Raw genomic sequence first — 54,551 nt, 5'->3', positions numbered from 1 at the left:
GCGACGGCTTCAGGAATCGTGGCAGCCAGGACAGTTTGTAGGAAAGCGGATAGTTCGACACGCGACGCCCAATTTGCTTGCCCTGTGTAGACCGTCCGTCCGGCGAGTTGAAGCCATCCGGCGACAATCATGCGCCGAGACCGGCAGACGGCGGACGGCAAATTCGTGTATGGTCGCCGGCGCGAAACGCACCTGGAGGGGGAACATGAAACGAGTTGCGAGCCTGCTGGCCTCAGCCTTTATTCTGCTTGTACCGTTGTGTTCGGCTAACGCCGCCATGCCCGAAGCGGCAACCGCATTGTTCGAAGCCAAGACCGTGGCCGCGCGCGACGGCGCCCTGTCGACACTGGAAGCGGCTGCGCCGAAAGATCCGGCTTCGGCCTATGCCGCCGGCGCCGGCGAGTTCTTCACCGCACTGGAATTGCTGGCGAGCGGCCTGCACCGCCATGGCTTCGAGAGCCCGCAATCCTTCATGCTGCCGCTGATGCAGCTGCCGGTGCCGACAAACCCCAACCCCGAGCCGCTGACCTACGAAGAGTTCCGCTCCATCCTGGTCGCCTTCCGCGACCGGCTGGCAAAGTCCGCGGCGACGCTGGGTTCGGTGCCGGCCGACGCCGATATCGGCATGGTCATCGACCTCACCCATGTCGGCATCGACCTCAACGAGGACGGCACGATCGCACCGGATGAAAGCATGGCGGCGATCATGGCGGCGCTGTCGCACGGCGGCATGGCGCCAGACGGCGCCGCACCGGCGCTCACCTTCCGCTTCGACCGCGCTGACGGCTACTGGCTGCAGGGCTATGCCGAGTTCCTGATGGCGCAGGCCGATTTCTGGCTGGCCCATGATTTCAGGGGCACGTTCGACGGCTCGTTCCACATGCTGTTCCCGCGCGCCAAGCTGCCATTGCAGGACATCCTCGTGCCGCCGCCCAGCGAGATGGGCGGCAACATGTTCTCCTCGGAATGGCGCATCGCCGATTTCATCTCGATGGTGCACATGATCAACTGGCCGGTGATCGAGCCGGAGCGCCGCAAGGCGGCGCGCCAGGAGCTGCTCGAAATGATCCGGCTGTCGCGCGAGGACTGGAAAGCGATCCGCGCCGAGACCGACAATGACCGCGAATGGCTGCCGGGCCCGCAGCAGAAGGGCGAAAACCAGCTCACCGGCCTCGAAGTCGGCGAGGAGCAGGTCCAGGCCTGGCTCGCCACCTTGACCATGGCCGAGGACTTGCTCGAAGGCCGGGCGCTGCTGCCGCATTTCCGCATCACCGGCAAGGGCATCAACATGAAGCGCTTCTTCGACGAGCCGAAGCCCTTCGACCTGGTGCTGTCGATCACCGGCCCCGGCATCGCACCCTATCTGGAGACCGGCAAGATCCTGACCAGCGACGATTTCGACCTGATCCAGCGCGAATTCGGCGGCGGCGGGTTTCTGACGTTCGCGCTGTGGTTCAATTGAGGACTAAGCGCCTCGAACCGCACTGACGATCAGAAGAAACGGCGTTGGAGACGCAGGAGCCCGGCCACGACCGCCGCTATCAGCGCGTTCGATATCACGCCGACCGCGCCGCTCATCCAGGCGATATCGCCGGACTGACCAAGAATTACGAAGGGATAGAAGATGGCGATGATGACAATTGCCGCCACCAGTCCAAGCCAGCCCGCGCTCGGCTGCTTGACCCTGAGGCTGAGGAAATAGGCGATCGCGATCAGCACGATCCTGAGCGGGTCCAGTATCTGGGCAATGACGATAACGGTCAGAAGCATGGCCGGGCACTAAGCTTCAAAACCAAACCTTTCAAGTGCCAGGGGCTGATCGAATTCAGCCGGTCTGATATCGACGCGTCCTAGTCTAGCGCGTGAACCCGTGCAGCCGGGCCAGCAGCCATTGCAGCGGATTGTTGACGAATGCCTTGGTGACGAAGCTGTCATGGGCGGCTTCCGAGGCGAGCAGAGCGATGGTGCCGGCTTCCAGCCGCCGCGGCGGATCGGCGCTTGCAGTGATGCCCTTGCCTGCCAGCGCCTGCCTGATCTCGGCATTGCCCGAGGCCGAGGATTTGCCGTAGGCGCTGACGAAGAAACTCTTCCTGTGATGCGCGATCCAGTCGGCGAAGACGTCGGCTTCGTCGAACACGGCGTCGAGCAGGATGACGCCGAGCAGGCGGCCGCCAATGTCACCATTCCCAAGCACGGAAGCGGCCGGATTGTAGCCGCCGCTATAGGCGACCAGCACCACCGGCATGGCATCGAATTTCGACGCCTTGGCACCGGTCAGCCTGGCCAGGCCTTGCGCCGCCTCGGCCATGAACCCGGAAAAATAGCCCGGCGTCCAGAAATTGCCGGCGCTGGAATCCTGCGCATCGCGGGCAAATTGCGGCGCCACCAGCACGGCGTTGAGGCCTGAAGCCTCGACCTGCGCGACCACGCACTGGCGCCCGACCACGTCGCGCCGCAAGGTCGCGCCGTTGCCGTGGAAGAACACGACGATGACAGCAGGCTTGGCGGCATCGAAACCTTTGGGAATCGCGAGCAGCGTCGAGCGGTCCGAATAGGTCTTGTCTTCCCAGTAGATTCCCCCACGCGGCGAGGTGTGGCCGTGGCGGCCGTTCGCATCGACGTCGAGAAACGGCGCGGAGCCGTCGGGCAGCTTGCCCCGGTACGGAAACGGCGACGCCTTGAACGGCACGATGGTTGAGATCGCCTTGTGCGAGTGCGCGCCCTGGCTTGCGGCCGGGAATACCGCCGTGGCCAGCAGTCCGGCGACGATGGCGCGCCGGTCCGGCATCAAGCGGGCACCACCCGGAGAGCCGGCGCCCTTGATGGCAACAGCACCGCGAAGAAGGCCGGAATGGCGACGAGATAGGCGATCCCAGCCCATTGCAGCACGGCGCTGAGGCCGAAGCTGGTGGCGACGATCGGCACCGCGGCCGAGCCGATCACCGAGAAGCAGCCATTGATGCCCCAGGCCCAGACGAACAGATGCTCCTTGCCGAGCCGCGCCAGCCAGGTCATGGCGGTGGCCATCGGCATGCCCATCAGGAAGGCCGGCGGCGACACCAAGAGGAAGCAGAGCAGCAACCGCACCGCATAGGGATAGGCGCCGATCCAGTCGAGCACCGGCGACAGATAGAAGCCGTAAATCAGCAGCAGCGCGCAGATGGCCAGCAGCACCACCGGCAGCAGCGTTCGGGCGCGGTCGAAGATGCGTTCGGCGAACAGGCTGCCGAGACCGGAAAACACCAGCATCGAGGAGATCAGCACCGAGGCCGAAACGGTCGGATTGGCCAGCGCCACGGTGAAGCGGCTGATCAGCCCGACCTCGACCATGATGTAGCCGAGGCCGAGGCAGGCGAAATAGAGGATGGTGCCGAGCTTCCCGCGCGAGCGCGAGAACACGATGCGCCAGCCGAAGAGCACCGGCAACAACACCAGCGACGCCGCCGTGATGCAGGCAATGCCGAGCGTCGCCCAGATCAGCAGATAGCCCCAATCGTCCTGGAACAGGTCGAGCCGGTCGAGCGTGCGCGGCAGGTCGGCGACCTTCACATAGGCCGCAAAATAAGGTTGATCGTTGCTCAGCGCACGCGCGTCGAAGACATAGTCGCTCGCGAGCTTTTCCCAGCCGCCGGTCAGAAGTGCGTGCCAGGTCATGCGCTGCAGTTCCGTCGCCGGCAACACCTGCGGACCGGCATCGGCATCCGCGCAGGCATCGAGCGTCGGATCGGCGGGTGCGGTCGGATCGCAGTCAGGATTTGCAGGCGTGGTCGGGTCGGCGGGTTGGGTGAGCGTCGCGTCCTGTCCGCTGCCGAAGATCGACGCGCGGTAATCATCGAGTACCTTCTGCGCCCCCGAGCCGTCATAAACCATTCCTGGATAATAGACTTCCTCCCAGGACATCGATTTGGTGTAGTCGCGCAGCGTCTTGATTTCGGTTTCCGTGAAGCCGCCACGCTTGAACAGCACCGTCGTGGTGGAGAGATAGCTCGACACGGCGAAGACATCGTTGGCGGCACCTTGGCGGTCGAAAATCTCCGCCGCTTCGGCGACGGTAGAATAAAGCTTGAGCACCGATTTTGGCGGCTCTTCCTTGTTCCACAAGGTGATCGACAGCACGCCGCCATCGGCAAGCGCGTGCATGTAGCTCAGCATCGCCTCACGCGTGTAGGCGTATTTCTCCGAAATGGCGAAGCCGCCGGGATTGGACAGGCCGACGCTGTCGGCCAGGCTGAGGTCGATGACGTCGTAGCGCTCGGCCGTATTGGCGAGGAACAGGCGCCCGTCATAGTCGATCACCTTGAGCCGCGGTTCCGCCAGTATATTGCCGGTGACATCCCTGAGGATCGGATCGCGGAAGGCCCGCAACGTCATCGGGTTGCTCTCGGCGACGGTCACCGAGGTCGAACCGGCATTGAGCGCGGCCTGTGTGGAAATGCCGCCGCCGAACTGCACAACGAATGTCTTGGGTTTCTCCTTGATGACATAGGGATAGTGCATCGGCAGATAGCGGAAATAGACCTGCTCGGCCGGCGCCAGGTTGCGCATGATGCCTTCCGGCCCGTCGCCGTCGCGATACATGCCGACATAAGTGTTGGCCGGAACCTCGGGCATGCCGAAGGCGGCGTTGTCGCTCAGGCCCGGCGCGAAATGCATGTAGGAGCTGGCATAGACCTGCAAATCGCCGAACGGCGAGACGCTGCGGTAGATGCGCTTGCCGTCCGGAAAATTGCGGGCATAGGCGACACCCTTGTATTGCGAGACGGTGATGTCGGGTATGCCTGTGAGCCCGGGCAGCAAGAGGTAGCCTGATATCGACAGCGCCGCGACTACCAGGCCCGCGACAACGCTCTTCCAGGCGCCGAACGCGGCGAACCACAGCAGCGAACCGGCGGCCCACAAAAGCAGCGGCACGACGATGATGGTTTCAGGCGCGAACAGATACAGCGACACCAGCACGACGAGGCCGGCAAGCCCCGAGCCGGTCAGGTCGGCGAAATAGACGCGGCCGAAGGCGGTGCGGCTTTTCAGGAAGACGATGCCGAGGAAGAAGGCGCCGGCCAGGAACGGCAGGAGGTAGAGCAGGAAATTGGCCAGCAGCCGCCATTTCTGCTGGGGATCGGACACCAGGAAGATGGCATTGAACGGCACCGTCTGGGCGATGAGGTTGGAGCCGACGGCGAGCGGGCCGATCAGCAACAGGGCCACCGTTGCGGCGCCTTGCCAGTGGCGATCGAACCAACCCTTGCCGGCGAAGATGACGACACTGGACAAGGAGAAACCAAGCATGGCGAGGCTGACCACCAGCGAGCCGAAATGCGACCAGCTGCCCACGGCAAATACCCGCATGACGGCGATTTGCAGGGCGATGATGGCGCCGGCGATCAGCCCGACCGCGAGGTAATGCGCAAGCCGTGGCGCCTCCAGCGAGGCGATGCCTGGTCGAGAGATCGATGCGACGGCTGCCATTCAGGCCCCTCGATGCGAATTCAGCAAGGCCGGTGCCGCCGCGCGGCGACTCAGCCGTTATGCGTGCCGACGATCTGGTCGCCTTCCAGCTTGGTGAAGGGCACGAAAGGCACCACCTTGCCGTTGTAGATGTCCGAGCGGACGATGTTGAACGTGCCGTCGGCAAGCTGCTGCTTGATCACCTTGAGCACATGCTGGGCGCCCGGCGGACCGACGGGAATGACCATGACGCCATTGGGCTTGAGCTGCTGCAGCAGCGATGGCGGAATATGGTCGATGCCGCAGGTGACGATGATCTTGTCGAAAGGACCGACGCTCTCCCAGCCATAATAGCCGTCGGCATTGCGGCTGGTGACCGCGCCGAATTCGCTGTAGCCGCGCTCGATCAGCCCGTCATAGATACGGCGGGTGCGCTGCGCCAGCGGACTGATGATCTCGATCGTGTGCACCTTGTCGGTGAGGTTGGCCAGATAGGCCGACTGGTAGCCCGAGCCGGTGCCGATCTCGAGCACGGCTTCGCCGAACTGCACGTCGATGGCCGTCGTCATGCGCCCGACCAGGTGCGGGCCTGAAATCGTCACGCCATAGCCGATATCGAGGAAGGCATGATCATAGGCGCGGCCCAGGTTCTGCGGCAGCACGAACTCCTCGCGCGGGGTCAGCAGGAAGGCGCGCTTGTTGCGATCGTCCAGCACGTCCTTGTTGTAGACCATGATCTGGAAGCGATCGAATCGCTCAGCCAGCAACTTCGGATCCTCGCCGCGATTGGCCACCATCCAGTCGATGAAGGACTTCTTATCCTTGAACGGCACCTCCGCATTGCGGTCATAGGGAACCGGCACGGCAGCCTTGACGGCGGCCGGAAGAATGGAAAACGCCGCGGCTCCCGCCGACAGCGCCAAGAAGTCCCGACGCTTCATGGAAAAGCCTCCAAAGGTGACCTTTGCCACCTTGAAACCAAGCACTTGACCGGATTGCACCGCCTCCCAAAACGAGTCAATCGGCCGCCGGAAGTCGATCCGCCAGGCCGAAAAATTGTGGCAGGACGGCAACAGTAGTCGCGGGCACCCGGTGGCGTTCGCGGCGGCGCGGCCGATGCCTGTCGGCGCGCCTCATTGCCGCGGGAAGCGCTCGATCGTGTTTTTGCAAGGATTAGCAAGGGCTGTTTTGCTTGACTCGACAGGCAAAAACAGGCAGCAAAACAGCCTTGGAAGGGCTGCAATACCGCGTGCATGGTCGTGGACGAGCCTTTTTCGGCACAAAGTCCACGTCTCTCGATTGGTTTTGAGAGGGATTGGTTAACCAACTTTGTCCATATTTTGAAGCAATCGGCAACTAACGACAGGCGCGGCAAACGCGTCGGGGACCACCTGGGATCACTCACAGAATGGTCGTCGCGGCTATCACAGCCGCGGACGTGGGAGCCGATTGGAGCAAGATTGGTTGCATGGCGTTCTTGAGTCGTAAAATTGTCGGGGACAGGCGTTGGGGCGGCGAGACCGCTGTCGAAGCGTCACGTGCCTCATCCTTCACCCCTGAACGGGTTGTCCCCTGGGTCGCTGTGCCAGGCGTCGGCGTTGCCGTCGGCCTATGGCTGATCGGCACCATGGCCGGCCTCAGCTCCGTCGGCGCCTCGCTCTCGGCGACGTCGGCAGGCCTGCCGCAGACGCTGTCCATGCCGGGCGTTCTCGCTCTCGCCGATCCGCTGAAACAGCATTTCCTCAGCTCTTCGGCGCCGTTCGTGATGGCCAATGCCCATGGCGGCGCGCAGGCGCTGCACGACCATGCCGTACAGTGCGGCGCCAGCTGCTTCAAGCTGGCCGCGGTAACCTCCAAGGCGGAGAAATCCGCGCGTCTGGTGGCACAGGTCAAACCAACGCCGGCGAAGTCGAAATCGCAGCAACGCTTCGAGCTGATGGAAGCGTCGCTGTCGCCGACAAAGCTTGCCGCCGCCTTCGCCGGTGCGGGAAAGCCGGCGGCCCCAGCCAGCACCCATCCCCTTATTTCCACCGCCGCCCAGCAAGTCACCGAGGCGTCTCTCGTGCCGTCCGTCCAGGTCATGGCCAGCCTGTCCAACGACATGCCGGCTCCGGCGGCGGAACGCTTCGCCCGCGCCGATACGGGTTCCGTCGTGCAGACCGCGCCGGCGCCGACGGGCTTTGCCCAGTCGGAAACGCCCGACAACGCGCAGCTGGCGCTTGCCCTCGTCGAGTCGATGCCGGTCGAGGACGAAGCCTTCGCCTCGCCGCTGCCGATGACAGAATCCTCACCCGATGTCGCGGTTGCGCCGGTGGAGACCCAGCAGGAACAGCCCGGCGACGCCGCCTCGCTGCCGGATGCGCTTACCGACGGCGTCCCGCTGCCGACCCGCCGCCCGCAATATGAGGCTCCGCAGCCCAAGGTCGTGGAGCAGGACAAGCCGGCTCCGCAGCCCAAGGCACTGCCACAGAAGCCTGCACCTCAGGCAAAGCCGGTCGAGGTGGCCAGGCAGCCTGCCCGCCAGGGCCGCTCCGGCGAAAACGGCGACGTGCTGGCCTATGCCAAGCCGGATACCCCTGCGGGCGGCCTCGGCCAGGCGTTCAGGAACCTGTTCAACGGCCCCAGTGCCGGAAGCGGCGCTGGCCATGGCGTGGCCGTCTATGACATCAGCGCCAAGACCGTCTACATGCCGGACGGCCAGCGGCTCGAAGCGCATTCCGGCCTCGGCGCCATGGTTGACCAGCCGCGCTATGTCCACGTGAAGGACCGTGGTCCGACGCCGCCCGACACCTACAATCTGTCGCTGCGCGAATCCCGCTTCCACGGCGTCGAGGCGATCCGCCTGACACCGACGAGCGGCGGCAACAAATACAACCGCAACGGCCTCCTCGCGCATACCTACATGCTGCGCGGCGGCCGCGCCGAATCCAATGGCTGCGTCGTCTTCCGGGACTATGCCCGCTTCCTCGCCGCCTTCAAGAAGGGCAGGGTTACACGCCTCGTCGTAGTGGATCGCCTGAAGGGATCGGCGACCCGGGTCGCGTCGAACGGAAGCGGCGCTTGAGATAAGGCGGAACCCACCGACACCTCCTGACAGCCTTCTGTCAGGAGCATGACGCGCCCGCCGGCCAGCCTTCATCGCGCTCTTTCCATTTTCGCCAAGACCTCCCATATTCGGGACATGGCCAAATCCCCCGATAAAAGAACGCCGCCGACGGCGGATGACGACCGCGCCGCGCCGAAGCGGCGCAGCCCGCTGACCGATTTCCTCGACGCGTCCGAGCCGCTGCACAAGGGCGGCTTCGCCGAGATGCCGCAGGCTGAGCTGACGGGCACGCCGCTAACCGGTTCGATCGCGGATTGGGCCGAGCAGATCGAACAGGAGGCTGAACGGGAAGGCCGCGCCGCGGGCAAAGGCGGCGGCGCCAAGTCGCCGAAGAAGATTCCAGAGCGCTCCGCGGCGCCGGGCCGCACCGCGCGCGGCACCTCGATGGGCGGCGCCGCGTCGGCCCGCGAACGCACGGCGGCCGGCCTCAATCCGGTCGCCGGGCTCGACATCTCGCTGGAAGAAGCCGAGACGATGTCGTCCAGTGGCGTCACCGCCACCGTGGCCGCGCTCTCGGCTCTGATCGAATCCGGCAATCCGCTGCACAAGGACGGCGTGCTGTGGACGCCGCACCGCCCTGCCCGGCCGGAGAAATCCGAAGGCGGCATCGCCATCAAGATGGTGTCGGACTTCGAACCGGCGGGCGACCAGCCGACCGCCATCAAGGATCTGGTCGAAGGCGTCGACAACAACGACCGCACGCAGGTGCTGCTCGGCGTCACCGGCTCCGGCAAAACCTTCACCATGGCCAAGGTGATCGAGGAGACGCAGCGCCCTGCCTTGATCCTGGCCCCCAACAAGACGCTGGCCGCGCAGCTCTATTCCGAGTTCAAGAAATTCTTCCCCGACAATGCGGTGGAGTATTTCGTCTCCTACTACGACTATTACCAGCCGGAAGCCTACGTTCCGCGCACCGACACCTTCATCGAGAAGGAATCCTCGATCAACGAGCAGATCGACCGCATGCGCCATTCGGCGACGCGTTCGCTGCTCGAGCGCGACGACGTCATCATCGTCGCCTCGGTGTCCTGCATCTACGGTATCGGGTCGGTCGAGACCTATACGGCGATGACCTTCCAGATGCAGATCGGCGACCGGCTCGACCAGCGCGCCCTGCTCGCCGACCTCGTCGCCCAGCAGTACAAGCGCCAGGACATCAATTTCGTGCGCGGCTCGTTCCGCGTGCGCGGCGACACGATCGAAATCTTCCCGGCCCACCTGGAAGACCGCGCCTGGCGCATCTCGATGTTCGGCGACGAGATCGAGGCGATCACCGAATTCGACCCGCTGACGGGCCAGAAGACCGGGGAGCTGAAGAGCGTCAAGATCTACGCCAACTCGCACTATGTGACGCCGCGCCCAACGCTGAATCAGGCGATCAAGTCGATCAAGGAAGAGCTCAAGCACCGTCTGGTGGAACTGGAGCGCGCCGGCCGTCTGCTGGAAGCGCAGCGGCTGGAACAGCGCTGCCGCTTCGACCTGGAGATGCTGGAAGCCACCGGCTCCTGCGCCGGCATCGAGAACTATTCGCGCTATCTCACCGGCCGCCAGCCCGGCGATCCGCCGCCGACTTTGTTCGAATACATTCCCGACAACGCACTGGTCTTCATCGACGAAAGCCACGTCACCGTGCCGCAGATCGGCGGCATGTATCGCGGCGACTTCAGGCGCAAGGCGACGCTGGCCGAATACGGCTTCCGCTTGCCCTCCTGCATGGACAACCGGCCGCTGCGCTTCGAGGAATGGGACGCCATGCGGCCGCTCTCGGTTGCCGTTTCGGCGACGCCGGGCGGCTGGGAAATGGAACAGGCCGGCGGCGTCTTCGCCGAGCAGGTCATCCGGCCGACCGGGCTGATCGATCCGCCCGTCGAAGTGCGCCCGGCGAAAAGCCAGGTCGACGACGTCGTCGGCGAGATCCGCGAGACGACGGCCGCCGGCTATCGGACGCTGGTCACCGTGCTGACCAAGCGCATGGCCGAGGACCTGACCGAATACCTGCACGAGCAGGGCGTGCGCGTTCGTTACATGCATTCCGACATCGACACGCTGGAGCGCATCGAGATCCTACGCGATCTGCGGCTTGGCGCCTTCGACGTGCTGGTCGGCATCAACCTTTTGCGCGAAGGTCTCGACATTCCAGAATGCGGCTTCGTCGCCATCCTCGACGCCGACAAGGAAGGTTTTCTGCGTTCGGAGACATCGCTGATCCAGACCATCGGGCGCGCTGCCCGCAATGTCGACGGCAAGGTCATCCTCTACGCCGACCAGGTCACCGGCTCGATGGAACGGGCGATGGCCGAGACAAACCGTCGCCGCGAAAAGCAGATGGAGTGGAACGCCGCCAACGGCATCACGCCGGAATCGGTCAAGTCTCGGATCTCCGACATTCTCGACTCGGTCTACGAGAAGGACCATGTCCGCGCCGATATCTCGCAGTTCACCGACGGCGCCGGCGCCATGATGGGCAACAATTTCAAAGCCCATCTCGACGCGCTGGACAAGCAGATGCGCGACGCCGCCGCCAATCTCGACTTCGAGAAGGCGGCCCGCATCCGCGACGAGATCAAGCGGCTGCGCGAGATGGAACTGTCGATCTCCGACGATCCGCTGGCGCGCGAGGTGGAAGGCCAAAGTCCGGCCTCGGGCCGCGAAAAAGGCAAGCACAACAAGGGCGTGGCCAAGCATCGTACGGCTGAGGAACAGGAGCGGTTCCGCAAGCTCGACCAGGCACGTGCCGCCGAAGAGGCGGCCAAGGCCGCCCGGCCCAACCTCTTCCGCAAGCCCGATCTCGACGAGATGGGCGCCGACGGCGCCGTACCGGTGAAGAAGCCGCTGTTCGCCAAGCCGTCGCTGGACGATATGGGCCCCGGTACCGACATGCCGACCCCGTCAGGCGCGGTGTCGCGCTCGCTGTTCAAGAAGCAGTCGGCCGAAGAGGCGCACGGCTCCGATTTCGGCATCCCGGGCGACGCGACCAAACCGCTGTTCAAGAAGAACTCACTCGACGAAATGACCGTGCGGCGCACGGAGACGCCGATCGAAGGCGAGAAGCCGGTCAAGCGCGAGCGCACCGGCATCGGCTCCTACGAGGACCCAGGCGACGCCCGCCGCGAAAAGCGCCGGCCTGGCAAGACAGGCAGACCGGGAAAGTAGCGATCCTTCGCGCCCCCTCTGTCCTGCCGGACATCTCCCCCACGAGGAGATCGGATATCATCTTTGCTTTCGCCAATCTCCAACGTCGCGCAATGAGCGAGGCGCACAAGCTGCCAATCTCCCTCCTTGTGGGGGAGATGTCCGGCAGGAGGGGGGCGCTGTCCCTCCAACATAGATCAGCTCTTCTTGGCACCTTGCCAGTCATGGGACGAACCTATACGGGCCTTGGCATTGGCTCCTTCGCTCGGAAACCAAACTCCCGCACGGCCCACCCCCATGAAACCCAGAGACATCGCCGCCTACATCTTCCTGGCCGTCACGTGGGGCCTGTCCTTTCTGGTCCTGCTCAAGGTGGTGCACGCATTCGGCTGGGTCGGCGCGGTCACCTTGCGCGCGCTGATTGCCGGCAGCACGCTCTTTCTGCTTGCCGCCGCGACGCGGCGACGGCTGGATTTCAGCGCCGGCTGGCGGCACTTCGCGGTGGTCGGCGCGACGACCGTCGCCGCTCAGCTGATCGGCCTTTCCTATGCCACGCCGCGCATCGGCACGGCCATGGCGGCTATCCTGGTTGCCGCGATCCCGCTGTTCTCGATGATCATCGGCCAGCTCTGGGGGCTTGAGCGCATCACTGTTCGTGGCCTGGGCGGGCTGCTGCTCGGCGCTGCCGGCATTGTCGTCCTGGTCGGCTTCCCCGCCGTTCCGGTCACCGCATCCTTTGCGACCGGCTGCGCCGCCTCGCTGTTCAGTTCGTTCTCGGCCGCCTTCGGCAGCAATTACGCCAATCGCCATCTGCGCTCGGCCGGCTCGCTGGAACTCACCAGCGCCGCCTTCCTGTTCGGTGGGCTGATGACGCTGCCGCTGCTGCTCGTCGTGCCGGTGCCGGCCATTCCGCGCCCCGTCGACTTCCTTTACCTGGCGATCCTGGCCTGCGTCATGAGCGCATTGACCTATGTCGTCTATTTCCGGCTGGTGGCCTCAATCGGTGCAACCAGGACGATCAGCGTCGAATTCGCCGTGACCACGATCGCCGTGCTGACCGGAACGATCCTGCTCGGCGAGTCGCTGACCGTCACCCAAGGCTTCGGCGCGGTGGCGATCATCTGCGGCTGCATCCTGGTGCTGGACCCCTTCCCGCGCCGCGCGAAAGCGGGGGCCTTGCCATCAGCCCCGCCTTTGGTGTAGCCAGTCGTCACACTCGAACGTCTCGAAAGGAGGGCTCACGTGTTTACGTTTTTTCGTCACCATCGTCAGCGTGGCCCGATTTCTGCCCTGCGAGCTAGCTTGCAGGGCTGACCAGGGACGGTCCGGGTTTTTTTCCCGCTTCGATTTTTTGGTCTGCCCTTCGTGGTGTGCAACGCCTGGCCTGATAGCCGGCACGCGCACCGTCAAAGTGCATTGACCCGGACTTTCCGGACAGACCAGAGAAATCGAAAATGGCCCTGATCAGCCTCAAATCCCTCGGCGTCACCATGAGTGCGCCGCTCTTCTCCAATCTCGACCTCAGCATCGGCACTGGCGACCGGCTCGGCATCGTTGCCGCCAACGGCCGCGGCAAGTCGACCTTGTTGAAATGCCTGGCCGGCGAGCTGGAGCCGACAACGGGCGACATCACCCGCACGCGCGGCCTGCGCGTCGGCCATGTCGAACAGTCCGTTGCCCCTGCCCTGCTCGGCAGTACTTTTTACCAGGTGGTGGCGGATGCCTTGCCACCGGAGCAGACCGACAGCGAGATGTGGCGCGTCGACGTGGTCCTCGATTCGCTCGACGTGCCCGAGCCAATGCGCGAGCGGGAGATGCGGGCGCTGAGCGGCGGCTGGCAGCGGCTGGCGCTGATCGCCCGCGTTTGGGTCACCGATCCCGACGTGCTGCTGCTCGACGAGCCGACCAACCATCTCGACCTCGCCCGCATCAGCCAGTTGGAAACCTGGCTCAACGCGCTGCCGCGCGACGTGCCCGTCATCATCGCCAGCCATGACCGCGCCTTCCTCGACGCCACCACCAACCGCACGCTGTTCCTGCGTCCGGAACAGTCGCCGGTGTTTTCGCTACCCTACTCACGGGCCCGGGAAGCGCTGGACGAGGTCGACGCCTCGACCGAGCGAAAATTCCAGCGCGACATGAAAGTGGCGCAGCAATTGCGCCGGCAGGCGGCCAAGCTCAACAATATCGGCATCAATTCGGGCAGCGACCTGCTGACGGTCAAGACCAAGCAGCTCAACCAGCGCGCGGAAAAGCTCGAAGAGGCAGCCAATCCGGCGCATCGCGAAAAATCGGCGGGCGCGATCAAACTCGCCAATCGCGGCACGCACGCCAAGGTGCTGATCACGCTCGACGACGCGGCGGTGGAAACGCCCGACGGCACGCTGCTGTTCAGGACCGGCAAGCGCCACATCTGCCAGGGCGACCGCATCGTGCTGCTCGGCCGCAACGGCGTCGGCAAATCGCGCTTCGTCACCTTGATCCGCAACGCCATCCTCGAACAGGATGCGGTGCGCAATGTGAAGGTGACGCCGTCGACCGTGCTCGGCTACAGCGACCAGGCGCTATCCGGCATCAGCGGCGACGACACGCCGCTGGCCATGGTCTCGCGCCGCTACGATGTCGGCGAACAGCGCGCCCGCTCGCTGCTCGCCGGCGCCGGCGTGGTCATCGAGATGCAGGAGAAAAGGATCGGTGTGCTGTCGGGCGGCCAGAAGGCGCGGCTGATGATGCTGGCGCTCAGGCTCGCCAATCCCAACTTCTACCTGCTCGACGAGCCGACCAACCATCTCGACATAGACGGCCAGGAAGCGCTGGAGGAGGAGTTGCTGAAGCACCAGGCAAGCTGCCTGCTCGCCTCGCACGACCGCTCCTTCATCCGTGCCGTCGGCAACCGCTTCTGGCTGGTCGAGAAGCGGAAGCTGACCGAGGTCGAAGACCCGGAGCGTTTCTTCCGCGAAGTGGCTGAAGGAACCGGCTGAGCGGCGACGAAGATGCATTGCCGATGAAGTTTCGGCCTGTCACTGACAGGGCGCACCTTTGGTATCATTTCATGAGACGTACTCTTGATTCCTGAAACGTATCATGTCATGGTACGTCCGTCGGAACCCCACGGATGATACGCTCGTTCAAGGACAAGACCAGCCAAGCCGTTTCGAACGGCAAGGCTCCAAAGGGCTTCCCTTCGGATCTTGTCCGACCGGCCCAACGGAAGCTGTACATGATCGACAACGCCGCCGAACTGTCAGATCTCAAGACGCCTCCCGGCAACAGGCTTGAGGCGTTGAAAGGCAACCGTGCCGGTCAGCATTCGATCCGCATCAACGATCAGTTTCGCATCTGCTTTCACTGGGTGGATGGGCAAGCAGAAGATGTTGAAATAACCGACTACCATTGAAGGCAGGTCCCAAATGCTTGATATCAACCCGCCCATCCATCCCGGAGAAATTCTCCGCGAAGAGTATCTCATACCGCTTGGTCTGAAGCCTTACACGCTGGCCAAAAAGCTGCATGTGCCGCGCACGCGCATCGAGCGCCTAGCCAGCGAGACGACACCGGTAACGCCCGATACCGCACTGCGCCTTGCGAAGTTTTTTGGGACCACGCCGCAGTTTTGGATGAACATGCAGGCAAGCTATGACCTCGCCGTCGAGGGGAAGGCCAAGAGAGCCGACCTTGAAACGATCGAACGATTGGAGACTGCTGCCTGACGTAAGGGCGCCGCGCCGGTAACAGAGAAAAAATTCGACAATCTGTCGGATCGCCCGTTGCTGCCTCGTCCTTGGGATGCCGACACGATGATGCCGGCGCCAACCCAGGGAGAAGTCATCATGTCCGTCCTGTCATCCATCGGCCGCATCGCAACCCGGTATGCCGCGGCGCGCGCCCGTCACCGCAGCGAACGCATCCTTTTGTCGCTGCCGGCCGAACTGCGCAAGGATATCGGCTTTCCGGAAATCTTCGATGCCCGCGACAGCCGTCGCGCGGCCACGTCCTCGGCCAAGGTCATATGACCATGGCCAGCCGCAGCATGCACCGGCCTCAAAAGCCGGCCGGTGCCCGATGATCCGGCCGCGGCGAAAAATTTTCGGGCCCTGTAGGATTGGCGTCACCTCATCCGTCCTATGATCCGCAAGGCCATGCCAAACGTGAAGAGGAACACGAGAATGACCGACCAGACCCCGCCCCGCGCCAAGGTTCTTGGCGGATTGACCCCCTATCTGCAGGTCAACGGCGCCATCAAGGCCGCCGAATTCTACAAGAAGGCTTTCGGGGCCGAGGAAGTCTTTGCCTATCCGGCGGATGAAAAAGGCCGCACCATGCATATCCACCTCTACATCAACGGCTCGACGCTGATGCTCGGCGACGCCTATCCGGAACACGGCCATCCGCACCAGGCGGCGCAGGGCTATACGCTGCAGCTCCATCTCGGCAAGGATGACATCGACGCCTGGTGGAAACGCGCCGTCGACGCCGGCTGCGAGATCGTCACGCCGCTGCAGGTGATGTTCTGGGGCGACCGCTGGGGCCAGGTGAAGGATCCCTTCGGCGTCGCCTGGGCAATGAACGCACCGACTGAATAAGCTTAGCGTGCGCGCCCTCGCCGAGGGGGATGCGCCCAAACAATCCTATGGCGGAGCAAGGAGCGAAGCGACGCGGCGTAGACCATAGGATCCATGCCGTAACGTCAAAATATCGGAAACGGCGAAGACTTCTGCCCCGCGGCATTCTTCGATCGAGGTCGCGGCATGGATCCTAGGGTCTTCGCGACGGAGCTTCGCTCCTGCTTCGCCCTAGGATGACGAAGCTGATGGGCATCTCCGCGACCCGCTCGCTAATCCAGCTTGTCGAGCAGCGGCTTCAGCCGGTCGCCGTAGCGCTTCCACAAATCGACCGAGCCCTGGTACATCGGCTGGCGCACCTGCGCGGCGGATGCCGTGCGCACCGGCCGGTCGGTCGCGTGGAACGACAGCACGGCATCGTCCCATGGCAGGCCGAGATAGTCGATCAGCGCCCGGCTCTGGCCTTCCTGGTCGGCGACGAAGTCCTCGTAGCGCACATCGTGCACGACGCCGGGCAGCACCTTGTGCCAATGCGCCATGATGTCGGTATAGAGATTGTGGAAATCGGCGAGTTCGCCGAGGTCATAGCCATAGCGGTGGCTGTCGCCGCGGAAATGCACCTTGTAGATCGACAGGCATGTCGCCGCCGCATCGCGGGCGCAGTGGATGATCCTGGCCTTCGGCAGCATCATGCGGATGAAGCCGACGAGCAGGAAGTTGCCCGGCATCTTGTCGGTGACGTGGCGCATATGCGGATAGCGGGCATGCAGCATGTCGAGATAGGCCTGCCCCGCCTCGGCGAAATCGGTATCGTCGGTGTCGGCCACGCCCCAGGGGAAGCCGCCCGGCATGTCCGACGGAAACTGCCTGCCGACCGCCGTCTTCAGGATGCTGAGCTCGCCCGCGCCATAAACCTGGGGGTGGCTGGCGATGATCTGTTCGACCAGCGTCGTGCCCGAACGCGGCATGCCGACGATGAAGATCGGCGCATCGTCGGTGATCGGGCTCGGCCTGTGCTTCTCGAAGAAGCCGGCATCGAACACGGTCTTCATCGCCTCGAATTCGGCACGCGTCTTCACCGGATCATAGTCGATGCCCTTGCGGCGGATGGCATTGCCCTCGGCGAAGTAGTCGAAGGCCTTGCCGTAATCCTTGAGATCGTCATTGGCCTTGCCGAGGCCAAACGACAGCTGCATGCGTGCCAGGCTGTCCTGAGGCGCCTTGGCGTGCTGCGCCTCCATGCCGGCCAATTCGGCATCGCGCTCCTTCTGGCGCTTGACCTGCGTCAGCATCAGCCACGCGCGGGCCATGCCGGGCTGGATCGCCACCGCCTGGCGGAACAGGTCTGTCGCCTCGCCGAGCTTGCCCTTCTCCATCAGCCCGACGCCCAGCCCGTGCAGCAGGTCGGCATCCTTGGGGCGAATGGTCAGGGCCTCCTGGAAGACGGCCAGTGCCTCGTCGAGGCGTCCGGCTTCCTGCAGGGTTTCGGCAAGCCCGATGCGCGCGCGCACGTGGAATGGATTGCGCTGCACTGTGCCGCGATAGATGTCCTCGGCCTCCTCGAACCGGCCGATCTGCTTCAGCGACGAACCGAGATTGTCGCGCGCGGCGAGCTGCTCCGGCCGCAGGTCCACCGCGCCGCGGAAGAAATCGATCGCCGCCGTGACGCGGCCGAGATCGCGCATCACCGTGCCGAGATTGTTGAGGAAGTCGGGGTTCGTCGGCTGCAGCTGAACCGACTGCTCCAGGAAATCCATGCCTTCTTCCTTGCGCCCGGTCTGGTGCAGCAGCAAGCCGAGGAAATGCGCCGCGGCCGCGTGTTTGGGCTGACGCGCCAGCACCTGCCGGTAGATCGCCTCGGCCTCCTGCCGGCGCCCGGCCTGATGCAGTTGCAGCGCCTGCTGCACATACTGGTCGAGGCCCAGCGGCGGCCGTCCTCCGGCGCCAGACTTGGCCGCGCCAGACGTAGCTCCCGCACCCGCCGCTCTTCTCTGATCTCTGTTGATGGGACACCTGCCGTGTTTTCGCGCCTGCCCGCGATCTAGGCCATCGGCGCGGCACGTTCAAGGCTTTGCTTGGTTCTGTGCCCTACATCGCCGCGAAAGCGGTCAGATCAGGCGGTTGGTCTCGGCAACCTGCCTGGCCCGCCTGACGGTGCCGTCGGTGTCGGAGATCGTACGCCTTGCCGCCTCGTCGCTTCTGATGGTCAGCCGCGCCGACTGGACGGCCATCGGCTTTCCAGCGGCGCCATTGGCGTATGTGGCGATTGGCTTGACGATCGGATTGATCGCCACCGTCTTCCCTTTCGAGGTTCTGACTGAAACCATGATTTTATCCTTTTCAGAAAAAATAAAAAGTACGGGCGTCAAGGAAAAACTCGGCATGTTTCCAAGAAACTTTTAGAAATATCTTGAACCATAACGGAATTGTTCGAAAGTTTATAGAGGCTTATTTTTCTATCCGAGGCGGGTAATTCAACAATTCTTCTTGAAGAGAGCGCAAAGTTGAGCTATATGGGAGATATCGTTTGGGCCAGAATTGGCATCTCGCGGCGTCGGAGGTTTTCGACCCGCCAATCTCATTCCAAATTGCCGGTACTGGACGCGCGGCACATTCGTCGTGTCCCCGCTTTTTTGCTCTCAGACCGCTGTTTACGTGACGCCACGAGGCGGGGAAATATCAAGGCCAGGACAATGCCGGACCGCACCACCCGCTCCATCGCCCATTTCACCGCACCGTTCGTGCTCGGTGGCCTGGAAGGACAACTGCCGGCTGGCGACTACGACATCGATCACGACGAAGAGTTGATCGATGGCATGTCGCGGCTTGCCTGGCGCCGCATCGCCACCTTCATCCATCTGCTGGCAAGGGCGATGAACAACCCGCCCACCAGCCAGCTTGTCGCCAGCGACTACATGGACCTCGAAACCGCGCTGATGCGCGACCGGGAGAATGCAGCATGATCCGTTTCCAACAGAATGCGCGTCCGCGCACCGACACGCCCTCCCATCTCTTCGCCATCGGCCAGACCGTGCGCATGAAAAGCCGGACCGGCCTGCTCAGCAAGACCGCGGAACTGTTCGAGATCAAGAGCAGGCTGCCGGTCAAGGACGGTTCCCCGCAATACCGTATCCGCAGCGAGCAGGAGACCCACGAACGGGTCACCACGGAAGACAATCTCGAACTGGCCGACAATCCGGTCACCTGAGCGGAAAGCCAGCCGACACGCCCAGCCAACGCGCATCAGGAGCAGTCATGTCCAAGGGTCAGCAGCGAAGCAATCGCGAGGTGCGCAAGCCGAAGAAGGACAAGGTGGTGGCCAAGCCTGCCTCCCCGTTCGGCTCGTCGGTCAAGCAGGCGGAGAGCGGCTTGAAGCCGAAGTCCAAGGGTTGATAGCCCGAGCGGCGCTGAGTGCGCACACCCGCTGCCGTGAGCAGACAATGGACTGACGCAACATGCTCACGCAATATTCCGCTCGGAGGCTTGCTTGAACTTTGTAATCGAATTCTACCGGTCGCGCGACACCGAGGAAGCGACGCTCGACAAGGTGTCGCTGGAGGCGCCGACCCTGCGTGCGGCGCTGCAATGCGCCACCGCGCTGTTCCACAGCCTGTCCATGCCGCAAACCCCCGACCGCCTGCGCATTTCCGACGAGCACGGCAGCGAGCTTTTATGCAGGACCCGCCGATGGGGCGTATCCTGCCTAGGCAGCCATGTTTGGATCTCGCCCGCCGCGCAACCGCAAGCGCCTTGTGACGTTGAGCGTGCACAACCCTATGCAGGAGTTCCGCAATGCCCCTTGCCGCCTTTGCCATCAATTGTTCGCTGAAAGCTTCCGGCGACAAGGAAAAATCGTCCACGGACAAGATCATCGCCGATCTGCTCGCAGCGCTCAAACCGCATGGCGTGAAGGGCCAGGTCGTGCGGGCTGTCGATCACGACATCAAGCCCGGCGTGCTCTCCGACATGGGCAAGGGCGACGACTGGCCTGGCCTGCGAGAAAAGATTGTCGCCGCCGATATCTTCATCCTCGGTCTGCCGATCTGGTTGGGCCAGCCGTCAAGCATCGCCAAGCGCGTCATGGAACGCATGGACGCCTTTCTCGACGAAACCGACGACAAGGGCCGCATGCCGGCCGCCGGCAAGGTGGCGCTGGTGGCGATCGTCGGCAACGAGGACGGCGCGCATCACTGCCACGCGGAATGCTTCCAGGCGCTGAACGACGTCGGCTTCACCATCCCCGCCAATGGCGGCGTCTACTGGGTCGGTGAAGCCATGGGCGACGTCAACTATGTCGACCTGCCGAAGACTCCCGACAAGGTCGCCGAAGCCATCGAAATGGCGGCTTCAAACGCCGCTCATCTGGCCGGCCTGCTCAGGACGAAGGCTTATGTCGGCGTGGAAGAATAACTGCAATTTCCGCTTCTTCGACAAGGAGGGAAGGTAAGTTCTCAGCACGGCCCTTCGCCGACGATGCGATAGTCCGAGGCGCGGGCCTCGCAGGCGTTGGGGAAGGTGCGCATCTCGCCATGCCGGCGGCCGCACACCGGCGCGTATTCGCGGGTGCAGAAGGCCTGCTGGCCGCCACCACCACCACCATCGCGGCAGGGGCTATCGCGCACAATGCGGTAACCCGCCCTGTCGGCAAGGCAGGCATTGGCGAAGGTCTGGCGATCGTCGCCGCGCCGGGCGCAGACCGGCTCGTACTGCTTGGTGCAGAATTGCGGTTCGGGGCGCGTCGGACGCGGGCGCGGTCCGTCATCGACGACGACCGTACAGGCGGCAAGAATTGCCGACAGGAACAGGACGCTAAAACCCTGCCGTGAAAAGATTGCCGCAAGTAACCTCATGATCGTCTCTCCCTCGATCCCCGTCCCGGTGCATACCGCCCAAGACTGCCTGGCGGTTCGCTGACAATGATATCGCTCAAAACAAGATTTAGATCAGTCGCCAATGGCATGATCCTCGCCATTCCACTGTCGATTGCAACCCCGCCCGCGGCCTCTATCGGGAAATGACAGCGGGATCGGTCGGGTCCGCCGCGTCGCCGGCAATCATCGCTTCTGGCCCATGCATGACCGGGGCTGTGGGCCGATGACCCCTCGGCCAACGAAGCCTATCTGCGGCCGGTCGACGCTTTGATCGGTCGATTTATGCGTCGGGATGCGCCCATGGCGGCGGCCCGCGGCGCTATCTTGCAACCTTCACGTTTCCGTGCGATAAATTCTGTGTTCGGGCATTTGCGACCCGGAGAGCGGAACGTTTTGGACGACCTTTCCCCGATACTGTGAATCTCTGACGGCCCCGTTTTTCGGCGGGGGGTTTGACCATGCGCCAATGCATGACTGCCGAAAGCAACCACCAGGAACTGCCCTCGACGCCAGGTGGCGGGCAGGACCACCAAGACTGAACGGGTGAAGGAGTTTCCCCAATGGCCCAGACCGGCACCGTTAAATTCTTCAATGCAACCAAAGGCTTCGGTTTCATCACGCCCGACGGCGGCGCCAAGGACGTGTTCGTCCACATTTCAGCGATCGAGGCCTCGGGCCTGCGCACGCTTGTCGACGGCCAGAAGGTCACCTTCGACGTCGAGCCGGACCGCATGGGCAAGGGCCCGAAAGCGGTCAACCTGCGCGCAGCCTGAGCGATCGGCGCACCGCACGTCCCAGGCGGATAAGCGAACGAGGAGCTTGACCAGCACCTGGGCAGGCAGACAGATTTTTGAAAGGCGCGGCGGTTTTCGCCGCGCCTTTTTCATGTCAGCAGTGCAGCATGAACGCATGTTACCGGCAAGTTCATCCGGGTCCCAGCCAATGGCGCGCATCATAACAAGCACTTAAAGCGCGGCGGGCTTTAAGTGCCCGCAAAACTTTCTCTTGCCGATGACGCTAAAATAAAGGACAAATTTCCTCTCGGGCATTTGCCGGCCCGAGACTGGAGTTTATGGGATCAAAGGAGCTTCCCATGCCGCAGACCGGCACCGTCAAATTCTTCAACCATGCCAAGGGCTTCGGCTTCATCACACCGGATGATGGCGCGAAGGATGTCTTCGTGCATATTTCGGCCGTGCAGGCGTCGGGTCTTCCCGGTCTCGAGGATGGGCAGAAAGTGACATTCGACACCGAGCCGGACAAGCGCGGCAAGGGACCCAAGGCCGTCAACCTGTCGGTCGGCTGAGCCGGCTTCGGACGACGCCGGCTCCGGCAGGTCAGGTCCCCGAGGGTGCGGCTGTTGATGCCGTGAAAGAATGCGCGTGGTCAAAATTTCGTTCAGCCCCCGTTCAGCCACGGTCTCATATTAGTCACTGGTAAAGCCGGACCGTATCCCCTGCAGACCTGCACGGCCCGGTACGAAGGAGACCAAGATGAACCGCATTTTCAAGACAGCCGTGCTGTCCGCCGCCGTGGTCGCCACCACGCTGGGGACCTTTTCGGCAGCCAATGCCGATGACTGGCGCCGTTGGCACCATCACGGCCATGGCAATGGCGACGCTGTGGCAGCCGGCGTTCTCGGCCTTGCCGCCGGCGCGCTGATTGGTGGCGCATTGGCCAATGACCGGCCGCCGCCCGATTCCGACCGTTATTACGATGACGGTTACTATGATCGTCAGGTGCTCGTGCGCCCGGCTCCGGTCCGCCGCTACTATGTGGAACCGCAGGTGGTCTATGCCGACCGCTACGCCGAACCCTGGACGCGCGGCTGGTACGAGTATTGCTCGGATCGCTACCGCACCTTCAATTCCCGCACCGGCACCTTCACCGGCAGCGACGGCGAACAGCATTTCTGCACCGCCAACTGAGGCTTCCCTGCCCCAGACAAAAAGCGCTGACCGCAAGGCCGGCGCTTTTTTTGTTGTCGGCTTGTTGGGCTTTCGAACCCAGGGCGGTCCAGACCTCATCATTCAGGTCAAAAATGGATTGGTCCGCCGTTCCTCGCCGAAGCGCCCGCCGGGGCCATGGCCGCAAATGAAGCCGATGTCGTCGCCGAGCGGCAACAGCTTGTCCTTGATCGAGGCGATGAGTGCCGCATGGTCGCCGCCCGGCAGGTCGGTGCGGCCGACCGAGCCGCGAAACAGCACGTCGCCGACATGGGCGAATTTGGCGGCGCGGTTGTAGTAGACGACATGGCCGGGCGCGTGGCCGGGGCAATGCAGCACCTCGAACACATGGCCGCCAAACGACACAGTTTCCCCTTCTGCAAGGAACCGGTCGGGCACGCAATTGCGCACGCCGTCGATGCCGTAGCGCCTGCCCTGGTTTTCCAGATTGTCGAGCAGCATCTTGTCGGCTTCATGCGGGCCGATGATCTCGATGCCGAGCGCCTCCTTCAACTCCATCGCGCCGCCGGCATGGTCGATATGGCCATGCGTGATCCATATCGCTTCGGCGGTGATCGCATTGTCCTTCAACACCGCCAGCACCTTGTCGATGTCGCCGCCGGGATCGACCACCACGCCGTGCTTGTCGTCCATGTCGAACAGGATGGTGCAGTTCTGCTGGAACGGAGTGACCGGCACGATACCGGCATTGAGCTGACCCATGATCGTCCTTTCGCTGTGTCAGCGATCATGTAGAGGCATCGGCCAAGACCGTCCACGTCCGGAAGGTCAAACAGTGCGTGTCCAAAAAGAAATGGGCGGCCGAAGCCGCCCATTCTGCCAGCCCGAGATTGGCAGGCTTACTTTTTCATGGCGCCCATGACCGCGCCGAGAATGCCGGTCAGGATCGCGCCGCCGCCTGCGCCACCGACGATGTTCTGCAGGTTGAGCGCGCTGCCCAGGCCGCTGGTGGCCGCCGCGGCTGCGTCAGGAGTGATCGCGCCACCGCCGAGCAGGCTGCCGAGGATCGCCGCGCCGCCAACGCCGCCGATGGCTCCGCCCAGGATTTTGGGAAGCTGACCCATCGCCGCCGTCTTGATCGCCGCGCCGACCGCCTGACCACCGATAATGCCTGTAATGATCTGAATGATGATCGGAAGAAGCGTGTTCATGTCCATATGATTAGTCCCTCCATAGCTGCCAGCCTCCCGGGCCGACACCATCATGAGACGCCGAATTGGACGAAAGTCAAATGCACAAACGCTTAAATAAAAGGGGCGGCCTGAAAACCGCCCCTGCTTGCGAGAAAAGCTGTGACTATCGTTATTCTGCGGCAATCGCATGCTTGGGTTGAACGGCCATAGAATAGTCGTTCATGAGATTCTTGGCGATCTCGCCGACCTCGAATCGGTAAGGGCCGATCTCCGAAACCGGGGTTACTTCCGCTGCCGTTCCGGTCAGGAAGCATTGCTCGAAGCCTTCCAGTTCTTCCGGCAGGATGGCGCGCTCGATGACCTCCAGGCCGCGATCCCTGGCCAGGCCAATGACCGTGCGGCGGGTGATGCCGTCGAGGAAGCAGTCGGGCTTAGGCGTGTGGATCTTGCCGTCCTTGACGAAGAAGATGTTGGCGCCGGTCGCTTCCGCGACCTGGCCCCGCCAGTCGAGCATCATGGCGTCGGCGTAGCCCTTGGCCTCGGCGGCATGCTTGGACATGGTGCAGATCATGTAGAGGCCCGCGGCCTTCGACCGCGACGGCGCCGTGCGCGGGTCGGGCCGGCGCCATTCCGCCACATCGAGACGGATGCCCTTCAGCTTCTGCGCCGGATCGAAATAGCTCGGCCACTGCCAGATGGCGATGGCGACGTTGATGCGGTTGTTTTGCGCCGAAACGCCCATCTGCTCGCTGCCGCGCCAGGCGATCGGCCTGACATAGGCGTCCTGGAAGCCCTGCTTCTTCAGGAGCGTGGTCGAGGCGTCGTTGAGTTCGGCCACCGAATAGGGAATCTTGAAGCCGAGCAGGCGCGCTGATTCATGCAGCCGCTCGGTATGCTCGTTGAGCTTGAAGATCTCGCCGCCATAGGCGCGCTCGCCCTCGAAGACCGCGCTGGCGTAGTGCAGGCCATGGGTCAGCACGTGGATCTTGGCGTCTCCCCACGGTACGAACTCGCCATTCATCCAGATGAAGCCGTCCAGTTGATCGAAAGGAACGGATGCCATGGTAACCTCCCGCGGACAACGGCCCGCATATCTCAGTGTCGTTGCGTGTTCTTTTTTGGCCGCGCCAGGTGATTGGAGACGCCGGCCGGTGTCTCGAAGCGTAAGCGGATAATCGCGCCCTGGCAAACTCAGGAAGTTCCGGAAAAACCGGCCTGCCTTGCCTTTTCGTTCGCAATCCGCCCAAAAGCTTGTCAAAAATTACCATTGCAGGGAAATTACGTCAATAGTACTGACATAATCTCCCGTTCCCATGGAGAAATGATGACGGATAAAAGCCCAGCTGCCGGAAAACCGATCAGGACCGCGATCACCAGCGAGGACGGCATCGACTTCGCCATCATCGAACTCTTCTTCTTCGCCTATCGCGACTTCACCTCCGATCCCGATCAGATCCTGGCCGATTACGGCTTCGGCCGCGCCCACCACCGCGTGCTGCATTTCGTCAACCGCCGGCCGGGCCTGACCGTCGCCGAACTGCTCGACGTGCTGAAGATAACCAAGCAGAGCCTGGCGCGTGTGCTCAAGCAATTGATCGACACCGATCACGTCGTGCAGTTGCAAGGCCCGCGCGACCGCCGCCAGCGCGAACTTTATCCAACGGCCAAGGGCCGCGCGCTGGCGCTGGCGCTGGCGCGGCCACAGTCGCGCCGCATCCATGCTGCATTGGAAGATTCCGGCGCCGCCGAACGGACCTTGGTGGAACGCTTCCTCGAAGCGATGGTCAATCCGGAACTGAGAGCTCAGATCGACGTTGGGTCCGCAAAAATGTCAGGAAAAAGCCATGGAGAGCACTGAGAGGATCGACCAGGCGGCCGCACCGGACGACGACGCACCGCATCTGCTCGTGGTCGACGACGACACCCGTATCCGCAATCTTCTCAAGCAGTATCTGACCGAAAACGGCTTTCGCGTCACCGTCGCCGGCAATGCCGGCGAGGCCCGCCGCAAGCTCGCCGGTCTCGACTTCGACCTGCTTGTGCTCGATGTCATGATGCCGGGTGAAACCGGCGTCGACCTGACAAAGTCGTTGCGCGCCGAAAAGAATGTGCCGATCCTGATGCTGACGGCCCTGTCGGAGACCGACAGCCGCATTTCCGGGCTCGAGGCCGGCGCCGACGACTATTTGCCAAAGCCCTTCGACCCGCGCGAGTTGATCCTGCGCATTAACAACATCTTGCGCCGGGGCGGCCCGGCGGCGACGCCCAAGGTCGAACAGTTGGTGTTCGGTCCCTACACCTTCCAGATCGCCAGGCGCGAACTGAAGCGCGGCGGCGAAGCGCTTAAGCTGACCGACCGCGAACAGGAGATCCTGGCGATCTTCGCCGCCCGCGCCGGCGAAACCATCCCCCGCCACGAGCTGGTCGGTGACGATTCGGAAGTCGGCGAGCGCACCATCGACGTCCAGATCAACCGGCTGCGCCGCAAGATCGAGCGCGATCCGTCCAACCCGGTCTGGCTGCAGACCGTGCGCGGTATTGGGTATCGGCTCAGCGTGGAATAGAATGCCGGCGGCGGCTCAAGTGCATGATCCCGAAAACTGGGAACCGGTTTGCGGAAAGATTATGCTCCAACAAAGAGTTAGCCGCGGATGAAAAGAGCCAATGGCGACCACGGAACTGGAACAGCCGGACAATGACGGCCTGAGCGCACGCGCCACGCGGACGTTCAAGGCGGTGCCGCGCATCTGGAACCGGTTCTGGCGTCTCGTTTCGCTTTACATGCCCAAGCGCCTCTATGCGCGCTCGTTGATCATCGTCATCGCGCCGATGATCCTTTTGCAGTCGGTCGTCGCCTTCGATTTCATGGAACGTCACTGGGCAACCGTGACGCAACGCCTGTCGCAGGCCACCGTGCGCGACATCGCCGCCATCATCGACCTGATCGAGACCTATCCGCACGACGCCGACTACGCCAACATCATCCGCATCGCGCAGGACCGCATGCAGCTCAAGGTCGACCTCCTGCCGCCCGATCCGTTGCCGCCGCCCGGTCCAAAACCGTTCTTCTCGATCCTCGACGATGTTCTCTCCGCCGAAATTACCCGCCAGATCAACCGCCCATTCTGGATCGACACGGTCGGCAATTCCAACATCGTCGAGGTCCGCGTCCAGCTCGAAAACAAGGTGCTGCGCGTCTTCGTGCGGCGCAGCCAGGCCTATGCCTCCAACACCCATATCTTCCTGATCTGGATGGTCGGTACCTCGCTGGTGCTTCTGATGATCGCCATCCCCTTCCTGCGCAACCAGATCCGGCCGATCTTGGCGCTTGCCGAGGCCGCCGAGAGCTTCGGCAAGGGCCGGCCGATGCCGCGCGATTTCCGCCCGCGCGGGGCCGAGGAGGTGCGCCGCGCCGGCTTTGCCTTCATCCAGATGCGCGAGCGCATCGAGCGCCAGATCGAGCAGCGCACGGCCATGCTGACCGGTGTGAGCCATGATCTCAGAACCATCCTCACCCGCTTCAAGCTGCAGCTTGCGCTGGCCGGCGGCAAGGCCGAGACCAAGGCGGCGCTGGACCAGGATATCGAGGACATGCAGTCGATGCTGGAAGGCTATCTCGCCTTTGCCCGCGGCGAGGCCTCGGAGGATCCGGGACGTTTCGATCTCGAAGCCTATTTCCAGAAGCTCGGCGAGGAAGCGGGGTTGCGCAAATGCAAGCTGTCGACGACGCTTTCCGGCGATCCGACCGTGCATGTGCGGCCGAACGCCTTCGCGCGGCTCTTGTCCAACGTCATCGGCAATGCCTTCCGCTATGCCAAGACGGTGGAGGTCACCGCCAATCATGGCCGCGGCTCGCTTCTGGTCACCATCGACGACGACGGCCCGGGCATTCCTCCTGACAGGCGGGAAGACGTCTTCAAGCCCTTCGTGCGGCTCGACGAGGCCCGCAACCTCGACGCCAGCGGTACCGGGCTCGGCCTCTCGATCGCCCGTGACATCGCCCGCAGCCATGGCGGCGACATCACGCTCGACGACAGTCCGATGGGCGGCCTGCGCGCCGTAATCAAGGTTCCGGCCTGATTTCTATTTGACTAACTGAGCATGATCTTGCCTGAAAAACGGTTTCGACTTTCCGGGGGCGCGGTCTGCTTCATCCGCCCGTCATGAAACCATGGTCAAGAGCGCGCATGAAGCGCGCGACCGCACTTGATTCGTCCTTGCCGCCTCACTTCGACCCCGTGCCCGCCAGGGTGCGCTGGAGCGAAGCGAGGGCGGCCGCATGGTCGCCGTTCCGGTATCGTTTCAAGGCAACCGCAGACCTCCGAAGCAAAGGGCCGCCATGCGCATATTGATGGTCACCGACGCCTGGCGCCCGCAAGTCAACGGCGTCGTCCACACGCTGGAGCGGCTCACCGAGACTCTGAAGTCCTTCGACGTCGCGGTCGAGTTCCTGACCCCGAACATCTTCCGCACCCTGCCCTTGCCGACCTACCCCGACATCCGCCTGGCGCTGACCACGCCCGGCCATGTCGCGCGCCTGATCGACGGCTACAAGGCCGACCATATCCACATCGTCACCGAAGGGCCGCTGGGCATCATGGCGCGGCGCTATTGCCGCAATGCCGGCCGGCCGTTCACCACCAGCTATCACACCCGCTTCCCCGAATATCTCAGTGCCCGCCTGCCGGTGCCGGAGAGCTGGGCCTATCGCTGGCTGCGCGATTTCCACAATTCAGGCCAGGGCACGCTGGTCGCCACCCAGTCGCTCGCCGACGATCTTGCCGCGCGTGGCTTCAACAAGTTGAGGCCGTGGACGCGCGGCGTCGACACCGATCATTTCCGGCCAGACAAAAGGAAGGACCTCGGTTTCCCTGGACCGGTTTTCCTGTGCGTCGGCCGAGTCGCCATCGAAAAGAACCTCTCCGCCTTCCTCGATCTCGACCTGCCCGGCAGCAAGGTGATCGTCGGCGAAGGTCCCGAGCTTGCCAAGCTCAAGGCGAAATATCCGAAGGCGCATTTCCTCGGCCATCGTCCCAATGACGAACTGGCCGAAATCTATGCCTCGGCCGACGTCTTCGTCTTCCCCAGCCGCACCGACACCTTCGGCAACGTCATCATCGAGGCGCTGGCCAGCGGCACGCCGGTCGCCGCCTATCCGGTGACCGGGCCGATCGACATCGTCGGCGACGGTTTTGGTGGCGCGGTGTCGAACGATTTGCGCGAGGCCGCGCTTACCGCACTCAACGTCAGCCGCGACCAGGCCCGCGAGCGCGCCATGCGCTACAGCTGGAAGGCCTGCGCGGAAATGTTCCTCGACGCGGTTGAGGAAGCATTGGGAACGACACGCAAGCTGGCGGCCTGATAGAGCCGGCGCATAGGATGCGGTGAAGTTCAGGTCTGGTCAAACACGCTCCTTGCGAGAGCTTGTGCGACAGTTGCTTGCGGTGCATTATTCGGTGTGTGTAGTTCGTTGCGGGATTGACGCCGATTTCTACGCTGGACGACGTGCCCGCAGTATCATCGAAGCGCCGCGTCTTGCGCATCGGCAAGACCGTTGCGAGGGTGTTCGGCTATTGCCGCGCGAATGCCTGGCCGCTCTTCGTGGCCGCCTGGTTTCCCTGCTTTCTGACAACGCTTTGTCTGGCGGTGCTTGCTCTTGTTCTTTTTGCCGATCCGGGGAAGGCGCCAACCTGGCTTCTATCGCGGGGCTTTGACCCCAGGACTTGGCTTTCCGCGATTGTCGCCGCGCCGTTCTCGGCGATGGTCCTTGCGTTCGTTCTGGACCGTATGGGAAATGCGCCCGAGCATGGCCAGGTCGTCGTTCGGCGCGGCATTGAGAGTGTCAAGCGCTTCGCTATCCCGGGCGTGCGCTTTGAGCTCGACCGGCGGATTCTTTTGGCCGCCCTGCTTCTCGCAGCCATCCAGCTGTTTTGCGGCTTTGCGGTCGCCGGCGAGCACAGACTGCTTTTTGCCGGCCTGATGGCCACACATGACCTGCCGCTCCGCCCCGAGGACGTCGCGCCTTGGGTGTCGGCGATGGGCGCCTTCAACTTCCTCGCGGGTGGTTTCGTCCTTGGCTGGACATATCTGTTTGTCGGCGATTTTCTGTGGACGGGATCGTTTGATCCAATCGGCTGCTGGCGTGCGCTGGACGGCAATCTTCTGCGTTTCACCGCCATAATGTTCATCGTTCTGGCAATAGTTGCCATACTCAAATATGGACTGGCCCTGGCCGGAGCTTTGATCCTGATTCCCGCGGATGGCGCGTCGCCTTCCTTCTTGACCCTTATGATGATCCATTTCGGACTGGCTGGCCGTTCGACGTCCTGCATCTCGTGCTCTCAGCTGCAACGGTCGGAACCATTCTCGGCGCGTTCCGGCCTCGAGCTGTCGCTTCAATCCAGCCGGCTGCAGCACCACCATGATGACGCTTGCCGGGGCTTCCTGATCTAGAATAGCCGCCCGCCGTCCGGCACCTTGCGTTCGATGGCGCCCAACACCACGGCGCCCTCTTCATCGGGAAAACCGAGCGTCAGCACTTCCGACATGAACGGGCCGATCTGGCGCGGCGGGAAATTGACCACCGCGAACACCTGGCGGCCGATCAACGTTTCCGGCGTATAGTATTTGGTGATCTGCGCCGACGACTTCTTGACGCCGATGGCGGCGCCGAAATCGATCTTCAGCTTGAAGGCAGGCTTGCGCGCCTCCGGAAACGGTACGGCCTCGATGATCGTGCCGGCACGGATGTCGACACGATCGAAATCGGCGAAGCTGATTTCGGGCTTGCGCTCGTTGCTTGAACTCATCTCGAACGCGTCTTGCTCAGGCGTTGCCGAAGGTCTCGAACAGCACGCCGGCGAGCGCGTCCTTGGCCGAGGTTCCCGACCAGACGACGAACTGGAAAGCCTGGAAGTAGCACTCGCAGGCTTCCAGTGCCGAGGACAAAAGCACCTCGACCTGCTGGCTCGAGGGTTCGACCCCGCCGGCAAGCAGCAGCGACTGGCGGAACATGATGGCGCCTTCCTGCTCCCAGAGGTCGAAATGGCCGAACAGCATCTGTTCGTTGATCAGCGACAACAAACGCATCACTTCCAGCGTGCGGGTTTCCGGCACCTTGATGTCGAAGGCGCAGGCCAGATGCAGCGCCTCGAAATCTTCCATCCACGAGAAGGAGACGTGATAGTCGGTCCAGCTGCCGGCAACCGAGATCGAGATTTCGTCGTCGCCGGCCCGTTCGAAGGACCAGTCATTGTTGTGGGCCACCTGCTCGATCACATCCACGGGATGGATTTCGCGGGAAAATTCGAGTTCGAGAAGTTCCATGGAATGCTTCCTGTGTTCAGGGGAGCGCCACACGCTCCGCGGGGCACACACGACGAACAATCTTGTCTAGAACTCGGACGGCCGGGACTTCTCAACGCAAAGACCCCAGACCGGACCCCACCGCCCGGCGGCATGACCCTGCTCCGAATCATGCAACAAATTCAGTCTATTGATCGGGAGTCGCGTGAACAGCCCAATTTTTCGCACTGCGTCATTCGCATGTGGAAAGGTGCCTGTCACAAAGAGTCACGCAATGCCGGTAAGCGATTCACGGCAAAGCGATTTTCAGGCTGGTGCTTTGTGGAAAAGTTTAACGAATTATTTTTTCGGCTTGGGCTTCGCCGGAGCCGCAGGTGTGGCCTGACCGGTCAGTTCGGCGATCCTGGCCTCGAGCGCCTCGATGCGCTCGGCAAGCCTGCCGTTCTCTTCTCTCGCCTTGGCGGCCATCTCGCGCGCGGCCTCGAACTCCTCGCGCTGCACGACATCCATGGAGTTGAGGATGCGCTCCGCCTGGCCCTTGAAGGCCGTCTCCACCTCGCGCCGCACACCTTGAGCGGCACCGGCGGCATCGGTCATCAGCTTGGCGAATTCATCGAGAATGCGGTTCGGTCCGGTCGACATGGCAAATCCTCGCTTGCTTGATTTGAGTTAGTGGTGCTGCGCGCCGAATGCAAGAACGTTGAGGCCGGTGCGGCATCACGTCGGCGCCAACCTCCCAAACGACTGGTAAGTCGCGCCAATAACTATTATTGTTTTGGAGGGAATATGCAGGAGCACCACCATGGCCATTAGCGCGGATTTGGGCACCCGGCTCGAAGACATCGTCAACCAGCTTGTCAACACAGGGCGCTACAACTCGAAGAGCGAAGTGCTGCGCGAAGGTGTTCGCCTCGTCGAAGAGCGCGAGAAACGCCTTGCGGCTCTCGATGCGGCTCTCGCCAAAGGCCTTTCAGACGCTGATGCTGGGCGCGTAAAGGCGGTTGACGAAGTGTTTGACCGCTTGGAGGCCAAGTACAAGGCAATGGCAGCCAAAAAGTGAAGCGGCTGGTCTTAACCGATCAGGCGGAGGCGGACCTTGAAGCCATTGGCATCGATCTTCCGGCATTCGGCGGCGTCCTCACGGCAACTATCTGATTTTCTACCGCGTTGGCGTGGAAACCGTTGAGATATTGCACATCCTGCACGGCTCAATGGACCTCGGAGCAATTCCGTTCCCGGATAACTGACGGATCGGTACCCGAGCCTGAACCAGCTTTCGAACGGCTCCTTCTGTACGGCATGGCGTCAATTCGCCTAGTGTAATGTTTTCCTCACGACCTGCATCAAGCATGAGTCGCTTCCAATCAGGGTCCCCCAATGGCAACGCCCCCGCGCAGACCGACAAATCCGATGGAAGCCGCCGAAGCCGTCTTCAAGCCGGTCAAGAAGCCGGCCGCGGCTCCGCCTCGCGAACCCTCCACCGCGCCGAATGTCCGCGAGCTTGTCTCGATCAGGATCGACCGCGCCGTGCTCGATCATTTCCAGGAAGATGGCCCCGGCTGGCAGGACAGGATCAACGACGCCTTGCGTGAACTGGTGGCCGCCAAGCCCCGGGGTTGAGGCGGCCAGGGGCGCGATGGGCGTCGAAGCGGCCCTGTTCCCGGGGCCCTCGACGGCCGCCACCTTGCCTTGACCCTGCCAAAACCCTGCCGCATGGTCCGCGCCGATCGCAACCGAGAGCTCCCCGTTGAACGAATATTTCCTGCTGCCGCTGGCGTCGCTGCCTTTCCCGAACATCAACCCGATCCTCGTCCAGATCGGGCCGCTGGCGGTGCACTGGTACGGCATCGGTTACATCGTCGGCATCCTGTTTGCCTGGTGGTATGCCAAGCGGCTCGCGGCAAATCCGAAACTCTGGCCCGACGGCGTCCTGCCGATGAAGCCGGAGGATCTCGACGATTTCATCGTCTGGGCGGCCATCGGCGTGGTTCTGGGCGGCCGCACCGGCTATGTCCTGTTCTATGACCTGGCGCGCTATATCGCCCATCCGCTCGATATCTTCGCCGTCTGGCAAGGCGGCATGTCCTTCCATGGCGGCCTGCTCGGCGTCATCCTCGCCATGACGCTGTTTTCCATGAAGCGCGGCATCCGCACATGGTCGCTGTTCGATGTCGTGGCAGCCGGCGTGCCGGTCGGCCTCGGCCTCGTGCGTGTCGCCAACTTCATCAACTCCGAGCTCTGGGGGCGGCCGACCGATGTGCCCTGGGCGATCGAATTCCCCAATGGCGGTCCGTTCACCCGCCATCCGAGCCAGCTCTATGAGGCCCTGCTCGAAGGCCTGGTGCTGTTTGTCGTCCTGCGCATCCTCACCCATTCGCGTCTCAAGCTGAAGACGCCGCGCTTTGTCGGCGGCGCCTTCATCTGCGGCTACGGCCTGTCGCGCATCTTTGTCGAGTTCTTCCGCGAACCCGACCAGCAGCTCGGCTATCTCCTCGGCACCAACTGGCTGACCATGGGCATGATCCTGTCGACGCCGATGGTGCTGGCCGGCATTTGGGCGATGGCGACAGCCAAGCCGGTGACCCAAGCACAACCGCAGGTGACATGACGCGACTGAAATCCCGCATCGTCGACCTGATCGAGGCGGTGGGCCCGATGCCCGTCAACCAATACATGGCGCTGTGCCTGTTCGATCCGCGCGACGGTTACTACACGACCCGCGAACCGTTCGGCGCGGCCGGCGACTTCATCACCGCGCCGGAGATCAGCCAGATGTTCGGCGAGCTCGTCGCCGTCTGGCTTTACCAGGCCTGGACAGCAATCGGCCGGCCGATGCCGGTCACCATCGCCGAGATCGGCCCCGGCCGCGGCACGCTGATGAAGGACATGCTGCGCACCTTGTCGCGGCTCGATCCGGCCTTGGCCGATGGCGCCGCGTTCGCCATGGTCGAGACCAGCCCGCGCCTGACGGAAGTCCAGAAACAGACGCTCGGCGAGACACCATTCGATGTTTCCTGGCACGAGATCATCGACACGCTGCCGCGGCAGCCGCTGCTGATCATCGGCAACGAATTGTTCGATGCCGTGCCCATCCGCCAGTTCGTCCGCGCCGGCGCCGAATGGCGCGAGCGCATGGTCGGCCTGGACGAGGCCGGCAATCTCTGCTTCTTCGCCGGCGCCGGCTCGGTCGACCCGACGCTGCTGCCCAGGGATGCGGGCGACGCGCCGCAAGGCGCGATCGTCGAAGTCGCGCCCGCCCGCACCGCACTGATGGCGGCCATCGCCGAGCGCATGGCCAGCGACGGCGGCGCCGGACTATTCCCCGACTACGGCCATCTGCGGCCTGGTATCGGCGACACGCTGCAGGCCTTGCGCCGGCACAATCATGAAGATGTGCTGGCCAATCCCGGCGAGGCCGACCTCACCTCGCATGTCGATTTCGCCGCTCTTGCGGCAGTCGTGCGCGCGCATGGTCTCGACGCCCATCTGTCGACGCAGGGCGATTTCCTGCTCGGGATGGGCATTCTGGAGCGCGCCGGCCAGCTGGGCGCCGATGCCGGCCAGGCGGCACGCGACAGGATATCCAATGCCGTCGAGCGCCTCGCCGGCCCGCAAGCGATGGGCGAGTTGTTCAAGGTGCTTGCCGTCATGCCGCGTGGTATCTCCGTCAGGCCCTTCGCCACGGCGGATTGACTTTTTGCCGCTGCCCCTCCCAATCTCCCGTCCGGTAAGAGAGCGGCCGGACCGCCGGCTGCTTTTCCTTGACGAAACCGCCCACACGGACAACAACGCCCACATGCTCAATCAGACCAAACCGGATCCCGTTCGGTCGCCGCTGCTGGACAAGGCGCAGGCACAAGGCATCCGCCACGGCTATTTCACCCGCAATGGCGGCGTCTCCACCGGCATCTACCAGGGCCTCAACATCGGCACCGGGTCGGATGACGACCAGGCGCTGGTGGCCGAGAACCGGGCCCGTGTCGCCGCCTGGATGGGCGTGCCCGCAAGCCATCTCCTGACCGCCTGGCAGATCCATTCGCCCGACGTCGTCATCGCCAGGGAACCATTCGCGGGCGAGCGGCCCAAGGCCGATGCCATCGTCACCGACCGGCCCGGCATCGCCATCGGCGCCTCGACCGCCGATTGCGGCCCGGTTCTGTTCGCGGATGCCGGCGCGCGCATCATCGGCGCGGCGCATGCCGGCTGGAAAGGCGCTTTCACCGGCGTGCTCGAAAACACCATTGCCGCCATGGAGAGCCTCGGCGCCCGTCGCGAAAACATCATCGCCGTGCTCGGCCCTTCGATCGGCCCCGACAATTACGAAGTGGGGCCGGAATTCGTCGCCCGCTTCGTCGAGGCCGACAGCGAAAATGCCCGGTATTTCGTGCCTTCGGCACATGCCGGCCATTCGATGTTCGACCTCGCCAGTTACACGGTCGACCGGCTGGCCAGGGCCGGCGTGACGGCCGAGGGTCTCGGCCGCTGTACCTATGCCGAGGAAGATCTGTTTTACTCCTACCGGCGCACCACGCACCGCAAGGAGCCCGATTATGGCCGGCAGGTTTCGGCAATCGTTTTGGAGAAGATATAATGGCGCTGCATTTTGAACGATCGGAATTCGACGCGCGGCGCGACCGGCTGATGATCGAGATGGCCGAGAAGAAGCTCGACGCCATGCTGCTGTTCGCGCAGGAAAGCATGTACTGGCTGACCGGCTACGACACGTTCGGCTTCTGCTTCTTCCAGTGCCTGGTGGTGAAGGCCGACGGCTCCATGGTGCTTCTGACGCGCTCGGCGGACCTTCGCCAGGCGCGCAACACCTCGATCATCGACAACATCGTGCTGTGGACCGACCGCGACGGCGCCAATCCGGCGGTCGACCTGCGCAACCTGCTCAACGAACTCGACCTGCTCGGCGCCCGCATCGGCGTCGAATACGACACCCACGGCCTCACCGCCTATAATGGCCGCCGCCTGGACGAGCAGTTGCAGACCTTCGGCCAGATCGCCGATGCCTCCGGCATCGTCGGCCGGCTGCGCCTGTTCAAGAGCCCGGCCGAGGTCGCCAAGGCGGAAAAGGCCGCCAATCTCTCCGACGACGCGCTGGACGCGGCCCTGCCGCTGATCAAGCAGGGCGGCGACGAGGCCCTGATCCTGGCCGCCATGCAGGGCGCGGTCTTCGCCGGCGGCGGCGACTACCCGGCCAACGAGTTCATCATCGGCTCCGGCGTCGATGCGCTGCTGTGCCGTTACAAGGCCGGCCGCCGCAAGCTCACCAAGAACGACCAGCTGACGCTCGAATGGGCCGGCGTCTTCCATCACTACCATGCGCCGATGATGCGTACCGTGCTGACCGGCAAGGTGTCCAAGCGCCATCAGGAGCTGTTCGACGCCGCACGCGCCGCGCTTCTGGCCGTCGAAAAGGCGATGACGCCCGCGAACACCTTCGGCGACGTGTTCGACGCCCACGCCCGCACCATGGAATCGCACGGCCTGACCAAGCATCGGCTGAACGCCTGCGGCTATTCGGTCGGCGCCCGCTTCACGCCGTCCTGGATGGACATGCCGATGTTCTACCAGGGCAATCCCGAGCCGATCGCGCCGAACATGACGCTGTTTGCCCACATGATCATCATGGATTCCGAGACCGAGACGGCGATGACGCTTGGCCGCACCTACCTGACCACCGAATCCCAGCCGAAGCCGCTGTCCCGCCATGATCTCGACTTGATCGTGCAGTGAATCCATAATGGGAGGCGTTCTTCGCCAAGGAGTTAGAAGGCAAATGAGACGATCGCACGTGACGACCGTGTCATTGCTTGTGGCATTGGCTTTGACTGCCTGCACCAACGCAAAGGACGTTCTCGAACCCTCCGCCATCACCCCGCCGGCAGCCTCGGCACAGCCAGCACCCGCCACGCAGGGCAGCGCCGCCGCGACCGTTCCCGCCCCCCCGCCATCGACGGCCGCGCCGGCCTCCACGACCGCGGGCGCACCCGCCGCCTCGCCCGTCACCTCCGCCCAGGCCGCCGCGATCCTGTCGAAGACCCGGCTGCAGATCGCGCCGATCGTCGGCGCTTCGGTGGACGCCGCCACGCCGCTGACGGCGGAACTGCAGACACGCGCCAAGCAGCGCGGCATCACTCTGGCCGGCAGCCAGGACCAGACCGCGACCCATGTGCTCAAGGGTTACTTCTCGACGATGACGGAGGGCAAGGACACCACCGTCATCTATGTCTGGGACGTCTACGACCCCTCCGGCAACCGGCTGCACCGCATCAACGGCCAGATGAAGGCGCCTTCGACCGGTTCCGGCGGCAGTGCGGCCGACAGCTGGAAGTCGGTCTCGCCAGCCACCATGCAGGCGATCGCCGACCAGACCATCGATCAGTTTGCGGCCTTTCTCAGCGGCAAGGCGAGTTGAGGTGTTGCCAGCCGGTGATGCCGAACAGCTTTCTTAGGCTTAGCCGGCGGATTCGCGATCACGGCGCTTGCAATAGCCGCGCGGGCCGCTAAAAGCCCGGTTAAAAGGCGCAGGAGAGTCTGTTGGGGCTCTCCCTCCTCCACCAGGAACGGTGCATGAAACTCTTCGCAGGCAATTCCAACAGGGTGCTGGCCGAAGCGGTCGCTCGCTATCTCAACATCCCGCTGGGCAAGGCCAGTGTCAGGCGCTTCGCCGACCAGGAAATCTTCGTCGAAATCCAGGAGAATGTGCGCGGCGAGGATGTCTTCATCCTGCAGTCGACCTCGTTCCCGACCAACGATCACCTGATGGAACTGCTCATCATGATCGACGCCTTCATGCGCTCCTCGGCCAAGCGCATCACGGCGGTTATCCCCTATTTCGGCTATGCCAGGCAGGATCGCCGGGCATCGGGCCGCACGCCGATCTCGGCCAAGCTGGTCGCCAACATGATCACACGCGCCGGCGTCGACCGGGTTCTGACGCTGGATCTCCATGCCGGCCAGATCCAGGGTTTCTTCGACATCCCGACCGACAATCTGTTCTCGGTGCCGGTGATGGCCCGCGACGTGAAGGCGAAATACAAGCAGCTCGGCAATGTCGTGGTGGTGTCGCCCGATATTGGCGGCGTGGTGCGCGCCCGCGCGCTGGCCAAGCGCTTCGACGCCCAGCTCGCCATCGTCGACAAGCGCCGCGAGCGTCCGGGCGAATCGGAAGTCATGAACATCATCGGCGCGGTCGCCGGCAAGGATTGCCTTTTGATCGACGATATCGTCGATTCCGGCGGCACGCTGTGCAATGCCGCCGATGCGCTGCTCGCCAACGGCGCCACCAGCGTCACCGCCTACATCACCCACGGCGTGCTGTCGGGCGGCGCGGTTGCCCGCATCAGCGGCTCGAAGCTGCAGGAACTGGTGATCACCGATTCCATCCAGCCGACGCAAGGCGTGCTCGACGCGCCCAACATCCGCGTCATCTCGATCGCCGACCTGATGGGCGAAGCCATCTCGCGCACGGCGACCGAGGAATCGGTGTCGAGCCTGTTCGACTGAAAGCCAGTTAGCCCTGCGGCCAGTTACCCCTGAGGCAAGGCCGATGGCGTCGGCGCCTCCAGCCGGGCCGGGGCTCGCCGCATGCCTTCGCCGGCATCGCGCGCGCCGCGCATATAGCCGCGCGGCGAGGAGCCGAGCATGCGCTTGAACATAGTGATGAAGGCCGGCACGCTGTCATAGCCGAGATCGAGCGCCACCCTAGTGATCGGCTCGCCATCGGCGAGCCTCGGCAAGGCCGCGAACAGGCAGGCCTGCTGGCGCCACGTCGACAGCGACAGGCCGGTCTGGCGCTGGAAGGCGCGCGTGAAGGAGCGCCGGCTCATGCCGACAGTATCGGCCCATTCGTCGATCGTGGCGTGCGGCGAGGGTGCGGCGACGAAACGCCTGCAGAGCGCCGCCAGCTTGGGATCGGACGGGAACGGCAGGCCGAGCGGCCGCTCCGGCAATTGCGGGATCTCGTGCAGGAGCAGGTTCATGATCAGGCCGCCGCGTCCCTCCAGTTCGCCGCCTTGCGGCAGCTTCTCGGATTCCACGATCAGGCTGTGCATCAGGTCGGTGATGCCGACGACGCGCATGCCCTCCGGCAGGCCCGGGATCGCCTGCGGCATGACATAGACCGAGCGCATCGACACATCGCCCAGCATCTCGACGGAATGTTCGATACCGGCCGGAATCCACATCGCATGGTCGGGCGGCACCATCCAGCGCCCATGCCGCGTCGTTACCAGCACGACGCCGACCAGCGCATGCAGCAACTGGCTGCGGCTGTGGTGGTGGTGCGGCACGTGGTAGCCGTCCGGATATTCCGTCGGCAACACCACCGCCGGCCCGACCGCCTGCTCGAGCCACTGCCAACGCAGCCCGTGCAATTGCCCGAGATCGGTGTGGCCGGCGCCGAAAATCTCCCTGGCTTTTGGCATTCGGTATGGCCCACTTGCGAAACTATTGGACCAAACCACGAAAGAAGTCGCTTGGCAACCGGACTATAAGGCTGCCTGCGGGAAGCGCCCGCCACGTCGCCTGCGGGAACAACCCGCCAAAAAGACTACGGAGCCTATCTTGACCGATACGACAGCCACCAGCGTCGCGCCGCCTGCGACCGCCAGTCACGCTTCAGCCCAGGCGACGGCCTTCACCGTCATCCTGGCGGTGAGCCTGTGCCACTGCATCAACGACATCATGCAGTCGCTGCTATCGGCCATTTATCCGCTTCTGAAAGACAATTACGGCCTCGACTTCTGGCAGATCGGCCTGTTGACCTTCACCTTCCAGGTGACGGCATCGCTACTGCAGCCGATCATCGGCGCGGTCACCGACAAGCGGCCGATGCCTTATTCGCTGCCCTGGGGCATGGCGTCCTCGCTGATCGGCCTGGTCGTGCTGGCCTATGCCGGGCACTACTACCTGCTGCTGATCGGCGCCTCGCTGATCGGCATCGGTTCGGCGATCTTCCATCCCGAATCCTCGCGCATCGCCCGCTTCGCTTCCGGCGGCCGGTTCGGCCTGGCGCAGTCGCTGTTCCAGGTCGGCGGCAATTTCGGCCAATCCATGGGCCCGTTGCTCGCCGCCTTCATCGTCGTGCCCTTCGGCCAGACCAGCATTGCCTGGTTCGCCGTCGGCTCGCTGATCGGCATCGTCATCCTGTGGCAGGTCGGCGGCTGGTACAGCCGCCTGCGCGCCGCGCAAGGCAATCGCAGGACGGCAAGCTTCGTCTCGCCCTTCCCGCGCCGCAAGGTGATGTGGGCCTTGGGGGTACTGACCTTGCTGGTGCTGACCAAGAACGCCTACATCGCCAGCCTCGCCAGCTACTACACCTTCTACTCCATCCATAAGTTCGGCGTTTCGGTGCAGATGTCGCAGGTCATGCTGTTCCTCTTCCTCGGCTCCTCGGCGCTGGGCATCCTGCTCGGCGGTCCGTTCGGCGACCGCTATGGACAAAAGGCGATGATCTGGTTCTCGATCGTCGGCGTGCTGCCCTTCACGCTGGCGCTCCCCTACGCCAACATGGAATGGACGATGGTGCTGACCGTGCTGATCGGCCTCATCCTGTCGTCGGCCTTCTCCAACATCGTCGTCTTCGCACAGGAACTGGTGCCGGGCCGCGTCGGCACGATCGCCGGCATCTTCTTCGGCTTCGCCTTCGGCGTCGGCGGCATCGCGGCCGCGGTGCTTGGCGTCGTCGCCGACATGAAGGGCATCGATTTCGTCTTCCAGATCTGCTCCTACCTGCCGTTCCTGGGGCTGCTGACGGTGTTCCTGCCCAACATGAAGCAAGCTCGCAAGGCGCAAGCGGCCGCTTAAATCATCCGGGCTGTGTCCAGGCAAAGGCACCCGCCATATCGCGGGTGCCTTTTTCGTTCAGGCGGGAAGGTTTCAGGCCTTGAAGAAGGCCAGCAGGTCGGCGTTGATGACTGCGGCGTGGGTCGTGGCCATGCCGTGCGGGAAACCCTTGTAGACCTTGAGCTCGCCCTTCTTGAGCAGCTTGATGGTCAACAGCGCCGAGTCGGCGATCGGAACGATCTGGTCGTCATCGCCATGCATGACCAGCACCGGCACGTCGATCTTCTTGAGGTCCTCGGTGAAGTCGGTCTCCGAGAAGGCCTTGATGCAATCATAGTGCGCCTTGGTGCCGCCCATCATGCCCTGGCGGTACCAGTTGTCGATGACACCTTGCGAAACCTCGGCGCCTGGACGGTTGAAACCGTAGAACGGCCCAGTGGGAACGTCCACGTAAAGCTGGGCGCGGTTGGCGGCGACGCCGGAGCGGAAGCCGTCGAACACCTCGATGGGAAGGCCGCCGGGATTGGCCGGCGTCTTGAGCATGATCGGCGGCACCGCGCCGAGCAACGCTGCCTTGGCGACGCGTCCGCCCGCTCCATACTGGGCGACATAGCGCGCCACTTCGCCGCCGCCGGTCGAATGGCCGACATGGATGGCATCCTTGAGGTCGAGATGCGCGGCAAGTTCAGCCACGTCGGCGGCGTAGGTGTCCATCTCGTTGCCGACATCTGTTTGGGTCGAGCGGCCGTGGCCGCGGCGGTCATGGGCGATGACGCGGTAGCCCTGTGCCAGGAAGAAGAGCATCTGGGCGTCCCAGTCGTCGCTGCTCAACGGCCAGCCGTGATGGAAGACGATAGGCTGACCGGTTCCCCAGTCCTTGTAATAGATCTGCGTGCCGTCCTTGGTGGTGATCGTGCCGCTGCCTGAGCCTGATTTGGTCTGCGAGGTCATCTCAATCTCCGTTAAATTTGGTGTCGCGATAAACAATATCGCGATATCAATATTGCTAACGCAGCTTGATCCCCGTGTCCACAAAAAATATATATCGCGATATCATTTCTCGTGGTACATACTTGAGGCGCTTAATCGGCAAAGGACTGCGTCGTGCCTCTCCCGTTGGACAATCAGCTCTGTTTCACGCTCTACGCCACCAGCATGGCGATCAACCGCACCTACAAGCCGATGCTGGACGAGATGGGCATCACCTATCCGCAATATCTCGTACTCAACGCGTTGGGCGAGGCCGACGGCATGTCGGTCGGCGCGATCGCGCACAGGCTCGCTCTGGAATCGAGCACCGTCACGCCGCTGGTCAAGCGTATGGAACAGGCTGGCGTGGTGACCCGCCAGCGCAATCAGGCCGACGAGCGCCAGGTACAGGTCGACCTGACATCCGCCGGCCGCAAGCTGCTCGTCCAGTGCAATTGCCTGAACGAGACCCTGATCGAGCGCTCGGGCATGACGCTGGCCGAACTCGACGCCCTGAACCGGCAGGTCCAGGCACTGCGCGATGCGTTGAGCGGCGACCGGTAGCGACGGCTCTTCGGCCGCCGCTTGCACCTGGGACCACCTTCCGCTATAGAGCCGCCACCCGCGTAGACACCCTTGGAGGCAACGCGGCGGAAGGCTGCCTTCCCCTTGTGATCCCGAACAAAGATCCGCTCGCTGCGGTTTCCGGCATTCGGGCATCGAGGTCCGGCGGCTTTCGACGTTTACGGCCTGGCACATCGCCAACCGTAGGCGCTCCATAACACGCGAAAGGAAAAGCCATGAGCCACGATACTTACGAGCTCAAGGCCGAAGCGCGCGAACAGGTCGGTAAGGGGTCCGCCCGAGCAGTTCGCCGCAACGGTAAAGTGCCTGCAGTAATTTACGGTGACAAGCAGCCTCCCCTGGCGATCGCGCTCACCTACAAGGACATCTACTACAAGATCCATGGCGGCGGGTTCCTGACCACGGTCGCCACGATCGATGTCGACGGCAAGAAGATCCAGGTCCTGCCGAAGGACTTCCAGCTCGACCCGGTCAAGGACTTCCCGATGCATGTGGATTTCCTGCGCATCGGCAAGGACACGGAAGTCAATGTCGACGTGCCTGTCCACTTCATCAATGAAGACAAGTCGCCCGGCATCAAGCGCGGCGGCGTGCTCAACATCGTGCGTCACGAGGTCGAGTTCCACTGCCCGGCCAATGCGATCCCGGAATTCATCACCGTCGATCTCACCGGCGCCGACATCGGCGATTCGATCCATATCTCGGCGGTCAAGCTGCCGGCTGGCGTCAAGCCGGTCATCTCCGATCGCGACTTCACCATCGCGACCATTGCCGGTTCGGCGGCGATGAAGCCGGAGACGGAAGAGACGGCTGAGGTTGCGGCCCCCGAAGCGGCTCCTGCCGCCGAAGAGAAGTAACTCTTTCACGCCCGGAGCGGACGATGCCAGGGAAGACGGCGCTTGTCTTTGCAGGCCTCGGCAATCCGGGCGCGAAATATGCTGAAAACCGGCACAATGTCGGCTTCATGGCGGCGGACGCTATCGCCCGCCGCCATTCCTTTTCGCCCTGGTCGAAGAAGTTCCAGGGCCTGATCGCCGAGGGCACGCTCGGCGGTGAAAAGATCATCCTGATCAAGCCGCAGACCTTCATGAACCTGTCCGGCCAGTCGGTCGGCGAAGCGCTGCGCTTCTACAAGCTCGACCTTTCCGCCCTCACCGTCTTCTATGACGAGATCGATCTTGCCGAAGGCAAGCTGCGCATCAAGACCGGCGGCGGTGCCGGCGGCCACAACGGCATCCGCTCGATCGATGGCCATGTCGGCAACGCCTATCGCCGCGTGCGCATCGGCGTCGGCCATCCCGGCGTCAAGGAAATGGTCCAGCATCATGTGCTCGGCGATTTCGCCAAGGCCGACCGCGACTGGCTCGACCCGTTGCTCGACGCGATCGCCGACAACGCTGCCATGATCGTCAAGGGCGACGAATCCGGCTTCATGAACAAGGCCGCCCTTGCCGTACAGGGCAAGGCGGGCGCCGAACCGGAAAAGCCGGCGCAAAAACAGGCTCCGAAACAGCAAAGCCATGTCCGCCAGGCCCGCCCCCAGCAGGCGCCCGCCAAGTTGCCCGAGACCGGCCCGATGGCGGCGATGCTGAAGAAACTGTTCGGCAACAAGGACTGAGCCGCGGGACCATCGGCGTTACAGGGCTTGACGTTCCCAACCCCTATCGCCCATAGCCCTCATCAAATTTCGCTTTTCCCGATAGGACCGGACAAAATGGGTTTCAAATGCGGCATCGTTGGCTTGCCCAATGTCGGCAAGTCGACGCTCTTCAACGCGCTGACGAGGACGGCCGCCGCGCAGGCCGCCAATTATCCGTTCTGCACCATCGAACCGAACACCGGCGAGGTGGCGGTGCCGGACCCGCGCCTGCAGAAGATCGCCGCGATCGGCAAGTCGAAGGAGATCATCCCGACCCGCATCTCCTTCGTCGATATTGCCGGCCTGGTGCGCGGCGCCTCTAAGGGCGAAGGGCTGGGGAACCAGTTCCTCGCCAACATCCGCGAGGTCGACGCCATCGTCCACGTGCTGCGCTGCTTCGAGGATGACGACATCACCCATGTCGAGGGCCGCATCGACCCCGTCGCCGACGCCGAGACGGTCGAGACCGAGCTGATGCTTGCCGACCTCGACAGCCTCGAGCGCCGCATCGTGCAATTCCGCAAGCGCGCCGGCAGCAAGGACAAGGAAGCCACCGCCGTGCTGCCGATGATGGAGGCAGCGCTCGAGTTGCTGCAAGCCGGCAAGCCGACCCGCATCCTGCTCAAGGGTATTTCGGCCGAAGATTTGCGCATCCTGCAGGGGCTGAACCTGCTCACCTCGCATCCCGTGCTCTATGTCTGCAACGTCGCCGAGGCCGATGCCGCGACCGGCAACGAGCACACAAAGGCTGTGGAGAAAATGGCCGCCGCGCAGGGCGCCGGCACCGTAGTGATCTCGGCGGCGATCGAGGCGGAAGTCGCCCAGCTTTCCGACGAGGAGGAAATGGAATTCCTATCCTCGCTCGGCCTCGACGAGCCCGGCCTGAACAAGGTGATCCGCGCCGGCTACGACCTGTTGCACCTCATCACCTATTTTACCGTTGGGCCGAAGGAGACGCGCGCCTGGACCGTGCACAAGGGCGACAAGGCACCTCAGGCGGCCGGCGTCATCCACACCGATTTCGAGCGCGGCTTCATCCGCGCCCAGACCATCGCCTACAACGACTTTGTCACGCTGGGCGGGGAAGTGGCGGCCAAGGAAGCCGGCAAGGCGCGCGATGAAGGCAAGGAATATGTCGTCCAGGACGGCGACATCATGCTGTTCAAGTTCAACACGTGACCCTCCTGCCCAGTCGACAATGTCTGGGCGGAAGTAGAGCCGACGAAGCTTTCGTACCACCGGCTCCTCGACGAATTTTTCTGAGTGGCCGATGCCAGCCGGCCCTGCTCGGCTTGTCTTGATTTTGTCATGCCGCGGGTCTAAGCGGCAGCCACACGGTCGGCGTGCGACGAAAAACCGTGCAATCCGACACGATGCGTAACCTCAACGCGGCTCTGGCAGGGAGATTCGGCGATGATCAAGGCCTTCGTCGTCGACAATGATCGCCTGCGCCTCACCGACGACCTGCTGGTCAATGGCGACAAGGTCGTCTGGGCCGATCTCGTCAATCCGACCAAGGAGGAAGAGGCCACCATCGAAAGCTGGCTCGGCATCGCCATCCCGACCCGCGAGGAGATGGAGGAGATCGAGATTTCAAGCCGCCTCTATATCGAGGACGGCGCCTACTTCATGACCGCCACCTTGCCCGCGCAGACCGAGGTCGACGATCCCCTGATGTCGCCGGTCACCTTCGTGCTCGCCGGCGCCAGGCTGATCACCGTACGCTATCACGAACCGAAGGCGTTCAAGACCTTCCCGCTGCGCGCCGAGAAGGTGGCGACCGGCTGCAGCAGCGGCGACACCATCCTGATCGGCCTGCTGGAGGCGATCGTCGACCGCCTCGCCGACATCCTCGAGCGCGCCGGCCGCGATGTCGAAGTGATTTCGCGCGACATCTTCGAGGCGCGCTCGACCAAGGTGTCGAAGCGCAACCGCGACTTCCAGGAACTGCTGAAGGCCATCGGCCGCAAGGAGGACATCGCCTCCTCCATCCGCGACAGCCTGATCTCGCTGCAGCGGCTGGCGGGTTCCTCGCCCATGTCGCGACTCTGACCAAGATGAGCAAGGACGTCCGCGCCCGCATCAAGACCCTGTCGCGCGACGTGCTGTCGCTTGCCGACCACGCCACCTTCCTGTCGCAGAAGATCTCCTTCCTGCTCGACGCCACGCTCGGTATGATCTCGATCGAGCAGAACGCCATCATCAAGATCTTCTCCGTCGCCGCCGTCATCTTCCTGCCGCCGACACTGGTCGCCTCGATCTACGGCATGAATTTCGATGTCATCCCCGAGCTGAAGTGGGAGTTCGGCTATCCCTTCGCCATCGCCATGATGGTGCTGTCGGCGATCCTGCCTTTCTGGTATTTCCGCCGCCGCGGCTGGCTCTGAACACCCGCTGCCTGGGCCTGGCTCACCAGAAAGGGCTTGACCAAACCGCCCGCGGCCTGCATCCGGGTTTTCCGATCCAAAGGGATCGCGCATTCTACAACCGGATTTGCTGACCATGACCGGAAAGACATGGGCGTATGAGGACTTCGTCGAGGGGGCCTCGTTCGACCTCGGCGCGAAAAAAGTAAGCGCGGCCGAGATCATCGAGTTCGCCAGCGAGTTCGACGCTCAGCCGATGCATCTCGACGAGGAGGCCGGCAAGGCCAGCATCCTCGGTGGCCTCTCGGCCTCGGGCTGGCACACCTGCGCCATGTTCATGCGCATGCTGTGCGATGCCTTCCTGCTGGATTCCACCTGCCAGGGCGCGCCCGGCGTCGATCAGGTCAAATGGAAGAAGCCGGTGCTCGCCGGCGATACGCTGCGGGGCAACCTGGTGGTTCTCGCCAGGCGCCTGTCGAAATCGAAGCCGCAACTCGGCTTCGTGACCATGCGCAGCGAACTGGTCAACCAGCGCGGCGAAAGTGTCTTCGAGCTCGAGAACTCCATCATGTTCCTGACGCGCGATGCCGCTGGGAGCCTGTCATGACATTGGACGAATTCTTCCGCATCGGCACCACGGTGACGCTGGGCTCGCACACATTCGAGCCCGAGGCGATCAAGGCGTTCGCCCGCAAATACGACCCTCAGATCTTCCATATCGACGAGGAGGCGGCGAGGAAGAGCGTGCTTGGCGGGCTCTGCGCCTCCGGCTGGCACACCGCGGCCACCTGGATGAAGCTTAATCTGGAAACCCGCCTGGACGCCGAAGGCTGGGACGGCCCGGTGCCCGAATTCGGCCCCTCGCCCGGATTCAAGAACCTGAAATGGCTAAAGCCCGTCCATGCCGGGCAAACCATCACCTTCGCACGCACGGCGCTTTCCCACCGCCCCATAGCGTCCCGTCCCGGCTGGCGGTTGCTGGCGCTGCTCTGCGAGGCCTCCGATTCGACCGGCGCCAAGGTGCTGGAATTCGAGAGCGCCGTGCTGGTGAAGGTGGAATGAGGTGTCTTTCCCTTCTCCCACAAGGGGAGAAGGGAAAAATGCTCAATGCCCCTCGAACCCGATCAGCGTCCTCACCGGCACGCCGAGCGCTTCGAGCTTGGCGCGTCCGCCCAGATCCGGCAGGTCGATGACGAAGCAGGCGGCGAGGATGTCGGCGCCGATCTGGCGCAGCAGCTTGACCGCCGCTTCCGCCGTGCCGCCGGTGGCGATCAGGTCGTCGACCAGGATGACCTTCTCGCCGGGCGCGACGCCGTCCTTGTGCATCTCCATCTCATCCAGCCCGTATTCCAGGCTGTAGGCGACGCGCACGGTCTCGTAAGGCAGCTTGCCCTTCTTGCGGATCGGCACGAAGCCGGCCGAGAGCTGGTGGGCGACGGCGCCGCCGAGGATGAAGCCGCGCGCCTCGATACCGGCGATCTTGTCGATCTTCTGCCCGGCATAGGGATGCACCAGCTCGTCGATGGCGCGGCGGAAGGCGCGTGCGTTGCCGAGCAGCGTGGTGATGTCGCGAAACAGGATGCCGGGCCTGGGATAGTCCGGGATGGTTCGGATCGACGCCAGCAGCGTGTCTTCGAGAGAGGATTTCATGAAGCGGCTCCGGGTGATCCAGCTGACAGAAGCGAAACGGCGCGGGGCCGATCGTAGCCCGGCGCGGCCGACAACGGCTAGCGCGATGTGACGGTCGACACAAGCACGTCCGGCAAAGGATATGGCGGCAAACGCGAGGCGATTTCCTTGCAGTGGGCGCAGGCCGCGGCCGACACGAAAAGGGGCGCCCGAAGGCGCCCCGCTCGGAAAGATGGCTACCGGCCAGTCCTACATGCCGAGGTCGGAACGAAGCTCCGCCCTGGCCACTTCGTACTCGGCCTTGAAATCCTCGCGGTTGAGCAGGACCGCGGCGATGACGCTGCCGGAAATCTTGCCCATCTCGACGTCGGACGGATAATGGATGCCGCCGACGATGCGGTTGTGGGCGAACTCGGCCGCGCGCGCCATGATCTGGGCCCGCTTTTCCGGAACCATGTCGGACAGGATGATGCCCATCATCGTGCCGACGGTCGCATGGCCGGACGGCCAGGAACCGGAGCTCGAGAGCTTGACCACCGGCTTGACGAGATCGCTGAGCTGGTGCGGACGCGGACGCTTCCAGACGTCCTTGGCCGGATCGACGACGGCGCCTTCGGTCTCCACCACACGATCGAAGAAGGCGCTGAATTTCGGCAGCTTGTCCTTGTTGAAATTCGGCCCCATGACATCGGCGAAACGCCAGACGTTTTCCTCGGCATCGGCGATGGCGCGGGCTTCCATTTCGGGTGTGCGCGTGACTTGCATGGTCAGCACCTCGCCAAGCTCGGCCTTGGTCTCGGCCGAATCATTGGCCGGGGGCGGCGGCAGGATCATCGTCAGGTCGACATCCTTGTTGGTGATGAAGGGTTTTGCGTCTTCGGCGCGGGCCGCGGAACCAACGACGAGCAGCAGCAGGCCTGCCGCAAGCGATGCGTATCTTTTCATGGGCGTGATCCTTTGATGAGAGCACCGCAGGATCGCGATGTGCGATGACGGCCATGTGACACCGCCGAGGCGTGGCCTGAGCTATCCACCCCAAAAGCAGAAAAGGGCACCTCGCGGCGCCCCTTTTGAATTCCAGACTATGGCATCGCTTAGTGGGCGACGGCTTCCCACACCTTACGCTTGGTCAGGTAGACAAGGGCGCCGAACAGAAGCAGGAACACCAGCACGCGGAAGCCCATCTTCTTGCGGTCTTCCATGTGTGGCTCGGCCGCCCATGTCAGGAAGGCAGCCACGTCACGGGAATACTGGTCGATGGTCTGCGGCGAGCCGTCGTCATAGGTCACCTGGCCGTCGGAGAGCGGCTTGGGCATCTTCAGCGACACGCCGGACATGAAGTACGGATTGTAGTGGGTGCCTTCCGGGATGACCATGCCGGCGGGCGGCGTCTCGTCGTAGCCTGTCAGCAGCGAATGGATGTAGTCAGGACCACCCGCATCATACTGGGTGAAGATGTCGAAGACGAACTGCGGGAAGCCGCGCTCGACGCCGCGCGCCTTGGCCAGCAGCGACATGTCGGGCGGCGCCGCGCCGCCATTGGACGCAGCGGCGGCTTCCTCATTGGCGAAGGGCGCCGGGAAATGGTCGGACGGCTTGCCGGGACGGTCGAACATGTCACCGGCATCGTTGGGGCCGTCGTGGATGGTGTATTCTGCTGACAGCGTCTTGATCTGCGCATCGCTATAGCCGAGGTCCGACAGCGTGCGGAACGCCACCAGGTTCATCGAATGACAGGCCGAGCAGACTTCCTTGTAGACCTTCAGGCCGCGCTGCAGCTGCGCCTTGTCATAGGTGCCGAACGGGCCGGTGAAGCTCCAGCTCATTTCCTTCGGCTCGTTGATCGGGAAATGCGTGGGTGCCGCCGCGTTGTGCGCTTCTTCGGCCGCGAACGCCCAAGTGCCTGCAACCCCAGTGCCGGCGGCCACAAGGCCGACCAGCGCCAGCGAGGTGAGAATCTTCTTCATGCCAAATCCCCTTAGATTCTCTACCGCTCAGCCCTTGGTCTCGGGTGCTGCCGTGGCGCCCGCCGGATGTCCGCCGCCACCCTTGTTCTTTTCGAGCACCGCCTCGGTGATCGAGTTCGGCAGCCTGCGCGGAGTCTCGATCAAGCCGAGCACGGGCAGCGCGACCAGGAAGAAGGCGAAGTAGAACAGCGTCGCCATCTGCGCCATGAACACATAGCTACCTTCCGCCGGCTGCGAGCCCAGCCAGCCCAGCAGGATGGCATCGACCACGAACAGCCAGAAGAACAGCTTGTACCAGGGCCGGTAAACCGCCGAGCGCACCTTGGAAGTGTCGAGCCACGGCACCAGGAACAGCATGACGATGGCGCCGAACATGCACAGCACGCCGCCGAGCTTGGAATTGATCGGCCCGATATTGAAGGTGATGGCGCGCAGGATCGCGTAGAACGGCAGGAAGTACCATTCCGGAACGATATGGGCCGGCGTCTTCAGCGGGTTGGCGACCGTGTAGTTGTCCGGATGGCCGAGATAGTTCGGCAGGTAGAAGACGAAGTAGGCGAAGACGAACAGGAACACGATCATGCCGAACGCGTCCTTGATGGTCGCGTAGGGGGTGAAGGCGACGGTGTCGGTCTTCGACTTGACCTCGATGCCGGTCGGGTTCGACTGGCCGACGACATGCAGCGCCCAGACGTGCAGCACGACGACGCCGGCAATCATGAACGGCAGCAGGTAATGCAGCGCGAAGAAGCGGTTGAGCGTCGGATTGTCGACGGCGAAGCCGCCGAGCAGCAGTTGCTGGATCCAGTCGCCGACCAGCGGGATGGCGCTGAAGAAGCCGGTGATGACGGTAGCGCCCCAGAAGCTCATCTGCCCCCATGGCAGCACATAGCCCATGAAGCCCGTCGCCATCATCAGGAGATAGATGATGCAGCCCAGGATCCACAGCAGTTCGCGAGGCGCCTTGTAGGAGCCGTAATAGAGACCGCGGAAGATGTGCAGGTAGACGGCGATGAAGAAGAACGAGGCGCCGTTGGCGTGCATGTAACGCAGGAGCCATCCGGAATTCACGTCGCGCATGATCTTCTCGACCGAACCGAAGGCGAGATTGGTGTCGGCCGTATAGTGCATGGCCAGGACGATGCCGGTCAGGATCTGCGCCACGAGCATGATCGCCAGGATGCCGCCGAAGGTCCACATATAGTTCAGGTTGCGCGGCACCGGATAGGCGATGAAGCTGTCATAGACCATCCTGGGCAACGGCATGCGGGCGTCGAACCAGCGTTCGATACCGGTCTTCGGCGTATAGGTCGAGTGTCCCTCGCTCATCGAAATATCCCCTGCCTCAACCGATAAGGAGTTTGGTATCGGAAATGAACTTGAATACCGGAATCGCCATGTTCTCCGGCGCCGGGCCTTTGCGGATGCGGCCGGCAGTGTCGTATTGCGAGCCATGGCACGGGCAGAACCAGCCGCCGAAATCGCCTTCCTGGCCGAGCGGAATGCAGCCCAGATGGGTGCAGACCTGAACCATCACCATCCAGGCTTCCTTGCCGGGCGTGGTGCGGTTGGCGTCGGTCGCCGGCGCATCGGACGGCAAATTGGCGTTGCGGGCGATCGGATCCTTGAGATCGGAAAGGCTGACGGCCTCGCCGTCCTTCATTTCCTTCTCGGTGCGGTTGCGCACCACGACCGGCTTGCCGCGCCACTTGACGATCAGCGAGCTGCCGGGCGTCAGCGAGGAGACATCGACCTCGACCGAAGCGAGCGCCAGCGTCGAGGCGTCGGGGCGCATCTGGTCGATGAACGGCCAGGCGACGGCACCGGCGCCGACCACGGCGGCCATGCCGGTGGCGACGTAGAGAAAATCTCGACGGTTGGGATCGTGGATGTCGGTTGCGCTCACGGGTGCCTGATCCTTTCGCCTCTTCCGCGCCGGTGGCTGAGCCTTGTTCCCCGCTCAATCACGCCAACCCGACAGCGCATGGCGAACAGGCTAGCGAATTCCTCCGGCATTTGGACTTCGGTTTATGCGTGAAGCCCGTTTTTGTCCAGACGGGTCAAGGCACAAGGGCAGATTGTCGCGGGGACAAAATCCGCTGTCGCGCGGCAAGGCGGCGAATGGCCGCAAAAGGCGGCTAAACAACCGGGAAACAACCGCAAATCCGGCATCGTTGTTTGCCTCGACATAGGCTGCCCGAGTGATCTATTTTCCCTGCCATGGTGCATGTCATCGATCGCGAGGAATGGTCTGTTCGTTCCAACCACTGGAAGGGCGAACTGCAAGGCGGCGTCTACGGCTCCAACTCCTGCCTGATCTTCAATTACTTGCCCGATGTCGGGGGCGGCCCGCGGCTGCACGCTCATCCCTATGCGGAGATCTTCATCATTCGCGAGGGAACCGGCCTGTTCACGGTCGGCGACCAGGAGATCGAGGCCTCGGCGGGGCAGATCGTCATCGTGCCGCCGCACACGCCGCACAAATTCACCAATCTCGGTCCAGGTCCGCTGGAAACGACCGACATCCACGAAAACGGTAGCTTCATCACGGAATGGCTGGAGTAATTCCTGCATAGCCCTGGCGGCGTCCCGGTTGGCGCCTAGATCAACGGCATAGGCGCCAACCAGAGAGCCGCCAGAGCCAGGATATGCAAACCTCGACCATCGAAATCGAAGGGCTGAGCATTGCGACCCGCGAGGCAGGCCCCGCTGGTGCGCCGGCTTTCCTTCTGCTGCACGGATGGCCGCAAAGCTCCTACGCCTTCGAGCGGGTGATCGGCCGGTTGGCGGCCGACTACCGGGTCGTCGCCCCTGACCTGCCCTGCATCGGCGGCTCGCAAGGCGTAGCCGAGGCTGGTGACAAGAGAACCTTGGCGAGGCTGATGAGAGGCGTCGCAGAGACTTGCGGGCTGCGCCAGCTCGTGGCCGCCGGCCACGATGTCGGCGGCCAGATCGTATTTGCCTTGTTGAGCGACCATCCTGAGATTCTTTCCGGCGCGGCGATCATGGATGTCGTCATTCCGGGCGTCGCTCCGTGGGAGAAGGTCATTCGCAATCCGCAAATCTGGCATTTCGCCTTTCACGCTATTCCAGCCTTGCCGGAAACGCTGGTCAGCGGCCATCAGAGCGCTTATTTCGACTTCTTCTTCAATGTGCTTTCGAAGGATCGAGCCTCGATCCCTGACGACGCCAGGGAAATCTACGCCAAGGCCTATTCCCGGCCGGAAAGCCTCCAGGCGGGGTTCGACTGGTATCGTGCCTTTCCCGAGGATGCCAAGGCCAATGCCGCGCGGCCCGCGAAGCCGATTGCGGTTCCGGTGCTGTATCTGAGGGGTGCGGCCGAGTCCGGCGACATCGGCGACTATGTCGATGGCCTGCGCGCGGCCGGGCTCTCAAATGTCGAGGGCGACATCATAGCCGACAGCGGACACTTCGTTGCCGATGAAAATCCCGAAGCGCTTGCCGCCCGCCTGGCGCGCTTCCACAGGGAAATCAGCGCGGCAAGTTCCAACTCTACATGGCGCCAAGCCTGACCAGCACGGCTTTGGGGATGTTGTATTCGCGGATGACGGCGTCGTGCTTGCGAAAGCCGCACAATTCGCGCTGGATGAAATAGGCGTGAACGGCCGCGGCAGCCTCCTTGAGAAGCAAGGGACGCATGTCCTTGTCGGCATTGCTGGTTAGCCGGGCCAGCGTCTCCTCGACCTTTTGACCGGCGCGGCCAAGTGCCGCCGCCTTCTCGGCGAGGATTTCATGGCCAAGCGCGTCGAACGCCGCTTCGGCGGCCGACGCGCCGGCAAGATGAGATGGCGGACGCAAGGACATTTCAGTTCCCTTTCCCGAACACCATGCGGTGGGTGACGAATTCTTCGCCTTCCACGCGCTGAAAGCCAAGCCGTTCATAAAAACCGAAGGCTTCCGGCGGCGCGCGGGTGTTCAACACGGAGAAATATTGGCCGGCCCGATCGATCACGGTCTCGACCAGCATGCGGCCGAGGCCGTTGCGGCGGTGGCGTGCGCTGACGAACAGGTGCCGGACCCGGCCCTGGTCCCTGCCCTCGAAATTGGGATCGATGTTCA

62 protein-coding genes and 1 pseudogene (2 of these 63 running past the window's edge) are annotated in these 54,551 nt (G+C 63.3%); 40 read left to right on the top strand and 23 right to left on the bottom strand.

Going from position 1 to position 54,551, the window contains the following annotated elements:
• Positions 1 to 61, bottom strand: partial view of a CapA family protein gene (locus EN845_RS10450; RefSeq protein WP_127869737.1) — the beginning only. The gene continues 1,016 nt to the left of window position 1, outside the view; only the first 61 of its 1,077 coding nucleotides appear in the window; the start codon lies at positions 59 to 61; its stop codon lies off the left edge, out of view.
• A 144-nt stretch (positions 62 to 205) separates the two neighbouring features.
• On the opposite strand from EN845_RS10450, the gene EN845_RS10445 reads away from it, so the two are divergent.
• Positions 206 to 1,462, top strand: a complete 1,257-nt coding sequence (locus tag EN845_RS10445; RefSeq protein ID WP_127869738.1) for a hypothetical protein — start codon at positions 206 to 208, stop codon at positions 1,460 to 1,462.
• Between the two features lie 29 nt (positions 1,463 to 1,491).
• On the opposite strand, the gene EN845_RS10440 is transcribed toward EN845_RS10445, so the two are convergent.
• The 4 genes from EN845_RS10440 to EN845_RS10425 form a co-directional block, all read right to left on the bottom strand.
• A complete protein-coding gene (locus tag EN845_RS10440; protein WP_127280559.1) occupies positions 1,492 to 1,770 on the bottom strand; it encodes a hypothetical protein in 279 nt (92 codons plus the stop codon).
• 85 nt (positions 1,771 to 1,855) lie between these two features.
• Complete coding sequence (locus EN845_RS10435) at positions 1,856 to 2,788, bottom strand: hypothetical protein (RefSeq protein WP_127869739.1); 933 nt, start codon at positions 2,786 to 2,788, stop codon at positions 1,856 to 1,858.
• Complete coding sequence (locus EN845_RS10430; RefSeq protein WP_127869740.1) at positions 2,788 to 5,466, bottom strand: hypothetical protein; 2,679 nt, start codon at positions 5,464 to 5,466, stop codon at positions 2,788 to 2,790. The genes EN845_RS10435 and EN845_RS10430 overlap by 1 nt, the downstream gene beginning before the upstream one ends.
• 50 nt (positions 5,467 to 5,516) lie before the next feature.
• Positions 5,517 to 6,386, bottom strand: coding sequence for a protein-L-isoaspartate O-methyltransferase (locus EN845_RS10425; RefSeq protein WP_127869741.1), 870 nt, complete (start codon positions 6,384 to 6,386; stop codon positions 5,517 to 5,519).
• Positions 6,387 to 6,913: 527 nt separating this feature from the next.
• On the opposite strand from EN845_RS10425, the gene EN845_RS10420 reads away from it, so the two are divergent.
• From EN845_RS10420 to EN845_RS10385, 8 genes are all read left to right on the top strand, one after another.
• Positions 6,914 to 8,509 (top strand): DUF2778 domain-containing protein, encoded by a 1,596-nt coding sequence (locus EN845_RS10420; protein WP_127869742.1) that lies wholly within the window; start codon positions 6,914 to 6,916, stop codon positions 8,507 to 8,509.
• 117 nt (positions 8,510 to 8,626) lie between these two features.
• Positions 8,627 to 11,704: an excinuclease ABC subunit UvrB gene (gene uvrB / locus EN845_RS10415; RefSeq protein ID WP_127279689.1), complete on the top strand. Its 3,078-nt coding sequence runs from the start codon at positions 8,627 to 8,629 to the stop codon at positions 11,702 to 11,704.
• Positions 11,705 to 11,980: 276 nt separating this feature from the next.
• The gene (locus tag EN845_RS10410; RefSeq protein ID WP_127869743.1) at positions 11,981 to 12,886 is read left to right on the top strand and encodes a DMT family transporter; all 906 of its coding nucleotides are present in this window, start codon (positions 11,981 to 11,983) and stop codon (positions 12,884 to 12,886) included.
• Positions 12,887 to 13,137: 251 nt separating this feature from the next.
• Entirely contained in the window at positions 13,138 to 14,664 is a 1,527-nt protein-coding gene (locus EN845_RS10405; protein WP_127869744.1) for an ABC-F family ATP-binding cassette domain-containing protein, read from the top strand.
• Between the two features lie 134 nt (positions 14,665 to 14,798).
• On the top strand, positions 14,799 to 15,080 hold the full coding sequence (locus EN845_RS10400) for a type II toxin-antitoxin system RelE/ParE family toxin (RefSeq protein WP_127869745.1): 282 nt from the start codon (positions 14,799 to 14,801) through the stop codon (positions 15,078 to 15,080).
• A 13-nt stretch (positions 15,081 to 15,093) separates the two neighbouring features.
• Positions 15,094 to 15,393 carry a HigA family addiction module antitoxin gene (locus tag EN845_RS10395; RefSeq protein WP_127278412.1) on the top strand — a complete coding sequence of 100 codons (300 nt, stop codon included), beginning with the start codon at positions 15,094 to 15,096 and terminating at the stop codon, positions 15,391 to 15,393.
• Positions 15,394 to 15,513: 120 nt separating this feature from the next.
• Positions 15,514 to 15,696: a hypothetical protein gene (locus tag EN845_RS10390; protein WP_023770253.1), complete on the top strand. Its 183-nt coding sequence runs from the start codon at positions 15,514 to 15,516 to the stop codon at positions 15,694 to 15,696.
• 153 nt (positions 15,697 to 15,849) lie between these two features.
• Positions 15,850 to 16,266 (top strand): glyoxalase/bleomycin resistance/extradiol dioxygenase family protein, encoded by a 417-nt coding sequence (locus EN845_RS10385; RefSeq protein WP_127278410.1) that lies wholly within the window; start codon positions 15,850 to 15,852, stop codon positions 16,264 to 16,266.
• Between the two features lie 251 nt (positions 16,267 to 16,517).
• Here EN845_RS10385 and EN845_RS10380 read toward each other — a convergent pair whose 3' ends face one another.
• Together EN845_RS10380 and EN845_RS10375 are read right to left on the bottom strand one after the other, a co-directional pair.
• Complete coding sequence (locus EN845_RS10380) at positions 16,518 to 18,152, bottom strand: sulfotransferase (RefSeq protein WP_127869746.1); 1,635 nt, start codon at positions 18,150 to 18,152, stop codon at positions 16,518 to 16,520.
• Positions 18,153 to 18,353: 201 nt separating this feature from the next.
• Complete coding sequence (locus EN845_RS10375) at positions 18,354 to 18,572, bottom strand: hypothetical protein (protein WP_127869747.1); 219 nt, start codon at positions 18,570 to 18,572, stop codon at positions 18,354 to 18,356.
• Between the two features lie 366 nt (positions 18,573 to 18,938).
• Between EN845_RS10375 and EN845_RS10370 the strand changes: the two genes are divergently transcribed.
• The 5 genes from EN845_RS10370 (at position 18,939) to EN845_RS10355 (ending at position 20,655) form a co-directional block, all read left to right on the top strand.
• Complete coding sequence (locus tag EN845_RS10370) at positions 18,939 to 19,208, top strand: hypothetical protein (protein WP_127278407.1); 270 nt, start codon at positions 18,939 to 18,941, stop codon at positions 19,206 to 19,208.
• On the top strand, positions 19,205 to 19,453 hold the full coding sequence (locus EN845_RS10365) for a hypothetical protein (protein ID WP_127278406.1): 249 nt from the start codon (positions 19,205 to 19,207) through the stop codon (positions 19,451 to 19,453). The genes EN845_RS10370 and EN845_RS10365 overlap by 4 nt, the downstream gene beginning before the upstream one ends.
• A 47-nt stretch (positions 19,454 to 19,500) precedes the next feature.
• Entirely contained in the window at positions 19,501 to 19,638 is a 138-nt protein-coding gene (locus EN845_RS35430) for a hypothetical protein (RefSeq protein ID WP_167498789.1), read from the top strand.
• 94 nt (positions 19,639 to 19,732) lie between these two features.
• Positions 19,733 to 20,074 carry a hypothetical protein gene (locus tag EN845_RS36070; protein WP_245511697.1) on the top strand — a complete coding sequence of 114 codons (342 nt, stop codon included), beginning with the start codon at positions 19,733 to 19,735 and terminating at the stop codon, positions 20,072 to 20,074.
• Positions 20,038 to 20,655: an NAD(P)H-dependent oxidoreductase gene (locus EN845_RS10355; RefSeq protein ID WP_127869748.1), complete on the top strand. Its 618-nt coding sequence runs from the start codon at positions 20,038 to 20,040 to the stop codon at positions 20,653 to 20,655. The genes EN845_RS36070 and EN845_RS10355 overlap by 37 nt, the downstream gene beginning before the upstream one ends.
• A gap of 41 nt (positions 20,656 to 20,696) precedes the next feature.
• Here EN845_RS10355 and EN845_RS10350 read toward each other — a convergent pair whose 3' ends face one another.
• Entirely contained in the window at positions 20,697 to 21,095 is a 399-nt protein-coding gene (locus tag EN845_RS10350; RefSeq protein WP_127869749.1) for a Kazal-type serine protease inhibitor, read from the bottom strand.
• A gap of 581 nt (positions 21,096 to 21,676) precedes the next feature.
• On the opposite strand from EN845_RS10350, the gene EN845_RS10345 reads away from it, so the two are divergent.
• From EN845_RS10345 to EN845_RS10335, 3 genes are all read left to right on the top strand, one after another.
• Positions 21,677 to 21,889: a cold-shock protein gene (locus EN845_RS10345; protein WP_006202520.1), complete on the top strand. Its 213-nt coding sequence runs from the start codon at positions 21,677 to 21,679 to the stop codon at positions 21,887 to 21,889.
• Positions 21,890 to 22,209: 320 nt separating this feature from the next.
• On the top strand, positions 22,210 to 22,422 hold the full coding sequence (locus tag EN845_RS10340; protein ID WP_008877668.1) for a cold-shock protein: 213 nt from the start codon (positions 22,210 to 22,212) through the stop codon (positions 22,420 to 22,422).
• A gap of 187 nt (positions 22,423 to 22,609) precedes the next feature.
• Positions 22,610 to 23,044: a BA14K family protein gene (locus EN845_RS10335; protein ID WP_127869750.1), complete on the top strand. Its 435-nt coding sequence runs from the start codon at positions 22,610 to 22,612 to the stop codon at positions 23,042 to 23,044.
• Between the two features lie 102 nt (positions 23,045 to 23,146).
• Here the strand turns inward: EN845_RS10335 and EN845_RS10330 are convergent, their stop codons facing one another.
• From EN845_RS10330 to EN845_RS10320, 3 genes are all read right to left on the bottom strand, one after another.
• On the bottom strand, positions 23,147 to 23,785 hold the full coding sequence (locus EN845_RS10330) for an MBL fold metallo-hydrolase (RefSeq protein WP_127278401.1): 639 nt from the start codon (positions 23,783 to 23,785) through the stop codon (positions 23,147 to 23,149).
• Positions 23,786 to 23,922: 137 nt separating this feature from the next.
• Complete coding sequence (locus EN845_RS10325; RefSeq protein WP_127278400.1) at positions 23,923 to 24,240, bottom strand: hypothetical protein; 318 nt, start codon at positions 24,238 to 24,240, stop codon at positions 23,923 to 23,925.
• 145 nt (positions 24,241 to 24,385) lie between these two features.
• A complete protein-coding gene (locus EN845_RS10320; RefSeq protein ID WP_127869751.1) occupies positions 24,386 to 25,279 on the bottom strand; it encodes a branched-chain amino acid aminotransferase in 894 nt (297 codons plus the stop codon).
• Positions 25,280 to 25,540: 261 nt separating this feature from the next.
• On the opposite strand from EN845_RS10320, the gene EN845_RS10315 reads away from it, so the two are divergent.
• The 5 genes from EN845_RS10315 to EN845_RS10295 all read left to right on the top strand — a co-directional run bounded on the left by EN845_RS10315 (position 25,541) and on the right by EN845_RS10295 (position 30,669).
• Positions 25,541 to 26,074 (top strand): MarR family transcriptional regulator, encoded by a 534-nt coding sequence (locus EN845_RS10315; protein ID WP_167531318.1) that lies wholly within the window; start codon positions 25,541 to 25,543, stop codon positions 26,072 to 26,074.
• Positions 26,061 to 26,780: a response regulator transcription factor gene (locus EN845_RS10310; RefSeq protein WP_127869752.1), complete on the top strand. Its 720-nt coding sequence runs from the start codon at positions 26,061 to 26,063 to the stop codon at positions 26,778 to 26,780. Before EN845_RS10315 ends, EN845_RS10310 begins: the two co-directional genes overlap by 14 nt.
• Before the next feature lie 100 nt (positions 26,781 to 26,880).
• Positions 26,881 to 28,296, top strand: a complete 1,416-nt coding sequence (locus tag EN845_RS10305; protein WP_127279699.1) for an ATP-binding protein — start codon at positions 26,881 to 26,883, stop codon at positions 28,294 to 28,296.
• A 259-nt stretch (positions 28,297 to 28,555) separates the two neighbouring features.
• Positions 28,556 to 29,578 carry a glycosyltransferase family 1 protein gene (locus tag EN845_RS10300; RefSeq protein WP_127869753.1) on the top strand — a complete coding sequence of 341 codons (1,023 nt, stop codon included), beginning with the start codon at positions 28,556 to 28,558 and terminating at the stop codon, positions 29,576 to 29,578.
• 173 nt (positions 29,579 to 29,751) lie between these two features.
• Positions 29,752 to 30,669, top strand: coding sequence for a hypothetical protein (locus EN845_RS10295; protein WP_245511696.1), 918 nt, complete (start codon positions 29,752 to 29,754; stop codon positions 30,667 to 30,669).
• On the opposite strand, the gene EN845_RS10290 is transcribed toward EN845_RS10295, so the two are convergent.
• The 3 genes from EN845_RS10290 to EN845_RS10280 all read right to left on the bottom strand — a co-directional run bounded on the left by EN845_RS10290 (position 30,666) and on the right by EN845_RS10280 (position 32,163).
• Positions 30,666 to 31,025, bottom strand: a complete 360-nt coding sequence (locus tag EN845_RS10290) for a tRNA-binding protein (protein WP_127869754.1) — start codon at positions 31,023 to 31,025, stop codon at positions 30,666 to 30,668. The two genes, EN845_RS10295 and EN845_RS10290, sit on opposite strands and share 4 nt — an antisense overlap.
• 16 nt (positions 31,026 to 31,041) lie before the next feature.
• On the bottom strand, positions 31,042 to 31,542 hold the full coding sequence (locus EN845_RS10285) for a YbjN domain-containing protein (RefSeq protein ID WP_027143347.1): 501 nt from the start codon (positions 31,540 to 31,542) through the stop codon (positions 31,042 to 31,044).
• Between the two features lie 318 nt (positions 31,543 to 31,860).
• Positions 31,861 to 32,163, bottom strand: coding sequence for an accessory factor UbiK family protein (locus EN845_RS10280; RefSeq protein WP_127280606.1), 303 nt, complete (start codon positions 32,161 to 32,163; stop codon positions 31,861 to 31,863).
• Positions 32,164 to 32,323: 160 nt separating this feature from the next.
• Between EN845_RS10280 and EN845_RS10275 the strand changes: the two genes are divergently transcribed.
• The 8 genes from EN845_RS10275 to EN845_RS10235 all read left to right on the top strand — a co-directional run bounded on the left by EN845_RS10275 (position 32,324) and on the right by EN845_RS10235 (position 39,036).
• Entirely contained in the window at positions 32,324 to 32,581 is a 258-nt protein-coding gene (locus EN845_RS10275) for a type II toxin-antitoxin system ParD family antitoxin (protein WP_127869755.1), read from the top strand.
• Between the two features lie 317 nt (positions 32,582 to 32,898).
• Positions 32,899 to 33,141, top strand: a complete 243-nt coding sequence (locus EN845_RS10265; RefSeq protein WP_127869756.1) for a BrnA antitoxin family protein — start codon at positions 32,899 to 32,901, stop codon at positions 33,139 to 33,141.
• Positions 33,142 to 33,268: 127 nt separating this feature from the next.
• Positions 33,269 to 34,129, top strand: a complete 861-nt coding sequence (lgt, locus tag EN845_RS10260; protein ID WP_127869757.1) for a prolipoprotein diacylglyceryl transferase — start codon at positions 33,269 to 33,271, stop codon at positions 34,127 to 34,129.
• A complete protein-coding gene (locus EN845_RS10255) occupies positions 34,126 to 35,214 on the top strand; it encodes a class I SAM-dependent methyltransferase (RefSeq protein WP_127869758.1) in 1,089 nt (362 codons plus the stop codon). The genes lgt and EN845_RS10255 overlap by 4 nt, the downstream gene beginning before the upstream one ends.
• A 103-nt stretch (positions 35,215 to 35,317) precedes the next feature.
• Complete coding sequence (pgeF, locus tag EN845_RS10250; RefSeq protein ID WP_127869759.1) at positions 35,318 to 36,112, top strand: peptidoglycan editing factor PgeF; 795 nt, start codon at positions 35,318 to 35,320, stop codon at positions 36,110 to 36,112.
• Entirely contained in the window at positions 36,112 to 37,263 is a 1,152-nt protein-coding gene (locus EN845_RS10245) for a Xaa-Pro peptidase family protein (RefSeq protein WP_127278812.1), read from the top strand. Before pgeF ends, EN845_RS10245 begins: the two co-directional genes overlap by 1 nt.
• A 43-nt stretch (positions 37,264 to 37,306) precedes the next feature.
• Positions 37,307 to 37,945: a hypothetical protein gene (locus EN845_RS10240; protein WP_127278811.1), complete on the top strand. Its 639-nt coding sequence runs from the start codon at positions 37,307 to 37,309 to the stop codon at positions 37,943 to 37,945.
• Between the two features lie 155 nt (positions 37,946 to 38,100).
• Positions 38,101 to 39,036 carry a ribose-phosphate pyrophosphokinase gene (locus EN845_RS10235; RefSeq protein WP_019860650.1) on the top strand — a complete coding sequence of 312 codons (936 nt, stop codon included), beginning with the start codon at positions 38,101 to 38,103 and terminating at the stop codon, positions 39,034 to 39,036.
• A gap of 23 nt (positions 39,037 to 39,059) precedes the next feature.
• Here EN845_RS10235 and EN845_RS10230 read toward each other — a convergent pair whose 3' ends face one another.
• Complete coding sequence (locus EN845_RS10230) at positions 39,060 to 39,956, bottom strand: helix-turn-helix transcriptional regulator (RefSeq protein WP_127278810.1); 897 nt, start codon at positions 39,954 to 39,956, stop codon at positions 39,060 to 39,062.
• A 139-nt stretch (positions 39,957 to 40,095) separates the two neighbouring features.
• On the opposite strand from EN845_RS10230, the gene EN845_RS10225 reads away from it, so the two are divergent.
• Positions 40,096 to 41,337 (top strand): MFS transporter, encoded by a 1,242-nt coding sequence (locus EN845_RS10225; RefSeq protein ID WP_167531308.1) that lies wholly within the window; start codon positions 40,096 to 40,098, stop codon positions 41,335 to 41,337.
• Between the two features lie 72 nt (positions 41,338 to 41,409).
• Here the strand turns inward: EN845_RS10225 and EN845_RS10220 are convergent, their stop codons facing one another.
• Entirely contained in the window at positions 41,410 to 42,267 is an 858-nt protein-coding gene (locus tag EN845_RS10220; protein WP_127278809.1) for an alpha/beta hydrolase, read from the bottom strand.
• A gap of 153 nt (positions 42,268 to 42,420) precedes the next feature.
• Here EN845_RS10220 and EN845_RS10215 point away from each other — a divergent pair, with 153 nt between their 5' ends.
• The 7 genes and pseudogenes from EN845_RS10215 to EN845_RS10185 all read left to right on the top strand — a co-directional run bounded on the left by EN845_RS10215 (position 42,421) and on the right by EN845_RS10185 (position 47,937).
• Positions 42,421 to 42,849 (top strand): MarR family transcriptional regulator, encoded by a 429-nt coding sequence (locus tag EN845_RS10215; RefSeq protein ID WP_127278808.1) that lies wholly within the window; start codon positions 42,421 to 42,423, stop codon positions 42,847 to 42,849.
• A 236-nt stretch (positions 42,850 to 43,085) separates the two neighbouring features.
• The gene (locus tag EN845_RS10210) at positions 43,086 to 43,727 is read left to right on the top strand and encodes a 50S ribosomal protein L25/general stress protein Ctc (RefSeq protein WP_127278807.1); all 642 of its coding nucleotides are present in this window, start codon (positions 43,086 to 43,088) and stop codon (positions 43,725 to 43,727) included.
• 23 nt (positions 43,728 to 43,750) lie between these two features.
• Positions 43,751 to 44,488, top strand: a complete 738-nt coding sequence (gene pth / locus EN845_RS10205; RefSeq protein ID WP_127869760.1) for an aminoacyl-tRNA hydrolase — start codon at positions 43,751 to 43,753, stop codon at positions 44,486 to 44,488.
• A 96-nt stretch (positions 44,489 to 44,584) separates the two neighbouring features.
• Positions 44,585 to 45,688, top strand: coding sequence for a redox-regulated ATPase YchF (gene ychF, locus EN845_RS10200; protein ID WP_127276055.1), 1,104 nt, complete (start codon positions 44,585 to 44,587; stop codon positions 45,686 to 45,688).
• A 234-nt stretch (positions 45,689 to 45,922) separates the two neighbouring features.
• Positions 45,923 to 46,896, top strand: a pseudogene (gene corA, locus EN845_RS10195) (magnesium/cobalt transporter CorA).
• Positions 46,897 to 47,011: 115 nt separating this feature from the next.
• The gene (locus tag EN845_RS10190; protein ID WP_167531307.1) at positions 47,012 to 47,482 is read left to right on the top strand and encodes a MaoC family dehydratase; all 471 of its coding nucleotides are present in this window, start codon (positions 47,012 to 47,014) and stop codon (positions 47,480 to 47,482) included.
• Entirely contained in the window at positions 47,479 to 47,937 is a 459-nt protein-coding gene (locus EN845_RS10185; RefSeq protein ID WP_127276057.1) for a MaoC family dehydratase, read from the top strand. Before EN845_RS10190 ends, EN845_RS10185 begins: the two co-directional genes overlap by 4 nt.
• Before the next feature lie 42 nt (positions 47,938 to 47,979).
• On the opposite strand, the gene EN845_RS10180 is transcribed toward EN845_RS10185, so the two are convergent.
• From EN845_RS10180 to petA, 5 genes are all read right to left on the bottom strand, one after another.
• Complete coding sequence (locus EN845_RS10180; protein WP_027143364.1) at positions 47,980 to 48,525, bottom strand: adenine phosphoribosyltransferase; 546 nt, start codon at positions 48,523 to 48,525, stop codon at positions 47,980 to 47,982.
• Between the two features lie 228 nt (positions 48,526 to 48,753).
• Positions 48,754 to 49,449: a phosphatase PAP2 family protein gene (locus EN845_RS10175; RefSeq protein WP_127869761.1), complete on the bottom strand. Its 696-nt coding sequence runs from the start codon at positions 49,447 to 49,449 to the stop codon at positions 48,754 to 48,756.
• A gap of 149 nt (positions 49,450 to 49,598) precedes the next feature.
• Entirely contained in the window at positions 49,599 to 50,471 is an 873-nt protein-coding gene (locus EN845_RS10170) for a cytochrome c1 (RefSeq protein WP_127276059.1), read from the bottom strand.
• A 27-nt stretch (positions 50,472 to 50,498) separates the two neighbouring features.
• A complete protein-coding gene (locus tag EN845_RS10165) occupies positions 50,499 to 51,800 on the bottom strand; it encodes a cytochrome b N-terminal domain-containing protein (RefSeq protein WP_127869762.1) in 1,302 nt (433 codons plus the stop codon).
• A 16-nt stretch (positions 51,801 to 51,816) separates the two neighbouring features.
• Positions 51,817 to 52,377, bottom strand: a complete 561-nt coding sequence (petA, locus tag EN845_RS10160) for a ubiquinol-cytochrome c reductase iron-sulfur subunit (RefSeq protein ID WP_127276061.1) — start codon at positions 52,375 to 52,377, stop codon at positions 51,817 to 51,819.
• A gap of 314 nt (positions 52,378 to 52,691) precedes the next feature.
• On the opposite strand from petA, the gene EN845_RS10155 reads away from it, so the two are divergent.
• On the top strand, positions 52,692 to 53,036 hold the full coding sequence (locus EN845_RS10155; protein WP_127276062.1) for a cupin domain-containing protein: 345 nt from the start codon (positions 52,692 to 52,694) through the stop codon (positions 53,034 to 53,036).
• 83 nt (positions 53,037 to 53,119) lie between these two features.
• A complete protein-coding gene (locus tag EN845_RS10150) occupies positions 53,120 to 54,004 on the top strand; it encodes an alpha/beta hydrolase (protein ID WP_127869763.1) in 885 nt (294 codons plus the stop codon).
• On the opposite strand, the gene EN845_RS10145 is transcribed toward EN845_RS10150, so the two are convergent.
• Both EN845_RS10145 and EN845_RS10140 read right to left on the bottom strand, forming a co-directional pair.
• Positions 53,985 to 54,296, bottom strand: coding sequence for a DUF6665 family protein (locus EN845_RS10145; protein ID WP_127869764.1), 312 nt, complete (start codon positions 54,294 to 54,296; stop codon positions 53,985 to 53,987). The two genes, EN845_RS10150 and EN845_RS10145, sit on opposite strands and share 20 nt — an antisense overlap.
• Position 54,297: 1 nt before the next feature.
• Positions 54,298 to 54,551: the 3' portion of a GNAT family N-acetyltransferase gene (locus EN845_RS10140; protein ID WP_127869765.1), read on the bottom strand. 250 nt of this gene lie beyond the right edge of the window; the window shows 254 of its 504 coding nt (coding positions 251–504); its start codon lies beyond the right edge, outside the window — the gene reads right to left on this strand; its stop codon occupies positions 54,298 to 54,300.

It is taken from the genome of Mesorhizobium sp. M8A.F.Ca.ET.202.01.1.1 (assembly GCF_004791595.1).
In the GTDB taxonomy this organism is placed as follows: Bacteria; Pseudomonadota; Alphaproteobacteria; order Rhizobiales; family Rhizobiaceae; genus Mesorhizobium.
The sequence above is the reverse complement of the archived record's forward strand: the minus strand, read 5'-3'. Positions and strand labels throughout refer to the sequence as shown.

Bases quoted from the DNA above. Each gene is read 5' to 3' on its own strand.
- EN845_RS10305 (WP_127279699.1), top strand. From the start codon at position 26,881: ATGGCGACCACGGAACTGGAACAGCCGGACAATGACGGCCTGAGCGCA.
- EN845_RS10425 (WP_127869741.1), bottom strand. From the start codon at position 6,386: ATGAAGCGTCGGGACTTCTTGGCGCTGTCGGCGGGAGCCGCGGCGTTT.
- EN845_RS10335 (WP_127869750.1), top strand. From the start codon at position 22,610: ATGAACCGCATTTTCAAGACAGCCGTGCTGTCCGCCGCCGTGGTCGCC.
- EN845_RS10410 (WP_127869743.1), top strand. From the start codon at position 11,981: ATGAAACCCAGAGACATCGCCGCCTACATCTTCCTGGCCGTCACGTGG.
- EN845_RS10180 (WP_027143364.1), bottom strand. From the start codon at position 48,525: ATGAAATCCTCTCTCGAAGACACGCTGCTGGCGTCGATCCGAACCATC.
- EN845_RS10220 (WP_127278809.1), bottom strand. From the start codon at position 42,267: ATGACCTCGCAGACCAAATCAGGCTCAGGCAGCGGCACGATCACCACC.
- EN845_RS10280 (WP_127280606.1), bottom strand. From the start codon at position 32,163: ATGTCGACCGGACCGAACCGCATTCTCGATGAATTCGCCAAGCTGATG.
- EN845_RS10170 (WP_127276059.1), bottom strand. From the start codon at position 50,471: ATGAAGAAGATTCTCACCTCGCTGGCGCTGGTCGGCCTTGTGGCCGCC.
- EN845_RS10285 (WP_027143347.1), bottom strand. From the start codon at position 31,542: ATGGAACTTCTCGAACTCGAATTTTCCCGCGAAATCCATCCCGTGGAT.
- EN845_RS10385 (WP_127278410.1), top strand. From the start codon at position 15,850: ATGACCGACCAGACCCCGCCCCGCGCCAAGGTTCTTGGCGGATTGACC.
- EN845_RS10365 (WP_127278406.1), top strand. From the start codon at position 19,205: ATGATCCGTTTCCAACAGAATGCGCGTCCGCGCACCGACACGCCCTCC.
- EN845_RS10310 (WP_127869752.1), top strand. From the start codon at position 26,061: ATGGAGAGCACTGAGAGGATCGACCAGGCGGCCGCACCGGACGACGAC.
- EN845_RS10430 (WP_127869740.1), bottom strand. From the start codon at position 5,466: ATGGCAGCCGTCGCATCGATCTCTCGACCAGGCATCGCCTCGCTGGAG.
- uvrB (WP_127279689.1), top strand. From the start codon at position 8,627: ATGGCCAAATCCCCCGATAAAAGAACGCCGCCGACGGCGGATGACGAC.
- EN845_RS10325 (WP_127278400.1), bottom strand. From the start codon at position 24,240: ATGGACATGAACACGCTTCTTCCGATCATCATTCAGATCATTACAGGC.
- EN845_RS10210 (WP_127278807.1), top strand. From the start codon at position 43,086: ATGAGCCACGATACTTACGAGCTCAAGGCCGAAGCGCGCGAACAGGTC.
- EN845_RS10330 (WP_127278401.1), bottom strand. From the start codon at position 23,785: ATGGGTCAGCTCAATGCCGGTATCGTGCCGGTCACTCCGTTCCAGCAG.
- EN845_RS10190 (WP_167531307.1), top strand. From the start codon at position 47,012: ATGACCGGAAAGACATGGGCGTATGAGGACTTCGTCGAGGGGGCCTCG.
- EN845_RS10300 (WP_127869753.1), top strand. From the start codon at position 28,556: ATGCGCATATTGATGGTCACCGACGCCTGGCGCCCGCAAGTCAACGGC.
- EN845_RS10370 (WP_127278407.1), top strand. From the start codon at position 18,939: ATGCCGGACCGCACCACCCGCTCCATCGCCCATTTCACCGCACCGTTC.
- EN845_RS10350 (WP_127869749.1), bottom strand. From the start codon at position 21,095: ATGAGGTTACTTGCGGCAATCTTTTCACGGCAGGGTTTTAGCGTCCTG.
- EN845_RS10150 (WP_127869763.1), top strand. From the start codon at position 53,120: ATGCAAACCTCGACCATCGAAATCGAAGGGCTGAGCATTGCGACCCGC.
- EN845_RS10235 (WP_019860650.1), top strand. From the start codon at position 38,101: ATGAAACTCTTCGCAGGCAATTCCAACAGGGTGCTGGCCGAAGCGGTC.
- EN845_RS10405 (WP_127869744.1), top strand. From the start codon at position 13,138: ATGGCCCTGATCAGCCTCAAATCCCTCGGCGTCACCATGAGTGCGCCG.
- EN845_RS10345 (WP_006202520.1), top strand. From the start codon at position 21,677: ATGGCCCAGACCGGCACCGTTAAATTCTTCAATGCAACCAAAGGCTTC.
- EN845_RS10145 (WP_127869764.1), bottom strand. From the start codon at position 54,296: ATGTCCTTGCGTCCGCCATCTCATCTTGCCGGCGCGTCGGCCGCCGAA.
- EN845_RS10375 (WP_127869747.1), bottom strand. From the start codon at position 18,572: ATGGTTTCAGTCAGAACCTCGAAAGGGAAGACGGTGGCGATCAATCCG.
- EN845_RS10275 (WP_127869755.1), top strand. From the start codon at position 32,324: ATGGCCATTAGCGCGGATTTGGGCACCCGGCTCGAAGACATCGTCAAC.
- EN845_RS10155 (WP_127276062.1), top strand. From the start codon at position 52,692: ATGGTGCATGTCATCGATCGCGAGGAATGGTCTGTTCGTTCCAACCAC.
- EN845_RS10175 (WP_127869761.1), bottom strand. From the start codon at position 49,449: ATGAAAAGATACGCATCGCTTGCGGCAGGCCTGCTGCTGCTCGTCGTT.
- EN845_RS10315 (WP_167531318.1), top strand. From the start codon at position 25,541: ATGACGGATAAAAGCCCAGCTGCCGGAAAACCGATCAGGACCGCGATC.
- EN845_RS10340 (WP_008877668.1), top strand. From the start codon at position 22,210: ATGCCGCAGACCGGCACCGTCAAATTCTTCAACCATGCCAAGGGCTTC.
- EN845_RS10445 (WP_127869738.1), top strand. From the start codon at position 206: ATGAAACGAGTTGCGAGCCTGCTGGCCTCAGCCTTTATTCTGCTTGTA.
- EN845_RS10165 (WP_127869762.1), bottom strand. From the start codon at position 51,800: ATGAGCGAGGGACACTCGACCTATACGCCGAAGACCGGTATCGAACGC.
- EN845_RS10440 (WP_127280559.1), bottom strand. From the start codon at position 1,770: ATGCTTCTGACCGTTATCGTCATTGCCCAGATACTGGACCCGCTCAGG.
- EN845_RS10265 (WP_127869756.1), top strand. From the start codon at position 32,899: ATGGCAACGCCCCCGCGCAGACCGACAAATCCGATGGAAGCCGCCGAA.
- EN845_RS10420 (WP_127869742.1), top strand. From the start codon at position 6,914: ATGGCGTTCTTGAGTCGTAAAATTGTCGGGGACAGGCGTTGGGGCGGC.
- pgeF (WP_127869759.1), top strand. From the start codon at position 35,318: ATGCTCAATCAGACCAAACCGGATCCCGTTCGGTCGCCGCTGCTGGAC.
- EN845_RS10390 (WP_023770253.1), top strand. From the start codon at position 15,514: ATGTCCGTCCTGTCATCCATCGGCCGCATCGCAACCCGGTATGCCGCG.
- EN845_RS10290 (WP_127869754.1), bottom strand. From the start codon at position 31,025: ATGAGTTCAAGCAACGAGCGCAAGCCCGAAATCAGCTTCGCCGATTTC.
- EN845_RS10400 (WP_127869745.1), top strand. From the start codon at position 14,799: ATGATACGCTCGTTCAAGGACAAGACCAGCCAAGCCGTTTCGAACGGC.
- EN845_RS10245 (WP_127278812.1), top strand. From the start codon at position 36,112: ATGGCGCTGCATTTTGAACGATCGGAATTCGACGCGCGGCGCGACCGG.
- EN845_RS35430 (WP_167498789.1), top strand. From the start codon at position 19,501: ATGTCCAAGGGTCAGCAGCGAAGCAATCGCGAGGTGCGCAAGCCGAAG.
- EN845_RS10185 (WP_127276057.1), top strand. From the start codon at position 47,479: ATGACATTGGACGAATTCTTCCGCATCGGCACCACGGTGACGCTGGGC.
- pth (WP_127869760.1), top strand. From the start codon at position 43,751: ATGCCAGGGAAGACGGCGCTTGTCTTTGCAGGCCTCGGCAATCCGGGC.
- EN845_RS10255 (WP_127869758.1), top strand. From the start codon at position 34,126: ATGACGCGACTGAAATCCCGCATCGTCGACCTGATCGAGGCGGTGGGC.
- EN845_RS10435 (WP_127869739.1), bottom strand. From the start codon at position 2,788: ATGCCGGACCGGCGCGCCATCGTCGCCGGACTGCTGGCCACGGCGGTA.
- ychF (WP_127276055.1), top strand. From the start codon at position 44,585: ATGGGTTTCAAATGCGGCATCGTTGGCTTGCCCAATGTCGGCAAGTCG.
- EN845_RS10320 (WP_127869751.1), bottom strand. From the start codon at position 25,279: ATGGCATCCGTTCCTTTCGATCAACTGGACGGCTTCATCTGGATGAAT.
- EN845_RS10240 (WP_127278811.1), top strand. From the start codon at position 37,307: ATGAGACGATCGCACGTGACGACCGTGTCATTGCTTGTGGCATTGGCT.
- EN845_RS10395 (WP_127278412.1), top strand. From the start codon at position 15,094: ATGCTTGATATCAACCCGCCCATCCATCCCGGAGAAATTCTCCGCGAA.
- EN845_RS10355 (WP_127869748.1), top strand. From the start codon at position 20,038: ATGCCCCTTGCCGCCTTTGCCATCAATTGTTCGCTGAAAGCTTCCGGC.
- EN845_RS10230 (WP_127278810.1), bottom strand. From the start codon at position 39,956: ATGCCAAAAGCCAGGGAGATTTTCGGCGCCGGCCACACCGATCTCGGG.